We start from the raw sequence: 56,481 nt of genomic DNA on the forward strand, positions 1-56,481 counted from the left end.
GCCATGGCGACCGGGTGTTCGTGTCCTGGCGGGACGCGGACGTCGTCGCCCTGGGCGACGCACCCATCGCCGAGCAGAACGACACCCCCTCCCGCACCATCCGCACAGTCGGCGCCCGTTGACGACGTCCTCGCACCCGCGAGGACGAGACACACGCAAGAGAAACAAAGGAGTATCCCATGCGCACCAGATCCTTGAAGGTCTTCGCGGCCGTCGGCCTCGCCACGGCGGTGATCGCCGCACTCTCCGGCTGCGGCACGTCCGGGGCGGGTGGCGGCGCCGCCTCCGGTCCTCTGGACAAGCTCGGCAAGAACGAGAGCACCCTGTCGGTGCTCGCCTGGCCGGGGCTTGCAGAGGACGGCTCGACGGATCCGAGCATCGACTGGGTGAAGCCGTTCGAGAAGGAGACCGGGTGCCAGGTCACCGTCAAGACCTTCGGGACCTCGGACGAGGCGTTCAACCTCATGAAGACGGGCAATTACGACGTCGTGTCGGCCTCCGGTGACGCGTCGCTGCGCCTGGTCGCCTCCGGAGTCGTTCAGCCCGTGAACATGAAACTCCTGAAGAACTACGCCGGTGTCTTCGACTACCTCAAGGACAAGGCGTGGAACACCGTGGACGGCAAGAACTACGGCGTGCCGCACGGCTATGGCGCCAATGTGCTGCTGTACGACAAGACCGCCTTCCCGACCGCCCCGACCTCGTGGGATGTCGTGTTCGACAAGGCTTCGGAGCACCAGGGCAAGGTGACCGCCTACGACTCCCCGATCTACATCGCCGACGCGGCCGTCTACCTCATGGCCCACAAGCCGGAGCTCGGCATCAAGAACCCCTATGCGCTCGACCAGAAGCAGTTCGACGCCGCCGTGCAGCTCCTCAAGGAGCAGAAGCCGAACGTCTCCGAGTACTGGGCCGATTACCTCAAGGAGGTGCAGTCCTTCAAATCGGGAAACACCGTCGTCGGCACCAGCTGGCAGGTGATGCAGAACACGCTCGAGGGCGAGGGGGGCAACACCGGAGTCGTCCTGCCATCGGAGGGCGCCACGGGCTGGAGCGACACCTGGATGATCTCCTCGAAGACGAAGAGCCCGAACTGCTCCTACGCTTGGCTCGACTACATCATCAGCCCGAAGGTCAACGCCCAGGCCACGGCGTACTTCGGCGAGGCGCCGGCCAGCCAGGCGGCATGCGACCTCCGCGACGACTGCGCCGTCTACCACGGCGGCGACGCCGACTACGCCAACAAGATCTGGTACTGGACCACGCCCATCGAGAAATGCCTCGACGGCCGCACCGACGTGAAGTGCGTCGACTACGCGGCATGGACGAAGGCGTGGCAGGAGATCAAGGGCTGATCGGCTCCGCGGGTGCGGGGCGGCGGGACAGGATCCCGGCTCCGCACCCGCTCTCCAGCCGTCTTGCATCGAACAGAGGAGTTCGTCCATGAGCAACCCCACCGCGGTCTCGCGAGCCATCGCATCACCGGTCTCGAGCCCCGCCCGGCGGCTCTCCTCCTTCCTGTACGCGCACCCGCGCCTCCGGCTCGCGCTGCTGCTCACGGCCCCGCTGTTCTGGCTCGGGGTCGTCTATGTCGTCGCGCTCGCGCTGCTGCTCGTCACCGCGTTCTGGAGCACCGACAGCTTCACCGGTGAGATCAGCACGTCGTTCACACTGGACAACGTCGTCGAGGTGATCACCGGATCCCTCTATCAGGTCGTCACGCTGCGCACGGTCGGGATCGCGCTGGCGGTCACCGTGATCGACGTCGCCCTCGCCCTGCCGATCGCGTTCTTCATGTCGAAGGTGGCCACCGTCCGCACCCGCCGGATCATGATGATCCTCGTGCTGATGCCGCTGTGGGCTTCGTACCTCGTCAAGGTATACGCCTGGCGCTCCGTGCTCTCCGATGACGGCCTCATGACCTGGTTGCTCGGCAGCACTCCCGGTTACGGCGTCCCCGCGACGATCATCGCACTCGCCTATCTCTGGCTGCCCTTCGTCATCTTGCCGATCCAGGCCGGCATGGAGAAGGTTCCCGACTCGCTGCTCGAGGCGTCGAGCGACCTCGGCGGTCGGAGCTGGCGCACGATCCGCTCGATCGTGCTCCCGCTCGCGGTCCCCGCGATCATCGCCGGCACGATCTTCAGCTTCTCGCTGACGCTCGGCGACTACATCACCGTGCGCATCGTCGGCGGCACCAGCCAGATGATCGGCAACCTCGTCTACGACAACGTCGGCAGCGCGAACAACCTGCCCCTGGCCGCCGCCATCGCGCTGATCCCGCTCTTGGTGATCTCGCTCTACCTGTTCATCATCCGCCGTACCGGCGCCCTCGACAACCTCTAGATCCGGAGTCCCGACATGCGCCTCTCGTCATCCGCCCGCATCGCACTGGGCATCGTCTCGGGGGTGATCCTGGCGGTGGTCTACGTCCCGCTGCTCGTGGTCGTGCTCAACTCCTTCTCGACCTCCAAGTCCCTCACCTGGCCACCCCCGGGTTTCACGCTGGAGTGGTGGGGGCGGGCGTTCACGAACGCGGGCGCGCTCGAGGCGACGGGAACGAGCATCGTCGTCGCCGTCATCGCCACGGCGATCGCCCTGATCCTCGGCACCCTCATCGCCTTCGCTCTGCACCGCTTCCGGTTCTTCGGGCGGGAGGCGGTGAACATGCTGGTCATCCTGCCCATGGCGCTTCCCGGCATCGTCACGGGCATCGCGCTGAACAACTTCTTCCGCACGATCCTCGGCATCGACCTCTCCCTGTGGACGGTCGCCGTCGCGCACGCGACCTTCTGCATCGTGACCGTCTTCAACAACGTGATCGCCCGGCTCCGCCGCACCGGCACCAGCTTCGAGGAGGCGTCGGCCGATCTCGGCGCGGGCATCTGGACGACGTTCCGGTTGGTGACCTTCCCGCAGCTCCGGTCGGCGCTGCTCGTCGGCGCCCTGCTCGCGTTCGCGCTGTCCTTCGACGAGATCATCGTGACGACCTTCACCGCGGGCCAGGGCGTGACGACACTGCCGATCTTCATCATGAACAACATGCTGCGGCCGGGGCAGGCTCCGATCATCGCGGTGATCGCGGTCGTGCTCATCGTGGTGTCGATCGTGCCGATCGCCATCGCGCAGCGGCTCGGCGACGGATCCGGCGACGCGAAGAGCCGATGAGGCGGGCGTCCTCGGCGGGCTTCGCGTCCGTCCCAGGCCCGTGTTGTACTATTCGACAAGCGAACAACGCTTCGTATAGCGAAAAAGGAGTTCGAGGATGATCGACAAGAGAGTGTCGACGGCCGAGGAAGCCGTGGCCGGCGTGGCCGACGGCGCCACCGTCATGATCGGCGGATTCGGCAGAGCGGGCCAGCCGATCGAACTGATCGACGCCCTCATCGCGCAGGGGGCGGGCGATCTGACGATCGTCAGCAACAACGCCGGCAACGGCGATACCGGACTCGCCGCGCTGCTCGCCGAGCGACGCGTGCGGAAGATCATCTGCTCGTTCCCGCGGCAGTCGGACTCGTGGGTGTTCGACGGGCTCTACCGTGACGGGAGCATCGAGCTCGAACTCGTGCCGCAGGGGAACCTCGCCGAGCGGATCCGTGCGGCGGGGGCCGGGATCGGCGCTTTCTTCACCCCCACGGGCGTGGGCACGCTGCTGGCCGAGGGCAAGGAGACGCGGGAGATCGACGGCCGGATCTACGCGCTGGAGTACCCGATCCGCGCCGACGTCGCGCTCATCAGCGCGCGCAGCGCCGACCGCTGGGGCAACCTCGTGTACCGCGCGACTGCTCGCAACTTCGGCCCGATCATGGCCACGGCGGCCGCACGGACCGTCGTGCAGGTCGACGAGTTCGCCGAGCTGGGCACCCTGGATCCGGAGAGCGTGATCACGCCCGGTGTGTTCGTGGACCGGGTGGTCGCCGTGGGGGAGCGGCGCTGGCTCCGCGGCGGTGAGTTCATCGGCGGCGTCGACCTGGAGGGCGCCGCGCTGGGAGGCGCGTCCGCCGAGCAGCACGGAGGTGTGCGATGAACACGCGGATCAGCCGGGAGGAGCTCGCCGCGCGGATCGCGGCCGACATCCCCGAGGGATCGATCGTCAATCTCGGCATCGGGGCCCCGACCCTCGTCGCCGACTATCTCCCGCGGGACGAGGAGATCATCCTGCACACCGAGAACGGCATGCTCGGCATGGGGCCGGCGCCCGAGGCCGGCCGGGTGGATCCGGATCTCATCAACGCCGGCAAGCAGGCCGTGACGGCGGTGCCCGGCGCCGCCTACTTCCACCACGCGGACTCCTTCGGGATGATGCGCGGCGGGCATCTGGACGTGTGCGTCCTCGGAGCCTTCCAGGTCGCCGAGAACGGCGATCTTGCGAACTGGTCGACCGGGGCGCCCGGGGCGATCCCCGCCGTGGGCGGGGCGATGGACCTCGCGATCGGCGCGAAGGCCGTCTTCGTGATGACTGATCTGCTCACCAAGCAGGGGGAGTCCAAGCTCGTCGCGGTCTGCACCTACCCGCTCACCGGCGTCGGCTGCGTGTCGCGGGTGTACACCGATCACGCGGTCTTCGACGTCACCGCGGACGGCTTCGCGGTTCGGGATCTGTTCGGCGACAACACCGTGGCGGAATTGCGGACGATCACCGGGCTGGACCTGATCGACGCGAGCGCGTCCGTCGCTGCGGGAGGACGACCGTGACCGGCACCTACATCTACGACGCCGTGCGCACCCCGTTCGGGCGCGCCGGGGGCGCGCTCTCCGGGGTGCGCCCCGACGACCTGGCCGCGGTGGTGATGCGTGCGGTCGTCGATCGCGCCGGAGTGGATCCGGCACGGATCGCCGACGTGATCTTCGGCGATGCGAACCAGGCCGGCGAGGACAACCGCAACGTCGCCCGGTTCGGGGCGCTGCTCGCGGGTTTCCCGACCTCGGTCACCGGGACGACCGTGAATCGGCTGTGCGCCTCCTCCGTCGAGGCGGTCATCCAGGGTTCCCGCGCGATCGAGGCGGGGGACGCCGAGCTGATCCTGGCCGGCGGCGTGGAGTCCATGTCCCGTGCGCCGTTCGTGGTGGAGAAGTCGCCCAAGCCGTGGCCGGCGGTCGGCAATCAGACGATGTGGAACACCTCGATTGGCTGGCGGATGACCAACCCGGCGCTGCCCCGGCCCTGGACGATCTCGAACGGCGAGTCGGCCGAGAAGATCGCCCGGGAGTGGGGCATCACGCGCGAGGCCCAGGACGCCTTCTCGGTGCGCTCGCACGAACTCGCCGCTCTGGCCTGGGCCGACCGCCGTTACGACGCGGAGATCGTGCTGGTGCCGGGCTGCGAGCTCGTCCGCGACGAGGGGATCCGCGACGGCAGCACGGTCGAGAAGCTCGCCGGGCTCACGGCCCTGTTCGCCGCGGACGGCGAGGGGACGGTCACCGCCGGGAACTCCTCGCCGATCAACGACGGCGCCTCCGCGATCCTGCTCGGCGCCGAGGGAGCGCTCGAATCCGAACCGCTGGCGCGGATCACCGGCCGGGCGGCCCACGGCGTCGACCCCGATGTCTTCCCGATCGCTCCGATCGAGGCGGCGAACAAGGCGCTCGCGCGGGCCGGGAGATCCTGGGCGGACGTCGATCTCGTGGAGCTGAACGAGGCTTTCGCGGCGCAGTCCCTCGCATGCGTGAAGGGCTGGCCCGAACTCGACCCCGACCGGGTGAACGTCCATGGCGGGGCGATCGCGATCGGGCATCCGCTGGGGGCCTCCGGCGGACGGATCATCGGCCACGCCGCACAGGAGCTCGCCCGTCGTGGCGGGGGAGTGGCCGTCGCGGCGATCTGCATCGGCGTAGGCCAGGGGCTGGCCGTCGTGATCGAGCGCTGATCCGACGGCCGCCCGCGGATCGCGCGGGTACGGACGCGGATGCGGGGGACGTTCGGCGCGCAGGCGGCTCTCGCCGTGTCGTGTAGCGTGTTGCGCAGGCCGCGCAGGACCACAGCACGCCGCCATGTCATCTGAGAGGACCGTTGTGGCGGAGCAGAGAAGCGATCCGGATTTCGTGCAGTCGCTCGCGCGCGGTCTCGCCGTGATCCGCGCCTTCGATGCGGAGCATCCGGAGCTCGCGCTGAGCGATGTCGCGCGCCGGACCGAGATGCCGCCCGCGGCCGCGCGCCGGTTCCTGCGCACGCTGGAGACCCTCGGGTACGTGCGCGCCAGAGGTCGGCTCTTCGCGCTCACGCCGAAGGTGCTCGAACTCGGCTTCAGCTATCTGTCGGCCCTGTCGCTGCCCGAGACGCTGCAGCCCCACTTGGAGCGGCTCTCGCGTGCCGTCGAGGAGTCCGTGTCGGCGGCGGTCCTGGCCGACACGGAGATCGTCTACGTGGCTCGCGTTCCCACGCGTCGCATCATGACCGTGGGGATCACGATCGGCACCCGGTTCCCCGCCTACGCCACGAGCATGGGGCGGGTGCTGCTCGCGTCGGCGTCGGAGCAGACCATCGCCGCGGTGCTGGCCGAGGACCCTCCGCGCGCGCTCACGGAGCGGACGATCGTGGATGAGGACGAGCTCATCGCCGAGCTCCATCGCGTACGGGCGCAGGGCTGGGCGCTGGTCGACGGGGAGCTGGAGACGGGTCTGCGGTCGGTGGCTGTGCCGGTGCGCAATCGCGACGGAGCGGTGGTGGCCGCGGTCAACGTGTCGACCAGTGCGACGCGGGATTCGCTCGACACGCTGCGCGATCATCATCTCCCGCTGCTGCTCGAGGCGCAGGCGGCGATCGAGGCGGATCTGCGGCTGCTCTGAGCTCAGAGCGGGTCGAGCGGGCGCTCTCCGCGCATGACCGGGAAGCCGTCCACATGGTCCATGTGCTGCGCGGCGATGAGGTGCTCGAAGACGATGTGGGCCTGTGCCGAGGCCACTACCGGGTCCGCCGCGATCTGCTGGGCGACGAGCTGCTGCAGCTGGTCGCTCGATGTGCAGGCGACATGCACGAGCAGGTCGTAGTTGCCGCCCATGAGGAAGACGTTCACCACGTTGACGAACTTCACGGCGCGCTCGGCGTAGTCGCGGCTGCTGCTCTGCGTGCCCGGCTTCAGACGGATGAAGACGATGGCATGAAGGTCGAGCCCGAGCGCCGTCATGTCGTACTGGGCATGCGCCGAGGTGATCACCCCCGATTCGCGCAGCGCGCGCAGGCGGGTGAGAGCCGTGGAAGGCGAGACGTTGACGCGGGCAGCGAGCTCGTTGTTGCTGATGCGCGCCTCGCGCCGGAGCTCCCAGACGATCTTCTCGTCGATCGCGTCGAGGGGTCGGGCCGATCGTGCGCGGTTCATCGTGCCTGTGCTTCCGATGTCGATGGATCCCCTTCGCCGGGATCCGCTCTGGTGAAGAATCTTCAGAAGAACTACTCCGTGCCGAATCCTATCGGTGCGAGGATCCGGCACGGAGAATATTCTGCTGCTCGCCTGGGGCTCGTCCGCATCTCAACGAGGCACGAGGGCTGGACTCAACGCACCATCGCCTTCGTGAGCTTCTCGGCTCGGCGCGCTGCATCGGCGGCACGCCGAGCCCGCGCGAAGCCGCCGTTGAACAGGTCGCCGATGCGATCGAAGAGCCAGACCGCACGGAGTGGCAGAGGTCGGATCGCCGGCGACGGGGCGTAGCGCGCCTTCACCTCCCAGACCGACTCGAGGTCTTCGGAGCGTGCGTCGTCGACGATGGCGTCGGCGATGAGGGAGCCCAGGTAGGACGCCTGCGCCAGGCCGTGCCCGTTGCAGGAAGCCGAGTAATAGACGTTCTCGCCGACACGACCGGCGACGGTGGTCCAGGACGAGGAGAACGAGATCCATCCTCCCCAGCAGCGTGCGATCGGCACGTCGGACAGCGTCGGGAAGCGCTTGTAGAAGGTCTCCGCCAGCTCCTGCATCATGCCGGGATCGGGGTTGCGGGGCAGCAGGGGGTAGGTCTGCCCGCCCGCCTCGAGCCGCCGCACGCCGAACACCATCGAGTTGTCGGCGGTGAGCCGGTAGTTCTCCATGATCTGATGCTGAGTGACCATCCCGGAACGGCTCGTCCAGCCCAGCGCGGCGATGCGCTCCGGGGCGATCGGCTCCGTCTCGACCTCGATGATCCACGCAGGGGTGGTGAGGTGCTTCGGGATGATGTCCCACTCACCGGAGTAGCTGTTCGTCGACAGCACCGCTTGGTTCGCGATGAGCTGTCCGCGCGCCGTCGTCATGAGGACCTTGTCGCCCCGGCGCTGCACGTCGACGACCCGGGACTTCTCGAACACGCGCGCCGAGGAGCCGAGGACCGCCCGGCGGATGCCGCGGCTCAGCTTGCCGGGATTGAGCATGCCGCCGCGCCGCTCGCGCATGCCGCCGAGGAACGCCTCGGGGATGCCGAGTTCCCGGGCGGTGCCGATCTCGCCGTCGACGCCGACGCCTCTGAGGATCGCCGCGAACGTCTTCACGCGCAGCATCTGGATCGGGGACACGGCCGCCGATACCATGCCGTTGGCCTCGTAGTCGCACTCGATCCGGTGATCCCGCATCAGGCCTTCCATGTAGTCCGCTGCGTTGTCCGCGAATCTCACCATGCCGGGCAGCTTCTTCGGGGAGAGCACCTTCAACATCCGGAGATCGCCCCCGGGGACGGACGCGATCTGACCGCCGTTGCGGGAACTCGCCCCGTACCCGAGGAACTCCGACTCCAGGAGCACCACGTCCACGCCGCGCTCGGCGAGCCGCAGAGCGGTCGCCATGCCGCCCACGCCGCCGCCGACCACGGCGACGTCGCATTCCAGGCGTCCCTCCAGCGGCGGCGCGAGGTCCGTCGGCGGGTCGATCCAGCCCGAGAAGGTCGTGTACTCGACGTTCCGGTACAGCGGGTTCATGCCGTCACCCGCGCCTTCTGCGCAGCGGCGGCGTAGATCCGCTCATTGTGGCTGTGGACCGCCTTGTAGCCGAAGTAGTAGATGAAGCCCTGCGTGCCCCACGTCGCCAGCGCGGCGGTGTAGAAGTACGTGCGGTAGGCGTCGTCGAACGACCATGGGAAGAAGTCGTATGAGAGCGCGATCACCATCGCCACCACCGTGATCAGCGTGGTGGCCACGGCCCACCCGCGTGCTCCTGTTCGCCAGATCCGGCTCGCGAAGTAGAACAGGAAGAACGAGGCGATCACGTTCATGACCAGGAAGAACGTCGCGGGCACGACACCATATGCGCCGTCGTGGTGCAGGGTCACCAGGTAGCCGCCCGCGATGGCGGCGAGCGCGAATGCGCCGATCTCGTGCCAGAGGGCCGGCTTGTAGCGATGCGTCACCATCATCAGCCCGAGGATGAGGACGAGGGTGAATCCGAACGAGCGCGAGAACGCGTCGAGGAAGTAAGCGATGGTGTACATCGGGTTCTTCGGGTCCCCGCTGAAGAGCGACCAGAGCAGAAAATTCGTCGCCGAGGTGCCCACGACGAGGCTTTCGATGCCGAGGAAGTAGTTGTGGAACCTCCGAATGAACTTCACTCCGAAGACGAAGCCCACGAAGATCAGCCACGCGTCTGCGACGATGAAGAGCGTCTCGATCATGATCCTCAGTCCTTTCCGATGGTCTGACCGACCCGCGCAGAGGCCCGCGGGTCGCTGCGGACGGAGTCGTCCGCGATGCGCCGAGCGACCCGCTCTGCCGCCTGCTGGCCGGTGACGACAGCGCCGTTCATGCACCCGGACGATTCGGCCGCAGTCTCGGTGCCCGCCCACTCGACGCGCCCGTGCGGCTCCGTGAGCTCCGTGGCGTAGCTCGTCAGCGCGAGCGGCGCGAGCGCAGGGTTCGGTCCGCCGGGGGCGAAGTCCTCCTCGAGCCAACGATGGTCGACGTAGTCGATCGGGTTCTGTGCCTGCGGACCGTAGAGGGCGACCATCTGCTCGATGACGCGCTTACGGCGGGTCTCCTGGTCGAAGCCGTCGAACAGCACCGCGTCGCAGAACCCGAGCAGGACGCCGGGGCCATCGTCGGGGCCGACATCGAAGGTGGCGAACACCGCGCCCGTGTCGGAGACTCCCTCACCCGAGACGCCTTCCTTGCGCCAGAAGGGGGTCTCGTAGGCGACGAACGCCTTGCTCAGCCCGCCCAGCCGCCAGAGTTTGGAAAGGCTCACCGCGCGTTCGGACAGCGCGGGCTCGAACGCGATGTCCTTGCGGTGCATCGTCGCCGTGGTCACGATGGCGTACCGGGCCGTGATCGACTCGGCGTCTGTATCGACGGTGACGCCGGTCCCGTCCTGCGCGATGCGACGCACGGGGGAGCTGAGTTGGACGCGGTCGCCGAGGTGCGCGGCGACCCGCTTGGCGATCTCCTGCGTCGTCTCGGTGATGCGATCCTGCTGCATCCCGTTCTCGACGTCGAGCATGTGGTCGAAGCCCCCCGCACCTCGGATGTACCTCAGGATCGACAGCATCGAGAGGTCATCCGGGCTGGCGCCCCACTGCACGCGACTGACCATGTTCATCAGGGCGCGGGTCGCTGCGCCGGCACGCTGCTGCCCGAGCCACTGGCCGAAGGAGATCGCATCGAGTTCCGCGGCGTTCGGCGACCGCCAGCCGGCTTCCGGGTCGATCGTGGCCACGAGCTTCTCGATCGCCATCTGGACGCGCGCCATGTTCACCACGGTCAGCGGAGACACTGGGGGGATCGTCCCCTTGTACGTGCGGCGGCGTCCGCCCATCCACAGAGTGTTCCGACCGTCCGCGAACTGTGGCGTGATCGAGCAGCCGTACCGCTGGGCGAGATCGCGGATCGCCGTGTGCCGCGGCGAGACCCAGGTGCCGCCGAAGTCGACCGGCACCCCGGCGACCTCGCCGGTGCGCACGCGGCCCCCGACCCGGTCGCGGCCCTCCAGCACGACGACCGAGAGTCCCAGCTCCACCAGACGCTCCGCGGCGCTCAGGCCGGAGAAGCCGGCACCGACGACGACGACGTCGACACTGGTTCTGGACTCAAGAGATTTCGACATGCTCTCCTCCTTCGTTGACGCGTGCTGCGTGCTGTGCGATGTACCCGGTGATCGTCTCGATCAGGGACTCGGGCATGTGGTGCCCCATGCCGGGGATGACGACGTGCTGCGCCCCACGGATCGCCCGGACGGTCGCCGTGCCCCCGGTCTCGGCGACCATGAGGTCGCGGTCTCCGTTGATCACGAGGGTGGGGGCCGTGATCCGGCCGAGCTGCGCGGTCCGATCTCCGGAGAGCTGGATCGCCTGGATCTGGCGCGCCCCACCGGCGGCGAGGTCCCCGGCGGCGCGGTCCCAGCCCCGCGCGGCGAGGGCGGCCTCGGCGGCGTCGTCGATCGGATACCCCGTCCCCGAGATGTGCCGTGTGATCCGCAGGTGCGCGCGCACCGCGTCGGTCCTGGTGCGGGAGTCGGGCCCCATGAGGATGCGGATCGTCGACGACGCGGGCTGGCCGACCTTGCGCGCCCCGGTGGTCGAGTAGATCGACGTGAGCGACAGGACGCGGCCGGGCTTCATCGCGGCGATCGTCTGCGCGATCATCCCGCCCATCGAACGGCCGACCAGGTGCACCTGCTCGACGCCGAGATGGTCGAGCACGCCGATCGCATCCCGGGCCATGTCCGACAGCGTGTAGCCGTCGCGGCGCGGGCGCGCGAGCACTTGCCGCCAGAGCGCGGGCGGCGGCGTGGTCGCGAAGCTGGACCGGCCTACGTCGCGATTGTCGATCGAGACGACGCGGAAGCCGCGGCCGACGAGCGCGTGCACCACCGAGCCGGTCCAGAACGTGAGGTCCTCGCCGAGGCCGGCGAGGAGCAGGATCACGGGGTCGGTCCTGTCGCCTGCGTCGCGGAAGCAGATCCTCATCCCGGAGGGGACCGTGACGAACTGGTCGACGCCTTCTGCGGAGACGTCAGACATGAGCGACGTGCCCTTCGTCGACGCGACGGGATGCGGATCTCGTCCCGAAGACGAGGTGCTCGTCGAAGACCGGTCCACGCAGCGCCTTGGCGTCCTGGGGGTAGGACATCATCGTGCGCCAGGGGTTCACCATGCCCTGGCGGGGGAGGACCCCCTCGCCGCGCTTGGCGTAGCCGGACTGGAGGTCCATGACGGGCCTGGTCTCCATGCCCGGGGTCGCGATCGGCACGACCGTGTCGTATCCATGGGCATCCATGTGCTTCACGAGATCGATGAAGTAGCGGCAGAGCAGGCTCACCTTGAGGGTCCAGGAGGACGTGGTGTAGCCGATGGCCATGGCCCAGTTCGGGATCCCGCTGAGCAGCGTTCCGCGATAGGCGACGGTGTCGACCACGTCGATCCGGCGTCCGTCCACCACGATCGGCATGCCGTCGAAGAGCTGCAGGTTGAGCCCGGTGGCCGTCACGATGATGTCGGCCTCGAGCTCCTCACCCGAGCTCAGGACGATGCCGCGTTCGCTGAACCGGGCGATGCTGTCGGTGACGATGGAGGCATCGCCCGCCTTCAGCGTCTGGAAGAAGTCGCCGTCCGGTGCGGCGCACAGCCGCTGATCCCAGGGGTCGTAGGGCGGGTTGAAATGCGTGTCGACGTCGAAGTCCTTGCCCAGGCTCTTGATGTTCTCGTGCCGGATCAGGGCGCGACCGGCACGGGGGAACCGGCGCAGCCCTTCGACGATGAAGTGCTCCTGCCAGATGTTCTTGAACCTCGTCGCCGCATAGCCGCGCTTCTCGCCGAGGATCTTGGTCAGGGCGAGGGCGAGGCGGTCCACACGGGGCAGCGGCATGACGTAGGTCGGGGTGCGCTGCAGCATCGTGACGTGCTCTGCGGCCCCCGGCCCCTTCGTCATCGCCGGCACGATCGTCACGGCGGTGGCGCCGCTGCCGATCACCACGACCCTCTTGCCCTGGTAGTCGAGATCCGCGGGCCAGTGCTGCGGGTGCACGATGGTTCCCGCGAAGTCCTCGCTCCCCTCGAAGACGGGCGAGTAGCCCTCGTCGTACCGGTAGTAGCCGGTCGCGGCGAACACCCACCCTGCCCTGATCGTCTTCGTCTCGGACGTTCCCGTCGCGGGGTCCGTCGTCGCGACGGTGAGGGTCCACCTCGAGTCTGCGGAGGACCACTCCGCCTGGCGTACGCGGTGCCCCGTCCGGATGAGACGGGAGAGCGCGTTCTCGTCGACCGTTTCGTGGAGGTAGTCCAGGATCAGGGAAGCGTCGGCGATCGCGTTCTCGTGGCGCCAGGGCTTGAACTCGTAGCCGAAGGTGTGCAGATCCGAGTCGGACCGGATGCCCGGGTAGCGGAACAGATCCCAGGTTCCGCCGATGTTCTCGCGGCCCTCCAGGACGACCAGGGACTTGCCGGGCAGCTCGCGGCTGAAATACGTCGCCGCGCCGATCCCCGAGATCCCCGCCCCGATCACGACGATGTCGAACTCCTCGACCACGTCAGAACCTCTGTCAGTCATCATCGACTCCTTGCACCTCACCAACTGGTTTCCACAGTCTGATCGGCGACCTGCTCCCGTCACCACGACAGGGCGCACCCGCTTCCGGCGGCACAGGTGCAGTGTGCACACGCGAGGCGACGATGCGCGCACTCGTTCCGATGACATCCCGACGTGCGAGGGGCAGACTGCCGTTATGGAAGATCTGTGGCCCGAGCCGAGCTCTGCGACGGCGGCCCTGCTTCGGTCCATCTGCGAGCGGCTCCTGGCCGAGGCGGACGCGATCGCCGAGGCGCTGGCGGAACCGACTGTCGTGGCTCAGGCGCACGGCAACGCCGCCCTGCTCGCGGACGCCTCGCTGCTGGCGGAGGACCGCGAGCTCAATCGCGCCGACATCGTGCACTGGCTCACCTCGAACATCCAGCACCCCGGCCAGCGCGTGGATCCCTACGTGGGCCCCCGCTCCGCGGCCTACATCGCCGATCTCGTCTCGCGCGGCATCGCTCCCGACTACGTCGCCGGGTGGCGGGCGGCGCTGGCCATCGCGTGGCGCCGCTGGCTCGAGGTGTGCGTCGCGAGCTGCGCCGATCCCGAACTCCTCGTCGAGGTGCTGGACGTGTCGGCGCACTCGCTGGTGCAGTACGCCCTCGACTCGGTGGCGGTGCTGCGCGAGGTCAGCCTGGCCGCCTCGATGGGCAACGCGGACGCCCAGGCTCTGGCCATGATCCAGCTGATCGTCGGTGGAGCGCCGATGACCCAGGACCTCGCGGAGGAACGCCTGAGCTATCGGATGGCGCGCCGGCACGTCGCACTCATCCTCTGGACCGACTCTCCCGACCAGGACGGCGCGCTGGACGAGGCGGTGGCGGCGCTGCGCACGGCGAGCCATCCGGGCACCCTGCTCGTGGCACGCGCGAGCGCGGCCTCGCGATGGGTGTGGCTGTCCGGCCCCGAGGCTCCCGACCTGCACCACGTGGAGAAGGCCGTCCTCGGCGCCACGGGCATCCGGGCCGCCCTGGGCCGGCCCGGGGAGGGACTCGAGGGGTTCCGCTCGAGCCATCAGGACGCGCTCGCGGCGCACGTGATGCTCATGCGGCTGCAATCGGATCGCCGGTTCACGGCCTATGCCGACGTCGAGCTCATCGACAGCCTCACCAAGGACCGCGCCGGTGCGCAGAGGTTCGTGGCGAAGACCCTCGGGCCGCTGGCCACGGCGGATGAGACCCTGCGGGAGGCGCTGCTCACCTATGTGCAGTGCGGCTTCAACACCACGCGGGCGGCGGCACGGCTCTACCTGCACCGGAACACGGTCGAGCGCCGGGTCTCCCGGGCCAACGAGCTCTCCGTCGTCACCGTGGAGGACAACCCCACCCACGTCGCGGCGGCGCTGCTGGTGCTCGAACTCGCGCCCGGTCTCGCGGCCCTCTCCGACTGACGCCCTCGGCGCGGGCAGCCCCCGGTGCCGGGTATCGGCGCGGGTGCAGGGTGCACCTCGTTCGTCGCAACCAGGTGCGACCTGTCGTGGTGATCGGCTGCCCCCTCGGATCAGACTGTCTCCACCAGATCTGCGGGACGCGGAATCGCCCGGTCCGCAAGCCGTCACTGTCGACGCACTCGCGCCCCTGCGCGCGTGGCGAGCAGGTCGTGCCTCCCCGCCGCAGTGACCCCGAGGTCATCTGGTGCAGCACTCGACGAGGAGGCACGACCATGACCGAACTCTCCGATCCCCACGGCGTGTCGAGGCGGGTGGGGCCGCTCTGGATGACCCTGTTCACGCTCGCCTGGCTGGCGATCTGGACGACCCAGTTCACTCCGATCCAGCTTCTGCTCCCGTTGCAACTGGACACCGGAACCCGGGGTGAGGACTGGATCGGCGGGGTCGTCTGGTCCGGCGCCGTGCTCTCCGCAGGGGGGATCATCGGCGTCGTCGCGGCCCCGCTGGCGGGCCGCTGGTCGGACCGCACCCGTTCCCGCTGGGGGCGTCGTCGGCCCTGGGCGATCGGGGGATCACTGCTCTCGGCGGCCGGTCTGGTGCTGACCGGCCTCGCATCCGGCCCCGTGGCGGTCGGCGGCGCCTGGATCCTGGTCTCCGTGGGGATCTCGGTCGCCGCGACGGCGCTCACCGCGATGATCGCCGATCAGCTGCCCGACACCCAGCGGGGCGCGGCATCGGCTGCCGCCAGCTCAGCGCAGGCACTCGGCGTCGTCGTGGGGGTCGGCGCCATCGTGCTCATCGGGCTCGGGATCTTCGAGTCCTACCTGGTGCTCGCGGCGCTCATCCTCGTGGTCGGCGTCGTCACCGCGCTCTGGCTTCCAGACGAGCCCGCGCACCGGATGGTCGCTCCCGTCCGGGGCCCGGCCGCCGGTCGCCGGTCGTCGCTGCGCGATCGGGACTTCCTGTGGCTGGTGGGCAGCCGCCTGGTCGTGAACATCGGCAACGCCTTCGGCACCGTGCTGCTGCTGTTCTTCCTGCTGTACGGGGTGAAGGTTCCCGCAGCGGAGGCGGAGGACGACCTGTTCCTCCTCATCATCGTGTACACGGTGTTCAGCGTGATCGCCGCGATCGTCGCCGGCATCGTCTCCGACCGGGTCCGCGCCGAGCCGATGCGCCGACGGCGCGGGCTGACGGCGATGTCCGCCCTGTTCGGCACGGTCTGGGGCGTGGTGATCCTGATCAGCCCCTCCCTGTTCATGACCATGATTGCCGCGGCGCTCATGGGGATCGGCTATGGCGCCTACACGACCGTGAGCCTGGCCCTCGCGACCGACCTGCTCAAGGATCCCGAGGATCACGCTCGCGATCTCGGGATCGTGAACGTGTCCGCGCAGCTCGGGCAACTGGTGGCACCGCTGCTCGGCGCCGGGCTGGTGGCGCTCGTCGGAGGGTTCTGGCTGCTGTTCACCGGAGGCATCGTGCTGTCCGCGGCGGGAGCTCTCATGACCTACGGCATCCGGCTGAAGGCCCCGCGGACACCGGTGCTCGCCGTGGCGGCCGGGTGATGCCGAACCCACGATCACGATCGCGGTCCGTTCGACGCCGCGATCCCGCAGAGGAGGATCACCCATGACCATGCTTTCGGAGCCGCATGCCGGCATGACGTCGAAGCGGGTCGGTCCGCTCTGGATGACCCTGTTCACGCTCGCCTGGCTGGCGATCTGGACGATTCAGCTCACCCCGATCGAGCTCTTGCTGCCCTTGCAGCTGGATTCCGGCAGCGGGGGCGACGACTGGATCGGAGGGGTGCTGTGGGCCGGCATGGTGCTGTCCGCAGGCGGACTCTTCGGCGTCGTCGCGGGGCCGCTGGCGGGTCGCTGGTCGGACCGCACGCGTTCCCGTCGGGGGCGTCGTCGGCCCTGGGCGATCGGGGGATCCGTCCTCGCAGCGATCGGACTGGTCCTCACCGGGCTCGCGTCGGGGCCCCTGCCGATCGGCGCCGCGTGGATCGTGGTGTCGGTCGGGATCTCGGTCGCCTCGGCCGCACTCACCGCGATGATCGCCGATCAGCTCCCCGACACCCAGCGCGGCGCGGCATCGGCTGCCGCCAGCTCGGCGCAGGCGCTCGGCGTGGTGGCGGGGGTCGGAACCGTCGTGCTGATCGGGCTCGGGATCTTCGAGTCCTACCTGGTGCTCGCGGCGCTCATCGCCGTGATCGGCGTCGTCACCGCGCTCTGGCTTCCGGACGAGCCCGCGCACCGGATGGTCGCTCCCGTCCGGGGCCCGGCCGCCGGTCGCCGGTCGTCGCTGCGCAATCGGGACTTCCTGTGGCTGCTGAGCAGCCGCGTGGTCGTGAACATCGGCAACGCCATCGGCACCGCGCTGCTGCTCTTCTTCCTTCTCCATGGTGTGAAGGTGCCCGCGGCCGAGGCGCAGGACGACCTGCTGCTGCTCATCGTCATCTACACGGTGTTCGTCGTCGTCTCCTCGATCGTCACGGGAAGGGTGTCCGACCGCGTCACAGCGGATCCGGTGCGCCGGCGCCGCACGCTCACCGTCCTGTCGGCGCTGTTCGGCACCCTCTGGGGCGTGGTGATGCTCGTCAGCCCCTCCCTGGTCATGACCATGATCGCGTCCGCGCTCATGGGCGTGGGCTACGGCGCCTACATGACCGTGAGCCTCGCGCTCGCCACGGATCTGCTCAAGGATCCGGAGGATCACGCGCGGGACCTCGGGCTCGTGAACGTCTCCGCTCAGCTGGGCCAGCTGCTGGGGCCGCTGGTCGGCGCCGCGCTCGTGGCGCTCGTGGGCGGATTCTGGCTCATGCTGGTCGCCGCCGTCGTGCTGTCCGCGGTGGGCGCGCTCATGACGTACGGGATCCGGGTCTCGCCTCGCGACCTCCCCGCCTCCGTGTCTCGGTGAGCCGCCGGACGGCCGGGCCGAGCGCGGACGCCGCGCTGCGGCCCGCGCCGCTCTGTCGCTCGGGACGCGCGGGGAATACCGTGGAGGCAGGCAGCGCTGTGCCCTGAGCGGACGGCGCTCGCCGTCGGCGACCGGGCGAGAGGAGACGGCGCATGGAAGGTCTCGAGGTCACGGTCCTGCTGGGGCTGACGATCCTGACGGGGGCGCTGCTCGCGCCGCGGCTGCGGCTGGCGCTGCCGCTCGTGCTCGTCGTCCTCGGGCTCGCGCTGGGCTTCGTCCCGGCGCTGCGGGAGATCCAGCTGCCGCCGGAGACCGTGCTGCTGCTGTTCCTGCCCGTGATGCTGTTCTGGGAGAGCCTCACCACCTCGCTGCGCTCGATCCGCCGCGACTTCCGCTACATCCTGCCGATGAGCACGCTGCTCGTCGTGGCGTCGGCGTTCGCCGTCGCCGGCATCGGAATCCTGTTCGGCCTGCCCTGGGAGACCGCGCTGATCCTCGGCGCGGCCGTCGCCCCGCCGGACGCGACCGCCGTCGCCGCGCTCGGGCGGATGCTGCCGCGGCGCATGTTCATGAAGCTCAAGGCGGAGAGCCTCACCAACGACGGCACCGCGCTCGTGCTGTACGCGATCGGGCTCTCCCTCGCCGTCGGCGGGCACATCACCCCGCTCAGCGTGACCTGGACCGTCGTCGTCTCCTACGCGGGCGGCATCGCCGCGGGCGTGGCCGTGGCGGCCCTCGGCTACCTCCTGCTGCGCGCGATCGGATCCACGATCGTCATCAACACCACGCTGCTGCTCATTCCGTTCGTGGCCTTCCTGCTCGCCGAGCTCATCGGGGCATCCGGCGTGCTCGCGGTCGTGGTCGCCGGCGTGATCATCGCCTACGTGTCGCCGACGGTGACGACCGCGCCGTCGCGTCGTCAGGCCGAATCGGCCTGGCCGTTCGGGGTGTTCCTCCTCAACGGCGCCCTCTTCGTGCTGATCGGTCTCGAGGTGCAGTACGTCGTGCATCAGATCTCGGCCGGTGCGATCGGGCGCCTGGTGCTCGTGACCGTCGCCGTGTGGGTCGCGCTGCTCGTCGTGCGGTATCTGTTCCAGCTGCTCAGCGTGCCGTTCTACGGCCGCAGCGGACCGCGCCCGCCGCGCGGCGTGCGGGCGCGGTCGCGGGTGCTCAGCACCTTCGCCGGCATGCGCGGCGCGGTGTCCCTCGCGATCGCGCTGTCCGTCCCCGCCGGCGCCGTGGCCGGGGGCGCGCTCGACGGCCGCGACGAGATCGTGTTCGTCACCGCGGGGGTGATCCTGCTCAGCCTGCTGGTGCAGGGGATGCTGCTGCCGGCGATCGTGCGCTGGGCGCGCATCCCCGCGGATCAGGGCGAGGTCGAGGAGTACGAGCTCGCCGAGCGCACCATCTCGGGCGCCGCGCTCGCCGCCCTCGACGACCTCGCCGTGCAGCACGAGATCAGCGACGAGGTGCGCGATCGGATCCGCTTCGAGGGCTATCAGATGCTGGAGTACACGAACGCGCGCACGCTCGCCCGCGAGCAGGCGCTGGTCGACGCCGAGGTGCGGGCGCTCGACGAGATGCTCGGCCAGCCCGACCCGCTGGCCGCCGGGACCGACGCCCGCGAGGACGGAGCGGATCCGCTCGCCGCGGGCACGGCCTCCGGCGTCGCCGACGAGGATCCGATCTCCGACGGCGCGGGCGGATCCGGCCGGCGCCGGACCGTCATCGAGGGCGCGACGCTGCAGATGATCGCGACCTCCGAGGACGTCGACGTCCTGCAGCGCTCGCCGCTGGTCCGGCACGACGAGCTCACCCGGCTCAAGCTGGCGCTGCTCGACCGCAAGCGCGAGGTGCTGCTGGGCCTGCGGCGCTCCGGCACCGTCGACGACGTGATCGTGCGCCGGATCTCGGCGCGGCTCGACCTCGAGCAGCTCCGCCTGCAAGGGCTGGAGGACTTCGACTGACTGCTTCCGCCGGGTCGTGATCCGGGCCGGACGCGGTCGTACCCCGGTACCGGCACGGGCGCCGAGGATCACTCTGCAGAGGGACGCGTACGGCGGCGGCCTCGACCTACCGTGAGGTCATGGTCGACGTCCTGAGCTCCTTCCTGGTCACCCCCTGGGCTCCGCTGCTGATCCTGCTGTTCTGCTTCCTGGACGGGTTCTTCCCGCCCGTGCCGAGCGAGACGGTGGTGGTCGGCGCGCTCTCGCTGGCCTTCGCGACGGGAGCCGCGGCCACCCCGACCGCACTCCTGATCCTGCTCGCCGCCGGGATCGGCGCGGCGGCCGGCGACAGCGCCGCCTACGCCATCGGACGCCGCGTGGGCACCGAGCGATGGGCGTGGATGCGTCGCCCGCGCGTGCGATCCGCGCTGGCCTGGGCGGGAGAGCGGCTCGCCCTTCGCCCGGCCATCCCGCTGCTCGTCGCGCGGTACATCCCGGTGGGGAGGGTCGCGGTGAACATGACCGCGGGGGCGACGCGGCTGCCGTATCGCCGCTTCCTGCCGCTCTCCCTCGTCGCGGCCGTCGGCTGGGTGGGCCTCAGCGCATTGATCGCCTCGGTCGCCTCGGCGTGGCTCGGGCATTCGCCCCTGCTCGCCGCGGTCGTCGGGGTGGTGCTCTCGCTCCTGCTCGGAGTGCTGATCGATCTCGGATCCCGCCTCGTCCGCCGTCTGCGCAGCCGGTCGGCGGCGCCGGCGACCTCCCGCGAGACGGAGCGACCCGCCCTCGTCGCCGCCGGGGGTCGCACCGAGCTGTGACGTCGTGTGACGAATCGATTCGGGGCGCGCTCGGCCCGGCTCATAGCGTGGTGGCGTCCCCCAAGAGAGGAACCCACCGCACATGTCCCGCAAGCTCACCACCGCGCTCGCCGCCGCCACCGCGGCCGCCGCGCTCGTCTTCTCCCTCGTCGGCTGCTCGTCGGCGTCGAACGCCGGATCCGACCCGACCGCCGAGACCGGCAAGACGGTCAAGGTCGGCGTCGTCGGCAAGAGCGACCCGCAGTGGCCCGCGTTCGTCGAGGCCGCGAAGAAGGAGGGCATCACCGTCGAGCTGGTGGACTTCGGCTCGTACGAGCAGCCCAACCCGGCGCTCTCCGAGGGCGAGATCGACCTCAACCAGTTCCAGCACATCGTGTACCTCGCGCAGTACAACGTGAAGTCGGGCAAGGACCTGCAGCCGGTCGGCTCGACCGCGATCTACCCGCTGGGCCTGTACTCGAAGAAGTACAAGAGTGTGAAGGACATCCCCGCGGGCGAGACCGTCGCGGTGCCGGATGACGCGTCCAACCAGGCGCGCGGGCTGCTCGTCCTGCAGTCGGCCGGCCTCATCACGCTCAAGAGCGGCGGCTCGATCTTCTCCGATCTCGCCGACGTCGACACGGCGAAGTCGAAGGTCAAGGTCACCGCGCTCGAGGCCGCGCTGATCCCGACGTCGCTTCCGGACGTCGCCGCCGCGATCATCAACAACGACTTCGTCAAGGACGCAGGGCTCACCTTCAAGGACGCCATCGCCCAGGACGACCCGAAGGATCCCAACGCGCTCCCGTACGTGAACATCTTCGCGGCGCCGGCCAAGGAGAAGGACAACGCGACCTACCAGAAGCTGGTCGAGATCTTCCAGACGGACGAGGCCGTGCAGAAGGGCCTCGCGAAGGCCTCGGGCGACACCGGCGTTCCGCTGAAGATCGCGCCCGCCGAGCTCCAGAAGACCCTGACCAAGGTCGAGGCCGACGTCACGGCCCACAAGGGCTGAGTCGACCACGCGAGAGAATCGGGCGGCGCGTTCTGCGCCGCCCGATTCCCGTGCCACCGCTACCTCCGGAGAACCCATGCCGATCGTGAGCCTGCAGGGCGTCACCAAGTCCTATCCGCCCGCGACGAAGGACGGCGCGCCCGTGGTCGCCGTCGACGACGTGTCCCTCGACATCGCCCAGGGCGACGTGTTCGGGATCATCGGCTACTCCGGGGCGGGGAAGTCCACCCTGGTGCGGCTGATCAACGCGCTGGAGCCGACGACGAGCGGACGCCTCGTGGTCGACGGCGTCGATGTCACGACCCTCTCCGAGCGGGAGCTGCGCAGGGTGCGCGGCGGCATCGGCATGATCTTCCAGCAGTTCAACCTCTTCTCGGCGAAGACGGTGCGCGCGAACATCGCCTACCCGCTCAGGCTCGCGGGCTGGGCTAAAGCCGACATCGAGGCGCGGGTCACCGAGCTCCTCGCCTTCGTCGGCCTGTCCGACAAGGCCAGGGCGTACCCCGAGCAGCTCTCCGGCGGGCAGAAGCAGCGCGTCGGCATCGCCCGGGCGCTGGCCACCCGGCCGGCCATCCTGCTCGCCGACGAGGCGACTAGCGCGCTCGACCCGCAGACGACGCACGAGGTGCTCGAACTGCTCGACCGGGTGAACCGCGAGCAGGGGGTGACGATCGTGGTCATCACCCATGAGATGGACGTCATCCAGACGCTCGCCACCAAGGTCGCGGTGATGGAGAACGGCCGCGTCGTCGAGCAGGGCGACGTGTTCGAGGTGTTCTCGAACCCGCAGAACCCGGCGTCGCAGCGCTTCGTCGGCACCGTCATCAAGGGCGTCCCCAGCCCCGCGGAGCAGGCGTCGCTGCAGGCCCGCCACGAGGGCCGGCTCGTCACCTTCTCCTTCCGCGACGGCGACTCCTCCCAGGCGCAGGTCTTCCTGGATCTCGCGGAGGCGGGGCTCGGATTCGAGCTCGTCTACGGCGGCATCAACGACATCCGCGGTCGCGCCTTCGGACACCTCACCCTCGCGATCCGCGGGTCGGATGCCGCGATCGACGCCGCACTCACGAAGATCGGGGCGCATGCGACCGTGACCGAGGCGGCCCGCGCGGCCGGCGCGGCGGCGGCAGAGGGGGAGGTGCGCTGATGGATCGCCTGATCGAACTTCTGCCGGACTTCTGGCAGGCGGCGCTCGAGACGCTGTACATGACCACGTTCGCGCTCGCGATGGCAGGCGTGATCGGCACCGTCATCGGCATCGGCCTCTATGTGACCCGCCCCGGCGGACTGATGGCGAACCGCCCGCTGAGCATCCTCATCTCGTTCCTGGTGAACTTCATCCGGCCGATCCCGTTCGTGATCTTCATCGCGGTGCTGCAGCCGTTCACCCGGATCGTCATCGGAACCGGGATCGGGATCAATGCGGGGGCGTTCGCGATCGGGGTCGCGGCATCCTTCGCGATCGGGCGGATCGTGGAGCAGCACCTCGTCTCGGTGTCGCCGGGCGTGATCGAGGCGGCCCGGTCGATGGGCGCCGGTCCGTGGCGGATCCTGCTCACGGTCGCGATGCCCGAGGCGCTCGGCCCGCTGATCCTCGGCTACACGTTCATCGTGGTGGCGCTCATCGACATGACGGCGATGGCCGGCCTCGTCGGCGGCGGCGGACTGGGCGCCTTCGCCCAGGTCTACGGCTTCCGGCAGTTCGAGCCGGTCGTGATGTGGGCGGCCATCATCCTCATCGTCGTGTTCGTCCATCTCGTGCAGACCTTCGGCACCTGGCTCGCCCGGCGGATCATGCGGCGCTGACCGCGTCGCGCCGTTCTGCAGGGAGGGTGCGTCGTTCTGCAGGGAGGGCGCGCCGTTCTGCTGGCGCCGCCGGGTCGTGGCGCGCTGATCGACCGGGGATCCGGGGGGCGGACGCCGTGGACCGTCCTGCAGAACGACAGGGGCTCCCTGCAGAACGACAGGGGCTCCCTGCAGAACGGCCGGCGGGTGCGGGTCACTGTCGCGCGGACGGCGCCTCCTGCAGTGTGCGCCGGGTGGTGAACCCTCGCGGAGCGCCCGACAGGGGATCCGTGAAGCGCAGTTCCCGGGCCAGCAGCTGCAGGGGATGCGCGAAGTCGTCGGGGGTCTCGGGGAGCAGGTCGGGGTAGAACCCGTCGTTCATGATCCCCGCGCCGAGCTCGGCGAGGTGCACGCGCAGCTGATGCATGCGTCCCGAATGGGGGCGCAGCAGGGTGTGCAGGACACGGTCGTCGAACCCGAGCAGCTCGATCCGGGTCTCGGCGTTCGGCTCGCGCGCCGGATCCGTCTGCACCCGCACCTGCCCGCGGAGCTTGGCGATGTGATTGCGGTGCACGAGCGGGAACGTCGAGCCGAGGAGGGCGGGGGCCGCGGGATCCCAGCCGGCGGGCAGGAGGGAGACGGCCTCGTAGACCTTCTCGACCTCGCGGCGTTCGAAGAGCAGCTGGTAGGCGCCGCGCGTCGCGGGGCGCGCCGAGAACATCAGCAGTCCGGCGGTCGCGCGGTCCAGACGGTGGATCGGCGTGAGCTCGGGGATCCCGAGGGCGTTGCGCAGGCGCACGAGTGCGGAGTTCTGCAGATACTTGCCGCCCGGCGTCGTCGGCAGGAAGTGCGGCTTGTCGACGACGACGAGATCCGCGTCCTGATGCAGGATCTCCACGTCGAACGGGATCGCCTTCTCGGCGGGCGGCTCGCGGTAGTACCAGACGAAGTCGTGCACGCCCAGTGGGGTCTGCCGGGTGAGCGCGGAGCCGTCCAGGGCGACGATCTCGCCGCGGTCGAACCGCGCCAGCAGGTATTCCGGATCGAGGTGCGAGAAGCGCTCGGCCATGAAGGCGCCGACGGTCGGCCACGGGCCGTCCGACGGCACCCGGAGCCGGGTCGCGCCAACGCCGTCGCGTACGGGCAGGGGGGAGCGCATCGCCATCCGGTCCAGCCTAGTTCTCGGTGCCGGGAGCGACGGAGCCGGGCGCCGTGCGACGACGGTGCAGTCCTTCCCGTCGCAGAAGACGTCGCCCTGGTCCGCTCGGAACGGCATCTTCTGCGACGGGTGCGGATCCGCGTGATCGGGAAATAGTCTCGCCGCGACCGCGGTTGCGCCGGGTATGACTCGCATCGGATCCAGTGACCTGTCCGTCTTCCCGCTCTCGCTCGGCGGCAACGTGTTCGGCTGGACCGCCGACCGCGACACGTCGTTCGCCGTGCTGGACGCCTTCGTGGCCGGCGGCGGAGACTTCATCGACACGGCCGACGCTTACAGCGCCTGGGTGCCGGGCAACAGCGGGGGCGAGAGCGAGACGATCATCGGCGCGTGGCTCGCCTCGCGGCGCCCACAGGGGGTCGTGGTCGCCACGAAGGTGAGCCAGCATCCGCAGTTCCCCGGGCTGTCGGCGGCGAACATCCGCCGCGCGGCGGAGGCGTCGCTCGGCCGGCTCGGAGTCGACGCGATCGACCTGTACTACGCGCACTTCGACGACGAGACCGTGCCCCTCGAGGAGACCGTCGGGGCGTTCGGGCAGCTCGTCACGGACGGACTGGTGCGCAACATCGCGGTGTCCAACTACTCGGCCGACCGGATCCGCGCGTGGATGGAGATCGCGCGGGCCACCGGGGTCGCCGCTCCGGTCGCCGTGCAGCCGCACTACAACCTCGTGCACCGCAACGAGGTCGAGGAGACGATCATCCCCGTCGCGACCGAGTTCGGACTCGGCCTCGTGCCGTACTACGCCCTGGCGAGCGGCTTCCTCACGGGCAAGTACCGGTCCGTCGACGAGGCGGGTCACACGTCGCCGCGCGCCGCCGGCGCCGCGAAGTACGCGACGGAGCACGGCCTGCGCATCATCGACGCCCTCGAGGAGATCGGCGACGCGCACGGGGCGTCGATCGCGGCGACCGCGCTCGCGTGGCTGCGCGCGCAGCCCGCGGTGGTCGCGCCGATCGCGAGCGCCCGCACGCCGGAGCAAGTGCCGGATCTGCTCGCCGGAGGACGCCTCTCGCTCGCCGACGACGAGATCGCGCGGCTGCGCAGCGTCTCCGAGTGGACGCCGGCGCAGGTCTGACGGAGGGGGCATCATGCGTGCAGCGGCATACACCGGCCCCGGGCGGGCGGCGGAGGTCATCGGGTTCCGCGACGTCGAGGCCCCGGCGGCCGGACCGGGCGAGGTCCTCGTGCGGGTGGGAGCGGTCGGCCTCAACCCGGTGGACGTGAAGATCCGCGCGGCCGGCCACGACTTCGGGGCGATCCGCTACTCGGACCGCCCCGGGTGGGACGTCGCCGGGACGGTCGTGGCCGTCGGCGACGGGGTGACCGGGTGGGCCGTTGGCGACGCCGTGTTCGCTCTCGCACGCTTCCCCGAGGCTGCGCACACCCTGGCCGAGCTCGTGGCGGTGCCCGCCGCCGACCTGGCCGCGGCGCCGCGGGCGTGGAGCACCGCGCAGGCGGGCGCTGCCCCGCTCGCGGCGCTCACCGCGTGGCAGGCGCTGGATGCCGCGGGCATCGGTGCGGACCGCGATGCGCGCGTGCTCGTGCTCGGCGGGGCGGGCGGGGTCGGGCATGTGGCCGTGCAGCTCGCGAAGGCGAGGGGCGCCCTCGTGATCGCGACGGCGAGCCCGGCGAAGCAGGACCTCGTCGCCTCCTGGGGAGCGGACGAGGTGATCGACTACCGCGACGAGTCCGCGCTCGCCGCCATCGGGGCGGTCGACGCCGTCATCGTGACGGTCTCGGACACGCTGCCGCCGCGCGGGGCGGTCGATGCGGGCACCGCCGTGATCACGATCACCGGGTTCTCCGCGGCTCAGGAGGCCGAGCTGCGCTCCTGGGGAGCGGATCCCGTGCAGCGGATCCTGGTGGCCGCGAACGGCGCGCAGCTGGCGGAGATCGCCGCTCTCGCCGACGCGGGACGACTCGCCGTGCACCTGGATGCGGAGTTCGGTTTCGACGACCTCGCGGCGGCGCAGGAGCGGGTGGAGAGCGGACGGGTCACCGGCAAGGTCGTGGTGATCGTGGACCCGGACGCCTGAGCGCCCGCGAGGCCGTCAGGCGTCGAAGCTCAGGCTGAGCTTGCGCAGCAGGGCGGCGATGCGCTCGCGGTCGCTGCGGCTCAGCGCCGACAGCAGCGTGGCCTCCGCATCGACGAGGCGGGTGATCGCCGCGTCGACCCGCACCCTGCCGTCGTCGGTGAGGGTCACGAGCACGCTCCGGCCGTCGTCCGGATCCGCCTCGCGGCGCACCAGGCGGCGGCCCACCAGCCGATCGATGCGATTGGTCATGGTGCCGCTGGAGACCAGCGTCTGCTGCAGCAGCTGCTTCGGGCTGAGCTGGAACGGGGCGCCCGCGCGGCGCAGCGCCGACAGCACGTCCCACTCCCAGGTCTCCAGATCGCTCCGACGGAACACGTCGCGGCGGGCGCGGTCCAGCAGGCGCGAGAGGCGGTCGACACGCGAGAGCACCTCGAGCGGCGAGAAGTCGAGGTCGGGGCGCTGCGTGTTCCACGCCTCGACGATCCGGTCGACCTCGTCGCCCGTGCGCTGCTCGCCGATGCTCATCCGTCCATTATCGACCGACCGCGACCGCCGCGCCGACGGCGGTCCTCGGGACGACCGCGATGGTGAGGAACAGGCTGTGAGGATCCTCGACGTACCCGCCGAACGGTGCGCATTCGTCGAATCCGGCCTTGGCGTAGAGCCGATGGGCGGGCCAGAAGAAGTCATCGGCACCGGTCTCCAGCGACACCCGGCCGATCCCGCGGTCGCGCGCGTCATCGAGCAGGGCCGCGAGCAGCACGGATGCGACTCCGCGCCCCCGCATCCGCGAGGCCGTGCGCATCGACTTGAGCTCTTCGTGGCCGGGCTCGAGCGCGGCCAGCGCTCCCGTGCCGGCGAGGACGCCGTCCACCGTCGCCGTGAACAGGCGCACGGTCGGCACGAACAGACGGGAGAGGTCCAGGGCGTGCCGGCTCTCCGGCGGTGCGGTCGCCTCCATGTCGCGCAGGTGATCGGCCAGGAAGCGTTCGAGGTCGGGAGTCGGGGTGTCCACCCGGGAGATGCGGATCCTCATGACCCCAGGGTCTCGCAGCGACGTTACGCGGGTGTTGCCGGGGTGTTCCGCGCCCGTCACGCATGATGCGGTCTGGCAGACTTAGGGGGCGGCCGTCATCCCGGCGCCCGCGGTCCGCCGTGGTGTAACGGCAGCACGACAGCCTTTGGAGCTGTGAGGTTCAGGTTCGAATCCTGGCGGCGGAGCATGACGAAGAACGCACTCGCCATCATCGTGCTCGCCGCAGGGCAGGGCACCCGCATGAAGTCCCGGCTGCCCAAGGTGCTGCACCCCATCGGCGGACGTACCCTCGTGGGGCATGTGCTCGCCACCGCCTCGCAGCTGGGCGCAGAGACCGTCGAGGTCGTGGTGCGCCACGAGCGCGATCAGGTGGTCGCGGCGCTCGCCGCCGAGCATCCGGAAGCGGTCATCGTCGATCAGGACGACATCCCCGGCACCGGGCGTGCCGTGCAGGTCGCCCTCGACGCGCTCCCGGAGGGCTTCGACGGCGACGTGCTGGTTCTCTCCGGCGACGTGCCGCTGCTGAAGGCCGAGACGCTGCAGGCGCTCGTCGACGGGCACCGCGCCGCTGCCGCTGCGGCGACGATCCTGAGCGCCATCGTCGACGACCCGACCGGATACGGACGGGTCATCCGCGACGCCGCCGGCGACGTCGCCCGGATCGTCGAGCAGAAGGACGCGGACGACGCCGAGAAGGCGACGCGCGAGATCAACGCCGGCGTGTACGTGTTCCGTGCCGGGCTCCTGCGCACCGAGCTCGCCCAGGTCACGACCGACAACGCCCAGGGCGAGATGTACCTGACCACGGTCATCGGCCTGCTGCGCGCGCACGACGAGAAGGTCGCCGTCGAGATCGCGGCCGACACCACCGCCACGTTCGGCATCAACGACCGGGTGCAGCTCGCCGAGGCCGCGCGCACGCTGAACGACCGCATCGTGCGGCGCTGGCAGCGCGAGGGCGTGACCATCCAGGATCCCGCGACCACCTGGATCGACGACGACGTGACGCTCGCGCCCGACGTCACGGTGCTGCCGAACACCCACATCCTGCGGGCGAGCACCGTCGCCTCCGGCGCCGTCATCGGCCCCGACACCACCCTCGTCAGCTGCGAGGTGGGGGAGGACGCCGAGGTGCGCCGCTCCGAGGCGACCCTCGCCGTGATCGGCGCGCGCGCGACGGTCGGGCCGTTCTCCTACCTCCGCGCCGGCACGACGCTGGGCGACGAGGGCAAGATCGGCGCCTACGTCGAGACGAAGAACGCCCAGATCGGCGAGGGATCCAAGGTTCCGCACCTCTCGTACGTCGGCGATGCGACGGTCGGTCGCGGCGTCAACCTCGGCGCCTCCACGATCACGGCGAACTACGACGACGTCAACAAGCACCGCACCGAGATCGGGGACGAGGTGCACACGGGCTCGCACACGGTGCTCGTCGCGCCCGTTAGGCTGGGAGCCGGCGCGAAGACCGGCGCCGGAGCCGTCGTCCGCAAGGACGTCCCCGCCGGTGCCCTCGCGATGAGCGTCGCACCCCAGCGCAACATCGAGGGGTGGGTCGAGAAGAACAGAGCAGGCACGGCCGCAGCAGACGCGGCGCGTGCCGATTCGGCGGAATAGGCGGGTCCGATGGGGCGCAAGAAGAACACGACGGTCGAACTGGATCGCGAGAACGACATCGCGCCAGGTCTGGTCGCGAAGACCAAGAAGCGGCTCGTCGTCGCCGGCGGGCGCTCGCACCCCGAGCTGGTCGCGGCGGTCGCCGCGGCCCTCGGCACGGAGATCGCGCCGGTCGAGCACCGCACCTTCGCGTCCGGCGAGCTCTACGCCCGGTTCGAGGTGTCGATCCGCGGCTGCGACCTGTTCATCATCCAGTCCTTCGGGGATCCGATCAACGAGTGGCTCATGGAGACGCTCATCATGCTCGACGCCGCCAAGCGCGCGTCGGCCAAGCGCATCACCGTGGTCGCCCCCTACTACCCCTACGCCCGGCAGGACAAGAAGGGCCGGGGTCGCGAGCCCATCTCGGCGCGTCTCGTCGCCGACATGCTCAAGGTCGCCGGCGCCGACCGCGTGATGAGCGTCGACCTGCACGCCGCCCAGATCCAGGGCTTCTTCGACGGCCCGGTCGACCACCTCTTCGCCAAGCCCGTGCTGCTCGAGCACTTCGAGGACACGCTGACCGCGGAGGACCGCGCCACGCTCACCATCGTCTCGCCCGACATGGGACGCGTGCGCGTCGCCGACACCTGGTCCGACAGCCTCGACGCTCCGCTCGCGATCATCCACAAGCGCCGCGACCCGAAGGTCGCCAACCAGGTCTCGGTCCACGAGATCGTCGGAACCGTCGACGGACGCACCTGCCTCCTCGTCGACGACATGATCGACACCGGCGGCACGATCGTGAAGGCGGCTCAGGCGCTCAAGGCCAACGGCGCCCGCAAGGTGATCGTCGCGGCGACGCACGCGATCTTCTCGGATCCGGCCAGCGAGCGCCTGCAGGACTCCGCGATCGACGAGGTCGTCGTCACCGACACCATCCCGCTCTCCGAGGCGCGCCGGTTCCCGGGGCTGCGCATCCTGCCGATCGCGCCGCTGCTCGCCACCGCCATCCGCCAGGTGTTCGAGGACGGATCCGTCACGAGCATGTTCGACGGAGCCGCCTGACCTGAGATCGACGAGGGGCCGGCCGGGCGCATCCCGGCCGGCCCCTCGTCCTTCACGGGGCGTCCCGACATCTCAAAGGTGACGCACAGGTGGATTGCTGAAGCTGGATCGTATGAAGCTCTCGCCCTCGGTACGCCAAGGATCCGCCCTCGTCGGCATCGCCGGAACGCTGCTGCTCGCCGGCTGTGCGGCCGAGGCTTCCTCCGCGGAGACGACGAAGGACACGCCCGCAACGCAGAGCACCGCGGAGGCATCGGCGCCCGCAGCCTCGGGCACGGGCGGCACGTACAAGGACGGCACCTACACCGCCGACGGCTCGTACCAGACGCCGGAGACCGTGGAGAAGATCACGGTGTCGATCACGATCGCCGGTGACACGGTGACACGGTGACCGCGGTGAAGGTCACCGGGGACCCGCAGGCGTCGGAGACGGAGCATTATCAGTCGCAGTTCATCGGCGGCATCTCGGCGCAGGTGGTCGGCAAGAAGCTCGACGAGATCTCCGTCAGCCGGGTGTCCGGGTCCTCGCTCACGAGCAAGGGCTTCACCCAGGCGCTGGCGACCATCCGTACCGAGGCCAAGAGCTGACGTGGGTCCTTCCGCGGCGCAGCCGGATCCGGTTCGGGCCGGCCGGCCCTCGCGCAAGGACGGCTGAGTGGACCACGTCTGGCGGTTCGAGGCGATCGGCACCGTCTGGGAGATCGCGACCTCCCGGCCCCTGGCCGATGTGGACCGCGACGCCGTCGGCGAGACGATCGACGATTTCGACCACACCTGGTCGCGGTTCCGCGACGACTCGCTCGTGACGGCGCTGGCCGCGGAGCCCCAGGAGGTTCCCGCTCCGCCGGATGCGCGCGCCATGCTCGACCTCTACCGGGAGCTGGCGGAGGCGACGGGCGGGGCGGTGCAGCCGCTCGTCGGCGACAGCCTCTCGGCCCGGGGATACGATGCGCGGTACTCGCTGCACGACCGCGGTCCGCTCCCGGCGCCGGGGGATTGGGCCGACCAGCTCGCCTGGGACGACGGAGCGCTCACGCTGCACGCCCCGGCCCTCATCGACGTCGGGGCGATCGGCAAGGGGCGCCTCGTCGACGTCGTGCACGACCTGCTGGGCGCGCTCGGGCATGCCGAGCGTCTCGTCGACGCCGGAGGCGACCTGCGGCTGAGCGGCCCGCCGATCCGGGTGGGACTGGAGCATCCGTTCGACGGGACGCGGGCGATCGGCGTCGCCGAGGTCGCGGATGCCGCGCTGTGCGGGTCGGCCGTGAACCGGCGCGCCTGGCCAGGGCCGCACGGCGGACTGCACCACGTGCTGGACGCCCGGACCGGCGAGCCCGTGCGCACGGTCGCCGCGACCTGGGCGATCGCGGAGGAGGCGATGCTCGCCGACGCCGCCGCCACGGCGCTGTTCTTCGACGGCGGTCCCGCCTTCGCCGACCGGTTCGGTGTGGAATGGGTGCGGATGACCACCGCGGGCGCGGTGGAGTGGTCGGCCGGGGATCGGATGGAGGTGTTCGCATGATCGCGACGCTGGTCGGCGTGCAGCAGCGCGTGCTCGCGCAGCTGGGGCGTCTGTCGATGTACCGGCTCACGCTGTACGCGCTCATCGCGCTGGCCGTGGTCGCCGTGGTCGAGTCGGCGCTCGGCTGGATCGGCGTCACGCCGCTGGACGTCGTCGCCAGTCTCGCCCTGCTGCTGGTCGCGACCTTCTGCACCGACGCGGTCGCCCAGGCCCTGCTGCGAGTGCCGCGGCGGATCGAGTCGTCGCTGATCACGGCGCTGATCCTGCTGTTCGTGGTGCAGCCGGGGGCGAACCCCGACCAGATCGGCGGCATCGCCCTCGCAGGCGTCGTCGCGAGCGCATCCAAGTACGTGCTGGTCTGGCGCGGGCGGCATCTGCTCAACCCCGCCGCGGTCGGGGCGACGGTGCTCACCCTCACGACGCTGGGCTTCTCCGCCTGGTGGGTGGGCACGCCCGCCCTCGCGCTGCCCGTGGTCCTGCTCGGCCTGCTGGTGCTGTGGCGCACCGAACGCGTCGCGGTCGTGCTGCTCTTCGTCGCGGTCTACGCCGCGGTGGCGACGGCACGGCTCTCCGTGCAGTCCGCCGCGGCCGGCATCGCGGTCGATCCGGCGGGCCTGCTCACGACCGTGCTGCTGCAGTCGCCCGTGCTGTTCCTCGGCGCGTTCATGCTGACCGAGCCGCTCACCCTGCCGGCGCGGCGCGGGCAGCAGCTGCTCGTCGCGGCCGTGGTCGGCGTACTCGCCGGCTGGCCGCTGTCGCTCGGCGTCATCACCCTCGGGCAGGAGCGGGCGCTGCTCGTCGGCAACCTGCTCGCCGCTGTGCTCGTCGCCCGATCCGGGATCCGGCTGTCCCTGGTGCGCCGCAGAGCGCTCACCCCCACCGTGCACGAGCTCACCTTCCGGACGCGCCGGCGGTTCCGCTTCGCACCGGGCCAGTACCTCGAGCTGCAGGTGCCGCATCGCCGCCCCGACGCCCGGGGCACGCGTCGCGAGTTCAGCATCGTCTCCGCTCCGGCGGAGCTGCCTTTCGTGCGCATCGCCTATCGGGAGGCCGAGCCGGGATCCACCTTCAAGCGCGCGCTCGGCGTGGTGCAGGCCGACGACGTGCTCACCGCCACCGGTGTCTGGGGGGACTTCGTGCTGCCCGCCCGTGACGTCCCCGTGCTTCTCCTCGCCGCGGGGATCGGCGTGACGCCGTTCGTGTCGCAGCTCGGCGCCGGAGACCGCACGGACTGCGTGCTCGTGCTCGTCGCGTCCTCAGCGCAGGAGTGCGCCTATCTCGACGAGCTCGCCGCATCCGGGGCGCGGATCGTCGTCGTGACCCCGGACCGCCCCGAGGCCCTGCCCGCGGGGGCGAAGTGGGCCGGGGGAGGGCGGCTGGACGCCGCGCTGCTGCGGGAGCTGGTTCCGGACCTGGCGCGACGCCACGCCTACGTCTCGGGGCCGCCCCGGCTCCTCGCGGACCTCGCGCCGACCCTGCGCGGCGCTCGTCGGGTCACGACCGATGCGTTCGCGGGCTACTGACCCGGCGGGCGCACGCGCCTGAGCGCCCGCGGGCTCAGCGTCCGCCGACGGTGCGGGTCATCTCGTGGCCGCCCCCGGCGGTGCGGTCCTCGGCCGGGCGGTCCTCGTCGGGCCGAGCAGCGGAGGCGGATCCGGCGGGGGCGCCGGGTGCCGCATCCGCGGTCGGCGTCGCGCCGGTCTGCGGATGCGGGACGTGCGGCAGCCGGACGGTGAACGTGGTCGCGCCCGGTTCGCTCTGCACGGAGATCGTGCCGCCGTGACCGTCCACGATCGCCTTGGTGATCGACAGGCCGAGCCCGGATCCGCCGGTCGCCCGGTTGCGCGAGCGGTCGCCGCGCGCGAAGCGGCTGAACAGCTCGTCGCGGACGGCGGGATCGATGCCGGGGCCGTCGTCGCTCACCCGCAGCACGGCGGCGTCGTCCTCGTCGGCGACCTCGATCGAGATCCGGGTGCCGGCCGGGGTGTGCGTGCGCGCGTTGGCGATGAGGTTCGTGACGACCTGCTGCAGCCGGCCGGTGTCGCCGATAAGCTCCACGGGCTCCTCCGGCACGTCGATCGACCACTCGTGATCGGGGGCCGTCGGGCGTGCGTCCTCGACGCCCTCGATCGCGAGGCGGGAGAGGTCGACGGACGACAGCGACAGCTCCCTGCCCTCCTCCAGGCGGGCGAGCAGCAGCAGATCCTCGACGAGGCTGGTCATCCGGAGGGACTGCGCCTGGATGCGCTCCAGCGCGGTGTGCGCCGAGGCGGTGGCGGGGTCCTCCGGCGCCTCCGACCTCGACAGCGCGCGCAGCGAGAGCTCGGAGTAGCCGCGGATCGACGAGAGCGGCGTGCGCAGCTCGTGGCTCGCATCGGCGACGAACTGCCGCATCCGCTCCTCGTTGCGCTGACGCACGGCGAGGGACGCGTCGACGTGGTCGAGCAGCGTGTTCAGGGCGGCGCCGACCAGTCCGGTCTCGGTGCGCGGATCCGCCTCGGCCGCGGGCACGCGCTCGGTGATCGACACGTCTCCGCGGTCCAGAGGCTGGTTCGCGACGCGGTTCGCCGTGGCCGCGACCTCGCGCAGCGGGCGCAGGGCCACCCGGATCGTGATCGCGGTGGAGAGCGCGAGCAGGATGAGCCCGCCGATCGTGGTGAGCGCGATCATCGAGAACAGCGTCGTGATCTGCGCCTCGGTGGAGGCGCGGGGCAGACCCGTGATCACCTCGAACTGCGTCGGGCCCGCCGGGGGCACGGGCTGGTGCACGAACTGATAGTCGCCGAGCTGGGAGAGATCCTCCGCGTAGCGTCCCTCCGAGAGCGCGGTGACGGCCTGGTGGATCTGCAGGGCGGTGAGATCCTGCGCCACCCGGTCGGACGTGACCACCGTGCCGCTGGCGGCTCCGCTCTCCGAGACCACGATGACGAGCGTGCCGTTGGGCACGCCGGTGGGCCCCACCACGAGGTCGGACGCGGCGGGCACGAAGTGTCCGATCACGGCCGACTGCCGGGCGATGGCGCCGACGCTCTTCGCGGTGGCCGACAGCTCGTCCTGCAGCCTCCCGTTGAGCACGTTCCCGAGCACCACGCTCGTCGCGATGGCGATGACGACGAGGATCAGCGACACGAACCCGGTGACCGCGGCCATGAGGCGGGTCTGCAGGGAGAGCGGGCCGCGCGGGCGGGGGCGGAACGGGTTCATCGGCGGGAGGACTCCATCGGGTGCGCGGGCTTACTGCTGCGGGGCCTTGATCATGTAGCCGACACCGCGGACGGTGTGGATCAGCGGCACGTCACGACCGGCGTCGAGCTTCTTGCGCAGATACGAGATGTAGAGCTCGACGACACTGGAGCGGCCGCCGAAGTCGTAGCTCCACACCCGGTCGAGGATCTGCGCCTTCGACAGCACTCGGCGCTCGTTGCGCATGAGGAAGCGCAGCAGTTCGAACTCGGTCGCGGTGAGCTCGATCTCGTCCCCGTCGCGGACCACCTCGTGGCTGTCCTCGTTGAGGGTGAGATCGCCGACCTGGAGGATCGAGTCGCTCTCGCTCGTGGTCGCCCCGCCGGAACGGCGGATCACGGCCCGCAGCCGGGCGACGACCTCCTCGAGACTGAACGGCTTGGTGACGTAGTCGTCCCCTCCGGCGGTGAGGCCGGCGATCCGATCGCCCACCGCGTCCTTGGCGGTGAGGAACAGCACCGGCACCATGTTGCCCTGCTCGCGCAGGCGCTTGAGGACGCCGAGCCCGTCCAGGTCGGGCATCATGACGTCGAGGACCAGGGCGTCGGGGCCGAAGTCGCGGGCGACCTGCAGCGCCTCGAGCCCTGACCCGGCGGTGCGGACCTCCCAGCCCTCCATGCGCAGGGCCATGGCGAGCAGGTCGGTGAGCATCGGCTCGTCGTCGACCGCGAGGATCCGCAGGGGGGAGCCGTCGGGGCGGCGCAGCTCAGTGGCGTGATCGTTCATGGGATCCATTCTCCTCAGGTTCCTATGAATGGTCTATGAGCTTTGGGTGCAGGAGGGTGCTTAGCGCGCGCATAGCAACGCCATCAACGCGGCCCAGACCGCGCTCCTAGCGTCACCAGGGCAAGAGTGACCGAAGAGGAGAACCATGTACGGGACCTATCTGCGCCGAGAGCTGGCCGGGCGGAAGAGGCAGACGGTGATCGTCGCTGTCGGCCTGGCCGTCGCGATCGCCCTCGTGATCGTCGTCAACGCGCTCTCCGCCGGTGTGCGCGACGCGCAGACCGAGGCTCTGGCCCGCGTGTACGGCGTCGGCACCGATCTCACGGTCACGGGAGCACCCGCCCAGCGGGGCAGCGACACGGGGCAGCGCTTCGACTTCGGAGCCGACGGCGGCGCGACCGGCAGCGATGGGTCCACCTCGCTGAAGACCTCCGTGCTGCGCGCTTCGCCGGCACGGGGCACGCTCGCCGCGACCGGCGTCGAGACGATCTCCGGCACCCAGGGCGTGGCCGCCGCCACGGGGGCGCTGAGCCTGACCAACCTGACGTTCGATGGCCAGATCGCCCAGCAGGGCGCGCAGGGCGGCACCGGCCAGACCGGGGCCGGGCAGACCGGCGGCGGGCAGGGCGAAGGCGGCACGGGGCAGGGCGGCACGGGCGAGCGCCCTCGGTTCGGCGGCGGCAACTTCGGCCTCAACTCGTTCACCGTGCTCGGCGTCGACCCGGCCGCCGGGTCGACCGTCGGCCCGCTGTCGTCCGTGAAGGTCTCCTCCGGTCGGGCCCTGGCCGACGGGGACGCCGGCCAGCTCGTGGCCGTGGTGGACAGCACATATGCGACGTCCAAGAGCCTGAGCGTCGGCGGGACGATCGACGTCGGCGGATCCACGGTGAAGATCGTCGGGATCGTGACGTCCTCCTCCGACTCGGCGGACACGGCGGCGAACGTGTATCTGCCGCTGGACACCGCGCAGAAGATCGCCGGCACGGGCGACGTCGTCTCGACGATCTACGTCAAGGCGTCGTCGGCCGACGACATCTCCTCCGTGCAGACCGCCCTCGCCAGGGCGCTGCCCGATGCCACGGTGAGCTCGCAGGCCGATCTCGCCTCCACCGTCTCCGTATCGCTCTCCAGCGCCGCGGGCATGATCGAGGGGCTCGGCACCTGGCTGTCGATCATCGTGCTCGCCGTGGCGGTGCTGCTCGCCGTCCTCTTCACGCTCTCCGGAGTGGCACGGCGCACCCGCGAGTTCGGCACGCTCAAGGCCATCGGCTGGTCCAACGGCCGGATCGTGCGCCAGGTGGCGGGGGAGTCGCTCGTGCAGGGGCTGATCGGCGGCGCGGCGGGTCTCGCCCTCGGCCTGGTGGGCGTTCTCGTGATCAACCTCGTGCAGCCCACGATCTCCGGCGCATCGGCCTCGGGCTTCGCGCGCCGGGCCGCCGGGGGCGGCGAGGGCGCCGCGAGCGGGGCCGCCGGGGGTGGGGGAGCCTTCCCCGGCGCAGGCGGGGGAGGCGGCTTCCGCGGTGTCGGCGAATCGGTGCAGAACGTCGTGCTGCACGCCCCGCTCAGCCTCTGGATCCTCGTCGCCGCGGTGGGACTGGCGATCCTCGGAGGCCTCGTCGCCGGGGCGATCGGCGGCTGGCGCGCCGCCCGGCTGAGCCCCGCCGAAGCACTGCGGTCCGCCGCCTGAGACACGCATCCGGAACAGCAGGAGGAACACCAGTCATGAGCATCATCGAAAGCACTCCGAGCGAGGCGCTGTACCGCCTCGAAGGCGTCACGCGCACCTACGCGACCCAGGGACGCACGGTCACCCCGCTCACCGGCGTGACCGTCGAGATCGGCGCCGGCGAGTTCGTCACCATCCAGGGGCCGACCGGCGGGGGGAAGTCCACGCTGCTGCAGCTGCTCGGCGCACTCGACCGGCCGACGGGCGGCTCGCTGCTCCTCGGCGGCGTCGAGCTCGCCTCGGCCTCGAACAAGGAGCTCGGCAGGATCCGGGCCGAGGAGATCGGCTTCGTGTTCCAGGGGTTCAACCTCATCCCGACCCTCACCGCACGGGAGAACGTCGCCATGGCGCTGGTCCCATCGAACGTGGGCGTCGACGAACGCCGCGCCAGGGTCGAGGAGGCGCTGGCCCACGTGGGGCTGGCCGATCGTGGCGACCACCTTCCCGGCGAGCTCTCCGGCGGACAGCAGCAGCGCGTCGCGATCGCGCGGGCCATCGTGAAGAAGCCGCGCGTGCTCCTCGCGGACGAGCCGACCGGAAACCTGGACGAGGAGATGCGGGACGAGATCCTGGCGCTGCTGGAATCGCTGTGCGCGGAGGGGCTGACGCTCATCGCCGTGACGCACGACTCGGCGGTGGCCAAGCGTGCGCACCGCCGGCTCCGCCTCAAGAACGGCCGCCTGAACGAGGTCTGACCCCCTCCACTTGCGAGTCGTCCCCCTCAGCACGTCCATAGGACGTGCTGAGGGGGACGACTCGTTTGTGGGGTGGCGTCAGTGCGTGTCGACGGCCTCGATCTCGGTGCGGTCGCCGGACCACTGGGTGTGGAAGGTGCCGGGCTTGTCGATGCGCTTGTAGGTGTGCGCGCCGAAGAAGTCGCGCTGCCCCTGCACGAGCGCGGCGGGGAGGCGGTCGGCGCGGATGCCGTCGTAGTACGACAGCGACGACGAGAACGCGGGCGCGGGGATCCCGGCCTGTGCGGCCGCGACGACGACGCGGCGCCACGCCGCCTGTGCGCGGCCGATCGCCTCGGCGAAGTACGGCGCCGTCATCAGGACCGGAAGGTCCGGGGTCTCGGCGTACGCGTCGGCGATGCGGTTCAGGAACTGCGCGCGGATGATGCAGCCGCCGCGCCAGATCTTGCTGATCGCACCGAGGTCGATGTTCCAGCCGTACTCGGCGGCACCCGCGCGGATCTCGTCGAAGCCCTGCGAGTAGGCGACGATCTTGGATGCGTACAGCGCGAGGCGCACGTCCTCGATGAACGCGTCCACCTGGTCGGCGGGGACCGTGAAGGCCTCGTCGGGTCCGGGCAGGGCGCCGGCGACGGCGCGCTGCTCGGGGTGCGAGCTCAGCGAACGTGCGAAGGTGGCCTCGGCGATGCCGGAGACCGGGACGCCGAGGGACAGCGCGGTCTGCACGGTCCACGCGCCGGTGCCCTTGGCGCCGGCCTGGTCGAGGATGACGTCCACGAGCGGTGCGCCGGTGGCGGCGTCGACCTGGCGGAGCACCTCCGCGGTGATCTCGATGAGGTACGACTCGAGCTCGCCCTTGTTCCACTCGGCGAAGATCTCGGCGATCTCGGCCGGGGTCTTGCCGGTGCCGCGACGGATCAGGTCGTAGGCCTCGGCGATGAGCTGCATGTCGGCGTACTCGATGCCGTTGTGCACCATCTTCACGAAGTGGCCCGCGCCGTCGTGGCCCACGTGCGTCACGCACGGCTCGCCCTCCGCGATCGCGGCGATGGAGCGCAGGATCGGGCCCAGCGTCACCCAGGACTCGTCGGATCCGCCCGGCATGATCGAGGGCCCGGTGAGCGCGCCCTCCTCGCCGCCAGAGATGCCCGCGCCGACGAAGTTGATGCCGGTGGAGCGCACCGCCTTCTCGCGGCGGATCGTGTCGGGGAAGTACGCGTTGCCGCCGTCGACGATGATGTCGCCCGGCTCGAACACCTTCACGAGCTCGTCGATCACCGCGTCGGTGCCGGCGCCGGCCTTGACCATGATGATCGCGGTGCGGGGCTTCTGCAGTGCGTCGGCGAACTCCTGGTACGTGGAGGCGGGGATGAATCCGGCCTCGGGGTGGGCGTCCAGCACGCCCTGCGTCTTCTCGTAGCTGCGGTTGAAGATCGCCACCGTGTTGCCCTCGCGGCTGGCGAGGTTGCGGGCGAGGTTCGAGCCCATGACGGCGAGCCCGACGACTCCGATGTTGGCGTGGGCGGTGGTTTCTGACACGCGGGACTCCAGACGAAAGCGTGGATGGGCTTTCCAGATTATCGCGTCGGTCGAGGCCGATGACCGTGCTGTCCGCTTCGCGCAGCGAGCGGTTGCCAGACATGACCCTTCCGCTGTTTCAGAAACCAGGAAAGACAGGATGGCAAGCGGTTGCCAATCGTGTGGATCCTGGATAGGGTTCCGGGGGACGAAGGAGGACCATCCGTGACTGAGCACACCGTCGACGACGCGCTCTTCGCCGCCGATCCGGTCGAGCGCGGGATCGCTCGGGAGCTGTTCGCGGAGGTGCGCACCGCCCCGATCATCTCGCCGCACGGACACGTCGACGCCGCGATGCTCGCCGAAGACAGGGCCTTCCCCGACCCGACCGCTCTGCTGATCACGCCGGACCACTACGTGACGAGGCTGCTGCACGCCGACGGAGTGGACCTCGCCGACCTCGGCGTCGGCGCCGCCGTCGACCCGCGCGCAGCGTGGCGGCTGCTCGCCGGACGCTGGCATCTGTTCGCCGGCACCGCATCGGGGTTCTGGTTCGAGCGCACGCTGCGCGACCGGTTCGGCGTGGAGGACGAGCTCACCGCCGCCTCCGCCGATCGCGTCTACGACCGGATCGCCGCGGCCCTGGCCGGGGAGCGCTTCCGCCCGCAGGCGCTGTTCGACGAGTTCGGCATCGCCGTGCTGGCCACCACGGACGATCCGCTGGACGACCTCGCCGGACACGCACGACTGCGCGAGAGCGGAGACGTGCGCGGGCGGGTGGCGCCGACGTTCCGCCCTGACGCCTATCTCGATCCGGCCGCGCCCGGCTTCGCGTCCCGCGTGCTGCGCCTGCTCGGGGGCAGGCCCGCGTCGTTCGACGCCTATCTGGATGCGCTGCAGGAGCGGCGCCGCCACTTCGTCGCGCACGGCGCGTTCTCCGCCGATCACGGCGTGATCGAGCCGTACACCGTGGCGATGGAGGCTGCCGACGCGGAGCGCCTCTTCCAGCGCGTGCTGTCCGGAGAGGCGGATGCGGCCGACGAGCGCGAGTTCCGCGGGCACATGCTCTGGCAGATGGCGCGGATGAGCGTCGAGGACGGCCTGGTCATGACGATCCACCCCGGCGTCCACCGGGATCACTCCCCGGCGGTGCGCAGGCGGTACGGCGCCGATGCCGGGGCCGACATCCCGGTGCCGGTCGAATACGTCCGCAACCTCAAGCCGCTGCTGGACGACTTCGGCCTGCGGCGCGACTTCCACCTGGTGCTCTTCACGATCGACGAGACGGTGTTCTCGAGGGAGATCGCGCCCCTGGCCGGCTTCTATCCGAGCGTGTTCATCGGCTCGCCGTGGTGGTTCATCGACGCACCAGAGGCGATCGCGCGCTTCCGCGCCGCGACCGCCGAGTCCGCCGGCTTCTACCGGTCCAGCGGGTTCGTGGACGACACCCGCGCCTTCCTCTCGATCCCGGTGCGTCACGAGATGGCGCGCCGGGCCGACGCCGCCGCGCTCGCCCGGATGGTGGTGGACGGCAGGATCCGGCGATCCCGGGCGGAGCAGATCATCCGCGACCTCGTCGATGCCGTGCCGCGCCGGGCGTTCAAGCTGTGACGCGCGAGCCGGAACAGCACCCCCCGACCCCCGACACCGTCCTCCCCGAGGCAGAGAGCAGGCAGGCGCACCCATGATCATCGAACGGGCAGAGGTCGTCGTGACCAGTCCCAGCCGCAATTTCGTCACGCTCCGGCTCGTGACCGACGACGGCATCGTCGGGCTCGGCGATGCGACGCTGAACGGCCGCGAGCTCGCGGTCGTCGCCTACCTGCGCGACCACGTGGTGCCGCTGCTGCGGGGACGGGATGCGCACCGCATCGAGGACACCTGGCAGTTCCTCTATCGCGGCGGCTACTGGCGCCGCGGACCCGTCACGATGGCGGCCATCGCCGCCGTCGACATGGCGCTGTGGGACATCAAGGCGCGCGCCGCGGGCATGCCGCTGTACCAGCTGCTCGGCGGTGCGAGCCGGGAGGGCCTGCTGGCGTACGGGCACGCCTCCGGCTCCGACCTGAGCGAGCTCTTCGACTCCGTCCGCGCGCACCTCGAGCAGGGGTTCCGTGCCATCCGCGTGCAGACGGGGGTGCCGGGGCTGAACGCGATCTACGGCATCGCCTCGCAGGCGGCCGCGGCCGGCGGGGGAGAGGAGCGCTACGACCACGAGCCGGCGCGGCGCGGGGCGCTCCCGATGCAGGAGGACTGGGACACCCGTGCCTATCTGCGCCATCTGCCCGGGGTCTTCGAGGCGGTGCGCAACGAGTTCGGCCCGGAGCTGCCGCTGCTGCACGACGGGCACCACCGGATGACGCCCCTGCAGGCGGCGAAGCTCGGCAAGGAGCTCGAGCCCTACGACCTGTTCTGGCTCGAGGACTGCACACCCGCCGAGAACCAGGAGGCGCTGCGTCTCGTGCGCCGGCACACCACGACGCCGCTCGCGATCGGCGAGGTCTTCAACACCGTCTGGGACTTCAAGGACCTCATCCGCGAGCAGCTCATCGACTACGTGCGCGGCGCCGTCACGCACATGGGGGGCATCACGCCGCTGAAGAAGACGATGGAGTACGCGGCGCTGTACCAGATCCGCTCCGGGTTCCACGGGCCGACCGACATCTCCCCGGTGGGGATGGCGGCGCAGATGCATCTGGGGCTGGCCATCCACAACTTCGGGATCCAGGAGTACATGAAGCACTCCGCGCGGACCGACGAGGTGTTCCGGCAGTCGTTCCGCTGGCGGGACGGACTGCTGCATCCGGGCGACGAGCCGGGACTCGGCGTCGAGCTCGATCTCGACGAGGCGGGCCGGTATCCGTACGAGCAGGCGTACCTGCCCTTCAACCGGCTCGCCGACGGCACGGTCCACGACTGGTGAGTGCACGCCGGGCGCGTCGCGCGTCCGCAGATGTCGATCCCGAGAACAGCGTGTAACGATCCGAATACCCGTTCGGCCCGATGACGCGAGAAACGGCACCCCGTCGGACTAATGTCGTTCGCGGAGCGCGTGCAAAGAGGTACGCTCACCACACCTTGAAGACATCGACGTTCGCAAGGAGCGGTCGATGACCCGAATCGGAAGGCAATCACAAAATGATGCGAAAGAAGGCCCTCAGTGCGGGCGTCGCAGCAGCAGCGGCGCTGCTTCTGCTCGCAGGTTGCGCGAATCAGCCCGGTGCAGGAGGCAGCACGACGGGAAGCTCCAGCGGATCCATCCCGGACATCCCCGCGGTGACCTCGGTCGAGACGCCCAAGGACGCGGTCCTGCCGGCCGGTGACGGCAAGGCGACCTGTCCCGCCACGACCACCCTCGCCTACATCGGCGCCGAGACCGGCCCGAACGCGCAGCTCGGCATCAACATCTTCCAGGGCGTGCAGCTGGCCATCGACCAGCACAACAAGGCCAACCCCGGCTGCCAGGTGCAGTTCAAGAAGTACGACACGGAGGGCGACCCGAACAAGGCGACCGGCCCGACCACGCAGGCGGTCTCCGAGGCGGACATCCTCGGCGTCGTCGGTCTGCCGTTCTCCGGCGAGTCCAAGGCCACCGGAAACATCTTCCAGCAGCAGGGCCTCGTGCACATCACGCCCTCGGCGACCAACCCGGGCCTGACCCAGAACGGCTGGACGACCTTCTTCCGCGGCCTCGGCAACGACGCGCAGCAGGGGCCGGCCGCGGCGAAGTTCCTGACCGACACCCTGAAGGCCAAGAAGGTCTACCTGGTGCAGGACGACTCCGACTACGGCATCGGCCTGGCGGGGACCACGTCCAAGGGCCTGGGCGACGCGCTGGTCGGCACCGACAAGGTGACCACCGGGCAGAAGGACTTCTCGGCGACGATCTCGAAGATCATCAACGCGAAGCCGGATGCGGTCTACTACTCGGGCTACTACGCCGAGGCGGCGCCGCTCGCGCAGCAGCTCGCTGCCAAGGGCTTCACGGGCGCCTTCGTCGGCCCCGACGGCGTGAAGGACGACCAGTTCATCAAGCTCGCCGGCGACGCGTCCAAGAACGCGTTCTTCACCTGCCCCTGCATCCCGGGTGAGCTGCTCACCGACTTCTCGAAGCAGTACACCGACGCGTTCAACGCGGCGCCGGGCACCTACTCGATCGAGGGCTACGACGCGGCCACCGTGCTGCTGAGCGGCATCGACAAGGGCAAGCAGTCGCGCGCCGACCTGCTCGCCTGGGTGACGTCGTACGACGCTGACGGCCTCGCGAAGCACCTCAAGTGGGACAAGACGGGCGAGCTCGAGGCGCCGACCGTCTACGGCTACCGCGTCCTGGACGGGAAGATCGCCTACATCGGCCCGATCGGCAAGTAATGACAGAAGGGCCCCGTGGCTTCCCAGCCGCGGGGCCCTTCTTCCCCCTCCCGGCCTCTCGGCGCAACGACGCGCCACTCTGCGGAAGCGAACCTGAATGCTCGATCTCGTCGCTCTGTCCGTCGTTCATGCGGACTCCTCCTGGATCAACTTCGACATCAACGCCCTGTTCCAGAACTTCTGGAGCGCCACCTTCGACGGCCTCACCTTCGGCGCCGTCTACGGGCTCATCGCCGTGGGTTACACCCTCGTCTACGGCGTGCTGAGCCTGATCAACTTCGCCCACTCCGAAGTGTTCATCGTCGGCGCCTACGGCGTCGTCATGACGCTGACGATGCTCGGCTTCGGCCCGAGCGCGCCCACCATCGGACCTGTCGCGATCATCATGGATCTCCTGCTCGCCCTCGTGGTCGGCATGGTCTTCTCCGCCGCGACGGCGTTCATCGTCGAACGCGTGGCGTATAGACCCTTGCGCAAACGCAACGCCCCCCGGCTCGCGTTCCTGATCACCGCGATCGGCGTCTCCTTCGCGATCCAGTACCTGATCTTCCTGCCCTTCGTCGGCGGGGCGAACGCGCAGCCCGCGGTCACGATGTTCATCCCGACCCCGGTGTTCGACGTCTTCGGCACGATCATCACCAACCAGCAGATCATCATCGTCATCGCGGCGGTGCTGCTCATGGTCGGCACCGACATGTTCATCCGGCGCAGCCGCACCGGTCGCGGGATCCGCGCCGTCGCGCAGGATCCGGACACCGCCACCCTGATGGGCGTCTCGAAGGAGCGCACCATCGTGATCACCTTCATCATCGGTGGTCTGCTGGCCGGTGCCGCCGCACTGTTCTACGTGATGCTGGTGCCCTCCGGCGTCATCTACAACGGCGGGTTCATCCTCGGCGTCAAGGCGTTCGCGGCGGCGGTCCTCGGCGGCATCGGCAACGTCCGCGGGGCGCTGCTCGGCGGCATCCTGCTGGGCATCGTCGGCAACTACGGACAGATCCTGCTGGGCGACGCGCAGTGGGCCGACGTCGTGGCCTTCGTCATCCTGGTCCTCGTGCTGCTCGTGCGACCGACCGGCATCCTCGGCACCACCCTCGGAAGGAGCAAGGCATGAGCACCTCATCCGATGGCCCCCGTCCGCTGCCCACGGCGGAATCGGCCCGCGAGACGATCGAGACCGAGTCGGTCGCAACCGTGCGCCGCGGTCCGTTCCGCGGCATGCGCGAGCGCTGGAACGAGCTGTCCCGTCCCGCGCAGTGGGCGTGGATGCTGATTCCGGTCGCGATCGCATACGCGCTCCCGTTCCTGAACTTCTTCCCGCTCACCACCGCGCCGGGCAACGACTGGCCGCTGGCGCTGTTCGCGATGGCGGTCTACGCGCTCGTCGCCGTCGGCCTGAACGTCGTCGTCGGCTACGCCGGCCTGCTCGACCTCGGCTACGTGGCGTTCTTCGCCGTCGGCTCCTACACGGCGGCGATGTTCACCAGCCCGGATTCGCCGTACCTGAAGATCCCCTACCTGTGGACCCTGCCGCTGGCGATGGTCGTGGCGATGATCTTCGGCATCACGCTGGGAGTCCCGACGCTCCGGCTGCGGGGCGACTATCTCGCCATCGTGACGCTCGGCTTCGGAGAGATCGTGCGGATCCTCGCAACGATCATCCCGGCGATGAAGGGGCAGGTGGGCTTCCAGAACGTGGGGCGCCCACCGGGCGAGGGCCCGAACGGGATCCCCCTGTTCGCCAACTCCAACGGCACACCGTGGTACTGGCTGACGGTGACGATCCTGATCATCATCCTGCTGCTCGCGGGCAACCTGGAGCGCTCGCGCGTCGGTCGCGCCTGGATCGCGATCCGCGAGGATGAGGACGCCGCGGAGACCATGGGCGTCCCCACCTTCCGATACAAGGTGTGGGCGTTCGCGATCGGTGCGAGCGTGGGAGGCCTTTCCGGCGCGCTCTTCGCCGGGCAGGTCGGCTTCGTGAACAACCAGAAGTTCGACGTGCAGACCTCGATCCTCTTCCTCGCCGCGGTCGTCCTCGGCGGCACCGGCAACAAGGTCGGCGCGATCCTCGGTGGCGCGATCGTCGCGTACATCCCGCTCCGGTTCACCGCGATCGCGGACTACAAGTACCTGATCTTCGGCGTCGCCCTGGTGATCCTGATGATCTACCGCTCCAAGGGACTGATCCCGGCGAAGATGCGGCTCATGGCGTACTCGCGCAAGGCCCTCGAGTGGGTGGCGCCGCCGAAGACGCCCGCCTCACCACCGCCACGACCCACCCCGAGCACGGAAGGGGGCGCATCATGACCGACCCGATCCAGGACCCGCCGCTCGTCGAGGGCGCCGAGTCCGAGCGCGAGATCGACGTCGCCGTCGGCGAGAAGCTCGTCGAGGTGAAGAACCTGACGATCAAGTTCGGTGGGCTCACCGCCCTGGACGACGTCTCGTTCGACATCCGGCGCGGCGAGATCCTCGGCCTCATCGGTCCGAACGGCGCGGGCAAGACGACCTGCTTCAACGCGATGACGGGCGTCTACAAGCCGACGAGCGGCGATGTGCTGCTCGAGGGGCAGTCCGTGAAGGGGCGCAAACAGCACCAGATCACCCGGCTCGGCTTCGCCCGGACGTTCCAGAACATCCGCCTCTTCGGTGAGATGACCGCTCTGGAGAATGTCGTGGTCGGGCTCGACGCCCGCCACCGCACGTCGGTGCCGGGCGCGCTGCTGCGCCTTCCCCGGCACGTCCGGGAGGAGAAGAGCTCGGTCGATCGGGCGATGGCGCTGCTCGACTTCGTCGGCATCGCCCAGCACGCGCAGAAGCGCTCGCGGGACCTGTCCTACGGATCGCAGCGGCGTCTGGAGATCGCGCGCGCGCTCGCGACCGATCCGAAGCTGCTCTGCCTCGACGAGCCCGCCGCCGGCTTCAACCCGGCCGAGAAGGAGGACCTGATGGCGCTCATCCGGTCCATCCGGGACGAGGGCTACACCGTGCTGCTCATCGAGCACGACATGAAGCTCGTGATGGGGGTCACCGACCGCATCGTCGTGCTCGAGTTCGGCAAGAAGATCGCCGACGACCTGCCCGGAGTCATCCGCGATGACCCGCGCGTGATCGCCGCCTACCTGGGAGTGCCCGAAGATGACGTTGCTTGAACTGAAGGACGTCTCCGTCCACTACGGGCGGATCAAGGCGATCCACGACATCTCCTTCGCCGTGGAGGAGGGGGAGATCGTCTCGCTGATCGGCGCCAACGGCGCCGGGAAGACGACGACGATGCGCACGATCTCGGGGCTGCTCCAGCCGTCGAGCGGATCCATCACCTTCGATGGGCAGGACATCACCAAGATGAAGGCGCACCTGCGCGTGGTCAAGGGGATCTCCCAGTCGCCGGAGGGCCGCGGGATCTTCCCGGGCATGACGGTGCTGGAGAACCTCGACATGGGCACCTTCGGCCTGAAGAACAAGTCGGGGGTCGCCGAGTCCTACGAGCGCGTGTTCTCGCTGTTTCCGCGCCTCGACGAGCGCAAGAAGCAGCTCGGCGGCACGATGTCGGGTGGCGAGCAGCAGATGCTCGCCATCGGGCGCGCGCTGATGTCGCAGCCGCGCGTGCTGCTGCTCGACGAGCCCTCGATGGGTCTCGCGCCGCAGTTCATCCGGCAGATCTTCAAGATCATCACGGAGATCAACGCGCAGGGCACGACCGTCCTGCTCGTGGAGCAGAACGCCAACCAGGCGCTGGCCCGGGCGCACCGCGCCTTCGTGCTCGAGACCGGCGCCATCACCCGCACCGGTACAGGCAAGGAGCTGCTCGCCGATCCGGCCGTCAAGGAGGCCTATCTCGGCGTGGGCTGAGCCGGCCGGGGCCACGGGCCCGAATGCACGAGAAGAACCGCGTCGTCCGGAAGGGCGGCGCGGTTCTTCCGTCGAGGTCGTCAGTCCTTGCGGTAGCCGGAACGGCCGAGCGAGAACAGTGCGCCGAAGCAGAGCACGGCGGCGCCGACGGTCATGAGGCCGATCAGCCAGGCCAGCGCTTCGGAGAGGAACACACCATCGGTCATGCCGTACAGCCTATCGTCAGTGGCGCGCGCGGATCTCGGGTAGCATGGTGGGGTCCTCGGCGAGGGATGGCGCGCGTGCGCGCACATCCGTGATCGACGCGGTGAGCTCTGGCTCTCCTTCCGTCGTGTCGAGACGACGCACCCAGACCACCGCACGGCATCTGCGCCGCGCGTGAACGAGGAGAACATCATGACCGAAGACAACAAGGTTGTCGCCGAGCTCCGCACCAGCTTCGGCAAGGGCTTCGCCCGCCGCCTGCGCGCCGCGGGCCAGATCCCGGCCGTCCTCTACGGCCACGGCACCGAGCCGGTGCACGTCGCACTGCCGGGCCACCAGGTCGCCCTGCTCATCCGCCGCGCCAACGCGCTGCTCGACCTCGACATCGAGGGCAAGGGCCAGCTCGCCCTGGTGAAGGACGTGCAGAAGGACCCGGTGCACCAGGTCATCGAGCACATCGACCTCCTCGTCGTGAAGAAGGGCGAGAAGGTCTCGATCGACCTCCCCGTCGTCCTCGTCGGCGAGTCGTTCGCGGGCACGATCGCGAACCTCGACGCGACGCACCTGTCGGTCGAGGCCGAGGCCACCCACATCCCGGAGCACGTCGAGGTCTCGGTCGAGGGCCTCGAGGACGGCGCGCGCATCACCGCCGCCGACGTGACCCTGCCGAAGGGCGTGACCCTGGTCGCCGACCCGGAGACCCTGGTCGTGGGCGTCTCCACCGCGGCCGTCGCCGACTCGCTCGACGAGGCCGAGGGCGACGCCCTCGAGGCCGACGCCATCGAGTCCGAGACGGCGGAGTGACCGTCCGGTCCTAGAACTCCGAGAAGGGGGCGCGATTCTTTCGCGCCCCCTTCTTGCTCTCTTCCTGGAGGATGGATCCATGGCGCAGACGTGGCTGGTGGTGGGGCTCGGCAACCCGGGTCCGAAGTACGCCGCGACCCGGCACAACGTGGGGCAGATGGTCGTCGACGAGCTCGCGGCGCGCCGCGGCGAATCCTTCCGCGAGCACAAGGCCGGCGCCCGGGTCATCGAGACCTGGGTGCGGCCGGGGGGCGACAAGCTCGTGCTCGCCAAGCCCAACAGCTTCATGAACGTGTCCGGCGCCCCGGTGGGCGCGCTCGCCCGGTTCTACTCGGTGGACCCCGAGCGGGTCGTGCTCGTGCACGACGAGCTCGACATCCCCTTCGACACGATCAAGCTCAAGGTCGGCGGCGGGCACGGCGGGCACAACGGCATCCGCGATGTCGCGCGGGTGCTGACCACGCCCGACTTCCCGCGCGTGCGGGTGGGGATCGGCCGGCCTCCGGGACGGCAGGATCCCGCGGACTGGGTGCTCGCCCCGTTCGGCGCCGCCGAGCGTCCGAACCTCCCGATCCTCGTCGCCGACGCGGCGGACGCCGTGGAGCAGCTGGTCGAAGAGGGACTGCTCGCCGCGCAGCAGAAGCACCACGCCCCGCGCTGAGCCGCATGCCGCGGAGTCTCGCGTCGGGATGGCGCGCGGCGACGCCGTCAGCGCTGGGTCGCGGAGATGCCGAGCGCGATGACGAACGCGATGTAGCCGACGACGACGTACACGATCGGGCCGAGCGCGGCGATGATGACCGCGGCGATACCGGGTCCGCGTCCGCGGCGCTTCGCGATCGCGACAATCCCCTGCACGAGCGCCCAGATCCCGAGCGCGGTCGCGGCCCACGACGTGATCTCGACCCACAGGACCAGATCGCGCACGGGCGTGAAGATCGACAGGTCCTCCGCGGACACGCTGTTCTCGAGAGTCGTGAGGTCGGTCGACGAGCCGATGCCCTGGCCGATCTGCCAGGCGAGCACGGCGCCGACGATCGTGAGCACGACGGCGGCGAGCAGGGCGAGCAGCAGCGCCACACGGCCCAGGCCCGAGCCGCGCGCGGGCTGCGCCGGCGGGGCGTAGGGCGCGCCGGCGTACCCGCCGGCGGGACCCGCGAAGGCCCCGGGCGGAGCCTGGTAGACCGGCGCGACACTCTGCTGCGGCGCATACGCGGGAGGAGCGACCGGCGGCGTCGGATAGCCCGGCGCGACGGGCGGCGGAACAGGGCGGGACTGCTGCGGATCGGTCACGCGTTCATCCTAGGCTCGGCACCCCCGACGGCGGGGTCCGCGCCGCGACGCCGGGGCGCCGTGTCGGCGGCGGCCCGTAGACTCTTCCGGTGACTGTGCAGGGGATCATCCGCGCTCTGGAAGAGGAGGCGTCCGGGTTCCGGGACGCCCTGAGCTGGGCGCAGACCGACGCCGACCTGCTGGCGAGCGCCGGCATGGACGCCCCCATGCTCGCGGGGCTCCTCGAGCGCCGTGCCGCGGCGGGGAAGCCCGCCGCGCTGCTCGTGGTCGCGCCGACCGGTCGCCGGGCGGAGTCGCTGGCGGCGGCACTGGGCTCGTACCTCCCGGGCGCCGAGATCCTGTCCTTCCCCGCGTGGGAGACCCTCCCGCACGAGCGGCTCAGCCCCAGCCCCGACACGGTCGGGCGGCGTCTGGAGGTGCTGCGCCGGATGCGGGTGTGGTCGCAGGAGCGCCCTCTCGTCGTCGTCGCCTCGGTGCGTGCCGCGCTGCAGCCCGTCGCAGCCGGACTCGGGGACGTCGAACCGCTCGAACTCGTGGTGGGCGGGCGGGGCTACGACCTCGACGGAGTGGCCGCGTCGCTCGTCGAACACGCCTACTCGCGGGTGGACATGGTGTCCCGTCGCGGCGAGTTCGCGGTGCGCGGCGGCATCCTCGACGTCTTCCCGCCGACCGCGGAGCACCCGTCCCGGGTGGAGTTCTTCGGTGACGAGGTCGATCAGATCCGGTTGTTCTCGGTGGCCGATCAGCGTTCCCTCCCTGCCGCGCCCACGACGGTGGCGCTGCCCGCGAGCCGTGAGCTGCTGCTGACGGCCGAGGTGCGCGAGCGCGCGGCGGCCCTGGTCGACGCGTTCCCGGGCATCGCGGGCATGCTGCAGAAGATGGCCGAGGGGATCCCGGTCGAGGGCATGGAGTCGCTCCTGCCCGTGGTCGCCGGGCCCGTGGTGCCGCTCGCGGACTATCTGCCCGAGCAGGCGGCCGTCGCGCTCGTTGATCCGGAGCGCTCCGGCGCCCGCGCGGCCAGCCTCGGCGAGACGAACCGCGAGTTCCTCGACGCGGCCTGGAGCGCGGCGACGGCGGGGGCCTCCGCGCCGATCGACCTGCAGACCGGCGACTTCCTCTCGATCGGCGACCTCCGCGCCGCCGTGCACGACCGCCACGGCGTGTGGTGGCGTCTGAGCGCCTTCGACGCCGGCTCGGACGACGAAGCGCACGACCAGGGCGCCGACGGCGTGAGCGCCACACCCATCCCGTCGTTCCACGGCAACGTCGATGGCGCGATCGAGTTCACCGCCGGCCGGGTCGGGGAGGGATGGCGGGTGGTGCTGGTGTCGTCGGGCGCGGGCCTGGTCGACCGCGCGCGCGACGTGCTCGCCGACCGCGGCATCGCCGCGCGGGTCGTGGAGACCCTCCCGGACAGCCCCGAGCCCGGCGTGGCGACGCTCGTCACCGGATCCATCGAGTCCGGATTCCAGATCGCGAGCGCCAGGATCGCGGTCATCACCGAGAACGAGTTCTACGGTCGCACGATCGGCGGCGACACCCGTGTCGTGAAGAAGCTCGCGTCGCGGCGCAAGAACGTCGTGGATCCGATGCAGCTCAAGGCCGGCGACTTCGTCGTGCACCAGACGCACGGCATCGCGCGCTTCGTCGAGATGACGCAGCGCGAGGTGTCCTCGGGCGGCCGCAACGCCGTCAAGACCACGCGCGACTACCTCGTGCTGGAGTACGCGCCGTCCAAGCGCGGCTATCCGGGCGACAAGCTGTACGTGCCGACCGACCAGCTCGACCTGCTCTCGAAGTACGTCGGCGGAGAGGCTCCGACGCTCTCGAAGATGGGCGGGAGCGACTGGGCCGCGGCGAAGGGCAAGGCGCGCAAGGCGGTGCGCGACATCGCCGTCGAGCTCGTGAAGCTGTACTCGGCGCGGATGGCCGCGAAGGGCTACGCGTTCGCGAAGGACACCCCGTGGCAGCGCGAGCTCGAGGAGGCGTTCCCGTTCGCCGAGACACCCGATCAGCTGCAGACCATCGACGAGATCAAGGCCGACATGGAGCGGCCCATCCCGATGGACCGGCTGCTGAGCGGCGACGTGGGATTCGGCAAGACCGAGGTCGCGGTGCGGGCCGCGTTCAAGGCGATCCAGGATGGCAAGCAGGTCGCGATGCTCGTGCCGACCACGCTGCTCGTCAAGCAGCACCTCGAGACCTTCTCGGAGCGCTTCGCGGGCTTCCCGGTCAAGGTGCGCCCGCTGTCGCGGTTCCAGACCGACAAGGAGGCGCGCCTCACGCTCGACGGCCTGCTGGAGGGATCCGTCGACATGGTGATCGGAACCCACCGGATCCTCACCGATCAGGTGATGTTCAAGGATCTGGGCCTCATGATCATCGACGAGGAGCAGCGGTTCGGCGTCGAGCACAAGGACGCACTCAAGAAGATGAAGACGAACGTCGACATCCTCGCCATGAGCGCGACGCCGATCCCGCGCACGCTCGAGATGGCGGTGACGGGAATCCGCGAGATGTCCACGCTGCAGACGCCGCCCGAGGACCGACACCCGATCCTCTCGTTCGTGGGGCCGAAGAGCGACAAGCAGGTCTCCGCGGCGATCCGTCGCGAGATCCTCCGCGAGGGTCAGGTCTTCTACGTGCACAACCGCGTGCAGTCGATCCAGCGGGTCGCGAGCGAGCTCGCCGAGCTCGTGCCCGAGGCGCGCATCGCCGTCGCGCACGGTCAGATGGGCGAGCACCAGCTGGAGCAGGTGGTCGACGACTTCTGGGAGCGCAAGTTCGACGTGCTCGTCTCGACCACGATCATCGAGACGGGCCTCGACATCTCGAACGCCAACACGATCATCATCGACCGGGCCGACCGCTACGGCCTCAGCCAGCTGCACCAGCTGCGCGGACGTGTCGGCCGCGGGCGGGAGCGCGCCTACGCGTACTTCCTGTACGACGACATGAAGCCGCTGAGCGAGACCGCCGCCGACCGGCTGCAGACGATCGCGGTGAACAACGACCTCGGATCCGGCATGCAGGTCGCGCTCAAGGACCTGGAGCTGCGCGGGGCGGGCAACCTCCTCGGTGCGGAGCAGGCCGGGCACATCGCGGGCGTCGGCTTCGACCTCTATCTGCGCATGATCGGCGAGGCGGTGGCGACGTTCCGCGGTGAGGAGACCGAGACCGGCGCCGAGCTGCGGCTCGAGCTTCCCGTGGACGCGCGGATCCCCGACGCCTACATCGACAGCGAGCGGCTGCGCCTGGAGGCGTACCAGAAGCTGTCGAGCGCGGCGACCGCGACCGCGGCCGACGACGCGATCGATCACGTGATCGAGGAGCTGACCGACCGCTACGGCACGCCGCCCGCCGAAGTCGAGGGTCTCGTCGCGATCGCCCGGCTGCGGCGTCGTGCCGCGCGGGCCGGGCTCACCGACGTGGTGGCGATGGGGTCGAACCTCCGGGTCGCGCCCGCCCGTTTCGAGGACTCGATGAAGGTGCGCCTGCAGCGTCTCTACCCGCAGGCCAAGCTGGTCGGCGGGGGAGAGGCCCTCGTCGTGCCGATGCCCGGTGCGGACCGGGCCGATCCGGTCGAGTGGACGGGGCAGCTGCTCACCGCTCTGTTCCCGGAGCCGGCTCCCGCGGAGTCGGAGACGCCCGCCGCATCGGCCAGCGCGCGCTAGCGGCACGGGGGTTCGGAGTCCTCCGAACCCCCGTGCCGTGCTCAGTTCAGCGTGCGCTCGGAGGGGCCGGTCTCAGCGCCGTCACGACCCCGCCTCCGTCGTGCCCGCAACAGGATCGCTCCGCCGAGCAGCAGTGCGCCGGCGAGGCCCAGCGGGCCCAGCCCGAGCGCTCCTCCGGTGTTCGCGAGCGCGCCCGCGGACGGCGGCGCCGGGGGCGTTGCGCCGGGCGGGGTCGCCACCGGGCTGGCCGTCGGCGAGGGCGTGACCGTGGGGGTCGGTGCAGGCGTGACGGTCGGCGTCGGGGGGACCGTCGGCGTCGGAGTGACGGTCGGTTTCGGCGTCGGGGTGACGGTCGGTTTCGGGGTCGGGGTGACGGTCGGTTTCGGGGTCGGGGTGACGGTCGGTTTCGGGGTCGGAGTCGGGGTGGCGGTCGGGGTCGGCGGCACTCCGTCGCCCGTCCCGGTGCCGCTCCCGCCGTGGCGCACGACGGTCGCTGCCACGGTGTCCGTGCGCTCGGTGCCGATGGCGACGGTGGCCGTGTTCGTGTAGCTGTCGCTCGGCGTCCCGGTCACGCGGGTCGTGAACTTGACCTCGTAGTAGTAGCCCCGCTGGGCGACGAACGACACCGTCGATCCGTCGGCCGACACGGCGACCTCCGCGGCCGGCTTGGGCTGCCAATCACCGGGCCATTCGTACCCGTCGGGATTGCGCACCAGGATGTGCGACTGCATCACCGTCCCGGTCGTCCCGTCGAGCGTCAGGGCCTGGTTCCCGGCCGGGCGATCGGTGACGACGATCCGTTCGCCACCCGCCATTCCGCCGCGCGGGGCGGCGACGGCGACCGTCCAGTGGATCAGACCGTTCCCGCGATCCTCGGCGCCCCATTTCCCGCTCCGGCGTCCTTCGAACGCGCAGTCTTGCTCGCACCGACCGGTGGGCGGGGTGACGGTGACGGTCGCGGTCAGCCGGTCGAAGACGTAGTCGATCACCGTGTCCGAGGTGACCTCCGTGCGGATGTCGACCCAGAACCGCACGGTGCCGTGGAGGTTGCGCGGGTGCGTCGCCGCATAGCCGGCATCGACATCGCACTGCAGGCGGGTCGTCGTCACCGTGCAGTGACCGGCGGCCTCGCCGTTCGGGGAGAGCAGCGGGAACGCGTCCTGGAGACCCTGGAGTCCCTGGGGGAGGTCGATGACGAACCCGGCGGGGCCCGGCGCGCCGTCGGGCAGCGACCAGTCGGCCTCGAGCGCCGCCGAGGATCCTCCCGGGACCGCCGACTCCGTGAAGCGGATGTCATCGATCGTGGCCGTCGTCGCGTACGGGGGCGCCGCCGCCGCCGGAGCCGCCAGGGCGAGCGTCGCGGCGACGACCGCTGCGGCCCCTCCCAGGCGCGCCCACAGCGCGGATCGTTCCTGTCGTCGTCTCATGTGTGTCTTCCTTTCTTGACGTGAAGGTCTTTCCCGGCCTGACGGCCGGGGGTGTGTCGGGGGCGGGGAGCGGGCGCCGGCCGGGGGCGTCGCCGAGGTGCCCCGGGACGCGGCGCGCTGAGGATCAGGGCAGCGAGCGGGCGGGGCCCGGAGTCGGGTGTGCCGCCGCGAGCCTCGCGTCTCCGGCGACGATCCCGGTGCGATGGAGCTTGTTCCACCGCTGCGGGGCGCGTCGCAGCTCGTCCCGGATCGCCCAGACCATGGTGAGACCCATCAGGCACGAGTACAGGGGCCAGAGCACGACGGTCCAGCCGTTGCGGAGTTCCCGCCAGGCGCCGTTGAGGACGAGCGCCAGGACGACGACGAGGGCGGTGGAGACGAGCCCGAGCCATCCGAGCACCGCCCAGGCGTCCCGGCCGACGGCCTGCCGACCGCCGATCGCCAGCGGCAGGAGGACGAGGAGCAGGCCGAGCTGAAGGACCGGACCGACGATCGCCGTGAGCGTGTTGAGGGCGAGGTAGGCGCCGAAGATCCCGTGTCGAGGACTGCCGATCATCCGGCGGTGCATCCAGGTCGTCTGCAGGAGCCCGCGTGCCCACCGCACCCGCTGTCGCCACAGGCCGCGCACGGTCGACGGAGACTCGGCGAACACGATCGCCCGAGGTTCGAACAGCACCCTGAAGCCCGCGGCGTGCACGCGCCAGGTGAGTTCCAGGTCCTCGCCGAGCGTGTGCTCGTGGAACCCGCCCAGGGATCTCACGACCTCGGCGCGGAAGGCTCCGACGTTGCCGGACACGATCGGCAGGCAGCCGAGGAGGGAGAGCGCCCGGCGCACCAGCCCGGTCCCCACGTGGCTGAGGATCGAGAGCATGCGGGTGAGCGGGCGATCCGCGTTGGAGGGCCTGTCGTCTCCGCACACGGCGCCGACGCGGCGGTCCGAGAACGGGACGATGAGCCATTCGACGGTGTGCCGGTCGAACAGCCCGTCGGCATCGACGAAGAGCAGGATGTCGCCGACGGCCATCCGGATGCCGCGGTTCAGCGCCGCACCCTTTCCGGCGTTGTCCTGGCGGACCGCGCGCACGCACGGATGCCGCTCCGCGAGCCCGCGGGCGATGCTCCAGGTGCCGTCCGTCGAGCCGTCGTCGACGATGATCACCTCG

Annotated in this window: 51 protein-coding genes and 1 tRNA gene (1 of these 52 only partly in view); 36 read left to right on the forward strand and 16 right to left on the reverse strand. The window is 70.4% G+C overall.

The window, feature by feature from the left end:
- Positions 1-179 precede the first annotated feature (179 nt).
- From WFJ01_RS09760 to WFJ01_RS09790, 7 genes are all read left to right on the forward strand, one after another.
- Positions 180-1,355, forward strand: a complete 1,176-nt coding sequence (locus WFJ01_RS09760; RefSeq protein ID WP_336628899.1) for an ABC transporter substrate-binding protein — start codon at positions 180-182, stop codon at positions 1,353-1,355.
- Between the two features lie 88 nt (positions 1,356-1,443).
- Positions 1,444-2,346: an ABC transporter permease gene (locus WFJ01_RS09765; protein ID WP_336628900.1), complete on the forward strand. Its 903-nt coding sequence runs from the start codon at positions 1,444-1,446 to the stop codon at positions 2,344-2,346.
- A gap of 15 nt (positions 2,347-2,361) precedes the next feature.
- Entirely contained in the window at positions 2,362-3,168 is an 807-nt protein-coding gene (locus WFJ01_RS09770; RefSeq protein WP_336628901.1) for an ABC transporter permease, read from the forward strand.
- A 97-nt stretch (positions 3,169-3,265) separates the two neighbouring features.
- The gene (locus WFJ01_RS09775; protein ID WP_336628902.1) at positions 3,266-4,027 is read left to right on the forward strand and encodes a 3-oxoacid CoA-transferase subunit A; all 762 of its coding nucleotides are present in this window, start codon (positions 3,266-3,268) and stop codon (positions 4,025-4,027) included.
- Positions 4,024-4,695 (forward strand): 3-oxoacid CoA-transferase subunit B, encoded by a 672-nt coding sequence (locus tag WFJ01_RS09780; protein WP_336628903.1) that lies wholly within the window; start codon positions 4,024-4,026, stop codon positions 4,693-4,695. The genes WFJ01_RS09775 and WFJ01_RS09780 overlap by 4 nt, the downstream gene beginning before the upstream one ends.
- Positions 4,692-5,867, forward strand: coding sequence for a thiolase family protein (locus WFJ01_RS09785; RefSeq protein WP_336628904.1), 1,176 nt, complete (start codon positions 4,692-4,694; stop codon positions 5,865-5,867). Before WFJ01_RS09780 ends, WFJ01_RS09785 begins: the two co-directional genes overlap by 4 nt.
- Before the next feature lie 124 nt (positions 5,868-5,991).
- A complete protein-coding gene (locus WFJ01_RS09790) occupies positions 5,992-6,786 on the forward strand; it encodes an IclR family transcriptional regulator domain-containing protein (RefSeq protein ID WP_336628905.1) in 795 nt (264 codons plus the stop codon).
- Between the two features lie 2 nt (positions 6,787-6,788).
- On the opposite strand, the gene WFJ01_RS09795 is transcribed toward WFJ01_RS09790, so the two are convergent.
- The 6 genes from WFJ01_RS09795 to WFJ01_RS09820 all read right to left on the reverse strand — a co-directional run bounded on the left by WFJ01_RS09795 (position 6,789) and on the right by WFJ01_RS09820 (position 13,432).
- Positions 6,789-7,316: an Lrp/AsnC family transcriptional regulator gene (locus tag WFJ01_RS09795; protein WP_251445341.1), complete on the reverse strand. Its 528-nt coding sequence runs from the start codon at positions 7,314-7,316 to the stop codon at positions 6,789-6,791.
- Between the two features lie 173 nt (positions 7,317-7,489).
- The gene (locus WFJ01_RS09800) at positions 7,490-8,878 is read right to left on the reverse strand and encodes an NAD(P)/FAD-dependent oxidoreductase (RefSeq protein WP_336628906.1); all 1,389 of its coding nucleotides are present in this window, start codon (positions 8,876-8,878) and stop codon (positions 7,490-7,492) included.
- Entirely contained in the window at positions 8,875-9,567 is a 693-nt protein-coding gene (locus tag WFJ01_RS09805) for a hypothetical protein (RefSeq protein ID WP_336628907.1), read from the reverse strand. The genes WFJ01_RS09800 and WFJ01_RS09805 overlap by 4 nt, the downstream gene beginning before the upstream one ends.
- Before the next feature lie 5 nt (positions 9,568-9,572).
- On the reverse strand, positions 9,573-10,991 hold the full coding sequence (locus WFJ01_RS09810) for a flavin monoamine oxidase family protein (protein WP_336628908.1): 1,419 nt from the start codon (positions 10,989-10,991) through the stop codon (positions 9,573-9,575).
- Positions 10,975-11,907, reverse strand: coding sequence for an alpha/beta fold hydrolase (locus WFJ01_RS09815; protein ID WP_336628909.1), 933 nt, complete (start codon positions 11,905-11,907; stop codon positions 10,975-10,977). Before WFJ01_RS09815 ends, WFJ01_RS09810 begins: the two co-directional genes overlap by 17 nt.
- The gene (locus tag WFJ01_RS09820; protein WP_336628910.1) at positions 11,900-13,432 is read right to left on the reverse strand and encodes a flavin-containing monooxygenase; all 1,533 of its coding nucleotides are present in this window, start codon (positions 13,430-13,432) and stop codon (positions 11,900-11,902) included. The genes WFJ01_RS09815 and WFJ01_RS09820 overlap by 8 nt, the downstream gene beginning before the upstream one ends.
- A gap of 175 nt (positions 13,433-13,607) precedes the next feature.
- Between WFJ01_RS09820 and WFJ01_RS09825 the strand changes: the two genes are divergently transcribed.
- The 8 genes from WFJ01_RS09825 (at position 13,608) to WFJ01_RS09860 (ending at position 23,326) form a co-directional block, all read left to right on the forward strand.
- Positions 13,608-14,846, forward strand: coding sequence for a PucR family transcriptional regulator (locus WFJ01_RS09825; RefSeq protein WP_336628911.1), 1,239 nt, complete (start codon positions 13,608-13,610; stop codon positions 14,844-14,846).
- 272 nt (positions 14,847-15,118) lie between these two features.
- Positions 15,119-16,411, forward strand: a complete 1,293-nt coding sequence (locus WFJ01_RS09830) for an MFS transporter (RefSeq protein WP_336628912.1) — start codon at positions 15,119-15,121, stop codon at positions 16,409-16,411.
- Between the two features lie 64 nt (positions 16,412-16,475).
- Positions 16,476-17,768, forward strand: a complete 1,293-nt coding sequence (locus tag WFJ01_RS09835) for an MFS transporter (RefSeq protein WP_336628913.1) — start codon at positions 16,476-16,478, stop codon at positions 17,766-17,768.
- A 152-nt stretch (positions 17,769-17,920) separates the two neighbouring features.
- A complete protein-coding gene (locus tag WFJ01_RS09840; RefSeq protein ID WP_336628914.1) occupies positions 17,921-19,735 on the forward strand; it encodes a Na+/H+ antiporter in 1,815 nt (604 codons plus the stop codon).
- A gap of 119 nt (positions 19,736-19,854) precedes the next feature.
- Positions 19,855-20,529 (forward strand): DedA family protein, encoded by a 675-nt coding sequence (locus tag WFJ01_RS09845; RefSeq protein ID WP_336628915.1) that lies wholly within the window; start codon positions 19,855-19,857, stop codon positions 20,527-20,529.
- A gap of 82 nt (positions 20,530-20,611) precedes the next feature.
- Positions 20,612-21,523 carry a MetQ/NlpA family ABC transporter substrate-binding protein gene (locus WFJ01_RS09850; RefSeq protein ID WP_251445312.1) on the forward strand — a complete coding sequence of 304 codons (912 nt, stop codon included), beginning with the start codon at positions 20,612-20,614 and terminating at the stop codon, positions 21,521-21,523.
- Positions 21,524-21,599: 76 nt separating this feature from the next.
- Positions 21,600-22,667: a methionine ABC transporter ATP-binding protein gene (locus WFJ01_RS09855; RefSeq protein ID WP_336628916.1), complete on the forward strand. Its 1,068-nt coding sequence runs from the start codon at positions 21,600-21,602 to the stop codon at positions 22,665-22,667.
- Positions 22,667-23,326: a methionine ABC transporter permease gene (locus WFJ01_RS09860; RefSeq protein ID WP_295034611.1), complete on the forward strand. Its 660-nt coding sequence runs from the start codon at positions 22,667-22,669 to the stop codon at positions 23,324-23,326. Before WFJ01_RS09855 ends, WFJ01_RS09860 begins: the two co-directional genes overlap by 1 nt.
- Positions 23,327-23,519: 193 nt before the next feature.
- Here the strand turns inward: WFJ01_RS09860 and WFJ01_RS09865 are convergent, their stop codons facing one another.
- Positions 23,520-24,470, reverse strand: coding sequence for a pseudouridine synthase (locus tag WFJ01_RS09865; protein WP_336628917.1), 951 nt, complete (start codon positions 24,468-24,470; stop codon positions 23,520-23,522).
- 178 nt (positions 24,471-24,648) lie between these two features.
- Here WFJ01_RS09865 and WFJ01_RS09870 point away from each other — a divergent pair, with 178 nt between their 5' ends.
- Positions 24,649-25,602 (forward strand): aldo/keto reductase, encoded by a 954-nt coding sequence (locus tag WFJ01_RS09870; protein ID WP_295034266.1) that lies wholly within the window; start codon positions 24,649-24,651, stop codon positions 25,600-25,602.
- A gap of 13 nt (positions 25,603-25,615) precedes the next feature.
- A complete protein-coding gene (locus WFJ01_RS09875; RefSeq protein ID WP_336628918.1) occupies positions 25,616-26,563 on the forward strand; it encodes a zinc-binding dehydrogenase in 948 nt (315 codons plus the stop codon).
- A 15-nt stretch (positions 26,564-26,578) separates the two neighbouring features.
- Here WFJ01_RS09875 and WFJ01_RS09880 read toward each other — a convergent pair whose 3' ends face one another.
- Both WFJ01_RS09880 and WFJ01_RS09885 read right to left on the reverse strand, forming a co-directional pair.
- Positions 26,579-27,088, reverse strand: a complete 510-nt coding sequence (locus WFJ01_RS09880) for a MarR family winged helix-turn-helix transcriptional regulator (protein WP_251445293.1) — start codon at positions 27,086-27,088, stop codon at positions 26,579-26,581.
- Between the two features lie 7 nt (positions 27,089-27,095).
- Positions 27,096-27,599 (reverse strand): GNAT family N-acetyltransferase, encoded by a 504-nt coding sequence (locus WFJ01_RS09885; RefSeq protein ID WP_336628919.1) that lies wholly within the window; start codon positions 27,597-27,599, stop codon positions 27,096-27,098.
- A 113-nt stretch (positions 27,600-27,712) separates the two neighbouring features.
- On the opposite strand from WFJ01_RS09885, the gene WFJ01_RS09890 reads away from it, so the two are divergent.
- The 7 genes from WFJ01_RS09890 to WFJ01_RS09920 all read left to right on the forward strand — a co-directional run bounded on the left by WFJ01_RS09890 (position 27,713) and on the right by WFJ01_RS09920 (position 33,305).
- Positions 27,713-27,784, forward strand: a tRNA-Gln gene (locus WFJ01_RS09890).
- 1 nt (position 27,785) lies between these two features.
- The gene (glmU, locus tag WFJ01_RS09895; RefSeq protein ID WP_336628920.1) at positions 27,786-29,213 is read left to right on the forward strand and encodes a bifunctional UDP-N-acetylglucosamine diphosphorylase/glucosamine-1-phosphate N-acetyltransferase GlmU; all 1,428 of its coding nucleotides are present in this window, start codon (positions 27,786-27,788) and stop codon (positions 29,211-29,213) included.
- A gap of 9 nt (positions 29,214-29,222) precedes the next feature.
- The gene (locus tag WFJ01_RS09900) at positions 29,223-30,260 is read left to right on the forward strand and encodes a ribose-phosphate diphosphokinase (RefSeq protein ID WP_251445284.1); all 1,038 of its coding nucleotides are present in this window, start codon (positions 29,223-29,225) and stop codon (positions 30,258-30,260) included.
- Positions 30,261-30,372: 112 nt separating this feature from the next.
- Complete coding sequence (locus tag WFJ01_RS09905; protein ID WP_336628921.1) at positions 30,373-30,651, forward strand: hypothetical protein; 279 nt, start codon at positions 30,373-30,375, stop codon at positions 30,649-30,651.
- Positions 30,648-30,848 (forward strand): hypothetical protein, encoded by a 201-nt coding sequence (locus tag WFJ01_RS09910; RefSeq protein WP_336628922.1) that lies wholly within the window; start codon positions 30,648-30,650, stop codon positions 30,846-30,848. Before WFJ01_RS09905 ends, WFJ01_RS09910 begins: the two co-directional genes overlap by 4 nt.
- A 67-nt stretch (positions 30,849-30,915) precedes the next feature.
- Positions 30,916-31,782, forward strand: coding sequence for an FAD:protein FMN transferase (locus tag WFJ01_RS09915; protein WP_336628923.1), 867 nt, complete (start codon positions 30,916-30,918; stop codon positions 31,780-31,782).
- Positions 31,779-33,305: an FAD-dependent oxidoreductase gene (locus tag WFJ01_RS09920; RefSeq protein WP_336628924.1), complete on the forward strand. Its 1,527-nt coding sequence runs from the start codon at positions 31,779-31,781 to the stop codon at positions 33,303-33,305. Before WFJ01_RS09915 ends, WFJ01_RS09920 begins: the two co-directional genes overlap by 4 nt.
- A gap of 34 nt (positions 33,306-33,339) precedes the next feature.
- Here WFJ01_RS09920 and WFJ01_RS09925 read toward each other — a convergent pair whose 3' ends face one another.
- Together WFJ01_RS09925 and WFJ01_RS09930 are read right to left on the reverse strand one after the other, a co-directional pair.
- On the reverse strand, positions 33,340-34,986 hold the full coding sequence (locus WFJ01_RS09925; protein WP_251445269.1) for a sensor histidine kinase: 1,647 nt from the start codon (positions 34,984-34,986) through the stop codon (positions 33,340-33,342).
- 30 nt (positions 34,987-35,016) lie between these two features.
- Positions 35,017-35,751: a response regulator transcription factor gene (locus WFJ01_RS09930; protein WP_251445266.1), complete on the reverse strand. Its 735-nt coding sequence runs from the start codon at positions 35,749-35,751 to the stop codon at positions 35,017-35,019.
- A gap of 145 nt (positions 35,752-35,896) precedes the next feature.
- Here WFJ01_RS09930 and WFJ01_RS09935 point away from each other — a divergent pair, with 145 nt between their 5' ends.
- Positions 35,897-37,438 carry an ABC transporter permease gene (locus tag WFJ01_RS09935; protein WP_336628925.1) on the forward strand — a complete coding sequence of 514 codons (1,542 nt, stop codon included), beginning with the start codon at positions 35,897-35,899 and terminating at the stop codon, positions 37,436-37,438.
- 35 nt (positions 37,439-37,473) lie between these two features.
- Positions 37,474-38,172, forward strand: a complete 699-nt coding sequence (locus WFJ01_RS09940; protein ID WP_336628926.1) for an ABC transporter ATP-binding protein — start codon at positions 37,474-37,476, stop codon at positions 38,170-38,172.
- 78 nt (positions 38,173-38,250) lie between these two features.
- On the opposite strand, the gene gndA is transcribed toward WFJ01_RS09940, so the two are convergent.
- Positions 38,251-39,711: an NADP-dependent phosphogluconate dehydrogenase gene (gndA, locus tag WFJ01_RS09945; protein WP_336628927.1), complete on the reverse strand. Its 1,461-nt coding sequence runs from the start codon at positions 39,709-39,711 to the stop codon at positions 38,251-38,253.
- Positions 39,712-39,915: 204 nt separating this feature from the next.
- Between gndA and uxaC the strand changes: the two genes are divergently transcribed.
- The 7 genes from uxaC to WFJ01_RS09980 all read left to right on the forward strand — a co-directional run bounded on the left by uxaC (position 39,916) and on the right by WFJ01_RS09980 (position 47,916).
- Entirely contained in the window at positions 39,916-41,301 is a 1,386-nt protein-coding gene (uxaC, locus tag WFJ01_RS09950; protein ID WP_336628928.1) for a glucuronate isomerase, read from the forward strand.
- A 73-nt stretch (positions 41,302-41,374) separates the two neighbouring features.
- Complete coding sequence (manD, locus tag WFJ01_RS09955) at positions 41,375-42,613, forward strand: D-mannonate dehydratase ManD (RefSeq protein WP_251445221.1); 1,239 nt, start codon at positions 41,375-41,377, stop codon at positions 42,611-42,613.
- Positions 42,614-42,828: 215 nt separating this feature from the next.
- Positions 42,829-44,061, forward strand: coding sequence for a branched-chain amino acid ABC transporter substrate-binding protein (locus tag WFJ01_RS09960; RefSeq protein ID WP_251445218.1), 1,233 nt, complete (start codon positions 42,829-42,831; stop codon positions 44,059-44,061).
- A 97-nt stretch (positions 44,062-44,158) separates the two neighbouring features.
- On the forward strand, positions 44,159-45,175 hold the full coding sequence (locus WFJ01_RS09965) for a branched-chain amino acid ABC transporter permease (RefSeq protein ID WP_251445214.1): 1,017 nt from the start codon (positions 44,159-44,161) through the stop codon (positions 45,173-45,175).
- On the forward strand, positions 45,172-46,371 hold the full coding sequence (locus WFJ01_RS09970; RefSeq protein WP_251445211.1) for a branched-chain amino acid ABC transporter permease: 1,200 nt from the start codon (positions 45,172-45,174) through the stop codon (positions 46,369-46,371). The genes WFJ01_RS09965 and WFJ01_RS09970 overlap by 4 nt, the downstream gene beginning before the upstream one ends.
- Complete coding sequence (locus WFJ01_RS09975; RefSeq protein WP_251445208.1) at positions 46,368-47,216, forward strand: ABC transporter ATP-binding protein; 849 nt, start codon at positions 46,368-46,370, stop codon at positions 47,214-47,216. Before WFJ01_RS09970 ends, WFJ01_RS09975 begins: the two co-directional genes overlap by 4 nt.
- The gene (locus WFJ01_RS09980) at positions 47,203-47,916 is read left to right on the forward strand and encodes an ABC transporter ATP-binding protein (protein WP_251445205.1); all 714 of its coding nucleotides are present in this window, start codon (positions 47,203-47,205) and stop codon (positions 47,914-47,916) included. Before WFJ01_RS09975 ends, WFJ01_RS09980 begins: the two co-directional genes overlap by 14 nt.
- 80 nt (positions 47,917-47,996) lie before the next feature.
- Here WFJ01_RS09980 and WFJ01_RS09985 read toward each other — a convergent pair whose 3' ends face one another.
- Positions 47,997-48,122 carry a hypothetical protein gene (locus tag WFJ01_RS09985; RefSeq protein WP_285814267.1) on the reverse strand — a complete coding sequence of 42 codons (126 nt, stop codon included), beginning with the start codon at positions 48,120-48,122 and terminating at the stop codon, positions 47,997-47,999.
- Positions 48,123-48,312: 190 nt separating this feature from the next.
- Here WFJ01_RS09985 and WFJ01_RS09990 point away from each other — a divergent pair, with 190 nt between their 5' ends.
- Both WFJ01_RS09990 and pth read left to right on the forward strand, forming a co-directional pair.
- Positions 48,313-48,924 carry a 50S ribosomal protein L25/general stress protein Ctc gene (locus WFJ01_RS09990; protein WP_336628929.1) on the forward strand — a complete coding sequence of 204 codons (612 nt, stop codon included), beginning with the start codon at positions 48,313-48,315 and terminating at the stop codon, positions 48,922-48,924.
- A gap of 79 nt (positions 48,925-49,003) precedes the next feature.
- The gene (gene pth / locus WFJ01_RS09995) at positions 49,004-49,585 is read left to right on the forward strand and encodes an aminoacyl-tRNA hydrolase (RefSeq protein ID WP_336628930.1); all 582 of its coding nucleotides are present in this window, start codon (positions 49,004-49,006) and stop codon (positions 49,583-49,585) included.
- A 47-nt stretch (positions 49,586-49,632) separates the two neighbouring features.
- On the opposite strand, the gene WFJ01_RS10000 is transcribed toward pth, so the two are convergent.
- Entirely contained in the window at positions 49,633-50,217 is a 585-nt protein-coding gene (locus tag WFJ01_RS10000) for a hypothetical protein (RefSeq protein WP_292881441.1), read from the reverse strand.
- 89 nt (positions 50,218-50,306) lie between these two features.
- Between WFJ01_RS10000 and mfd the strand changes: the two genes are divergently transcribed.
- Positions 50,307-53,891: a transcription-repair coupling factor gene (mfd, locus tag WFJ01_RS10005; RefSeq protein ID WP_336628931.1), complete on the forward strand. Its 3,585-nt coding sequence runs from the start codon at positions 50,307-50,309 to the stop codon at positions 53,889-53,891.
- A 41-nt stretch (positions 53,892-53,932) separates the two neighbouring features.
- On the opposite strand, the gene WFJ01_RS10010 is transcribed toward mfd, so the two are convergent.
- On the reverse strand, positions 53,933-55,318 hold the full coding sequence (locus WFJ01_RS10010; RefSeq protein WP_336628932.1) for a collagen binding domain-containing protein: 1,386 nt from the start codon (positions 55,316-55,318) through the stop codon (positions 53,933-53,935).
- A gap of 124 nt (positions 55,319-55,442) precedes the next feature.
- Positions 55,443-56,481, reverse strand: the 3' portion of a protein-coding gene (locus tag WFJ01_RS10015; RefSeq protein ID WP_336628933.1) for a glycosyltransferase. The gene runs 329 nt beyond the window's last position; the window shows 1,039 of its 1,368 coding nt (coding positions 330-1,368); the start codon falls outside the window, past its right edge; the stop codon is at positions 55,443-55,445.

Source organism: Microbacterium sp. MMO-35 (genome assembly GCF_037147555.1).
Classification (GTDB): Bacteria; Actinomycetota; Actinomycetes; order Actinomycetales; family Microbacteriaceae; genus Microbacterium.

Coding starts and splice junctions, on each gene's coding strand:
- WFJ01_RS09760 (WP_336628899.1), top strand. CDS start 180: ATGCGCACCAGATCCTTGAAGGTCTTCGCGGCCGTCGGCCTCGCCACG.
- WFJ01_RS09765 (WP_336628900.1), top strand. CDS start 1,444: ATGAGCAACCCCACCGCGGTCTCGCGAGCCATCGCATCACCGGTCTCG.
- WFJ01_RS09770 (WP_336628901.1), top strand. CDS start 2,362: ATGCGCCTCTCGTCATCCGCCCGCATCGCACTGGGCATCGTCTCGGGG.
- WFJ01_RS09775 (WP_336628902.1), top strand. CDS start 3,266: ATGATCGACAAGAGAGTGTCGACGGCCGAGGAAGCCGTGGCCGGCGTG.
- WFJ01_RS09780 (WP_336628903.1), top strand. CDS start 4,024: ATGAACACGCGGATCAGCCGGGAGGAGCTCGCCGCGCGGATCGCGGCC.
- WFJ01_RS09790 (WP_336628905.1), top strand. CDS start 5,992: ATGTCATCTGAGAGGACCGTTGTGGCGGAGCAGAGAAGCGATCCGGAT.
- WFJ01_RS09795 (WP_251445341.1), bottom strand. CDS start 7,316: ATGAACCGCGCACGATCGGCCCGACCCCTCGACGCGATCGACGAGAAG.
- WFJ01_RS09800 (WP_336628906.1), bottom strand. CDS start 8,878: ATGAACCCGCTGTACCGGAACGTCGAGTACACGACCTTCTCGGGCTGG.
- WFJ01_RS09805 (WP_336628907.1), bottom strand. CDS start 9,567: ATGATCGAGACGCTCTTCATCGTCGCAGACGCGTGGCTGATCTTCGTG.
- WFJ01_RS09810 (WP_336628908.1), bottom strand. CDS start 10,991: ATGTCGAAATCTCTTGAGTCCAGAACCAGTGTCGACGTCGTCGTCGTC.
- WFJ01_RS09815 (WP_336628909.1), bottom strand. CDS start 11,907: ATGTCTGACGTCTCCGCAGAAGGCGTCGACCAGTTCGTCACGGTCCCC.
- WFJ01_RS09820 (WP_336628910.1), bottom strand. CDS start 13,432: ATGACTGACAGAGGTTCTGACGTGGTCGAGGAGTTCGACATCGTCGTG.
- WFJ01_RS09825 (WP_336628911.1), top strand. CDS start 13,608: ATGGAAGATCTGTGGCCCGAGCCGAGCTCTGCGACGGCGGCCCTGCTT.
- WFJ01_RS09830 (WP_336628912.1), top strand. CDS start 15,119: ATGACCGAACTCTCCGATCCCCACGGCGTGTCGAGGCGGGTGGGGCCG.
- WFJ01_RS09835 (WP_336628913.1), top strand. CDS start 16,476: ATGACCATGCTTTCGGAGCCGCATGCCGGCATGACGTCGAAGCGGGTC.
- WFJ01_RS09840 (WP_336628914.1), top strand. CDS start 17,921: ATGGAAGGTCTCGAGGTCACGGTCCTGCTGGGGCTGACGATCCTGACG.
- WFJ01_RS09845 (WP_336628915.1), top strand. CDS start 19,855: ATGGTCGACGTCCTGAGCTCCTTCCTGGTCACCCCCTGGGCTCCGCTG.
- WFJ01_RS09850 (WP_251445312.1), top strand. CDS start 20,612: ATGTCCCGCAAGCTCACCACCGCGCTCGCCGCCGCCACCGCGGCCGCC.
- WFJ01_RS09855 (WP_336628916.1), top strand. CDS start 21,600: ATGCCGATCGTGAGCCTGCAGGGCGTCACCAAGTCCTATCCGCCCGCG.
- WFJ01_RS09860 (WP_295034611.1), top strand. CDS start 22,667: ATGGATCGCCTGATCGAACTTCTGCCGGACTTCTGGCAGGCGGCGCTC.
- WFJ01_RS09865 (WP_336628917.1), bottom strand. CDS start 24,470: ATGGCGATGCGCTCCCCCCTGCCCGTACGCGACGGCGTTGGCGCGACC.
- WFJ01_RS09870 (WP_295034266.1), top strand. CDS start 24,649: ATGACTCGCATCGGATCCAGTGACCTGTCCGTCTTCCCGCTCTCGCTC.
- WFJ01_RS09875 (WP_336628918.1), top strand. CDS start 25,616: ATGCGTGCAGCGGCATACACCGGCCCCGGGCGGGCGGCGGAGGTCATC.
- WFJ01_RS09880 (WP_251445293.1), bottom strand. CDS start 27,088: ATGAGCATCGGCGAGCAGCGCACGGGCGACGAGGTCGACCGGATCGTC.
- WFJ01_RS09885 (WP_336628919.1), bottom strand. CDS start 27,599: ATGAGGATCCGCATCTCCCGGGTGGACACCCCGACTCCCGACCTCGAA.
- glmU (WP_336628920.1), top strand. CDS start 27,786: ATGACGAAGAACGCACTCGCCATCATCGTGCTCGCCGCAGGGCAGGGC.
- WFJ01_RS09900 (WP_251445284.1), top strand. CDS start 29,223: ATGGGGCGCAAGAAGAACACGACGGTCGAACTGGATCGCGAGAACGAC.
- WFJ01_RS09905 (WP_336628921.1), top strand. CDS start 30,373: ATGAAGCTCTCGCCCTCGGTACGCCAAGGATCCGCCCTCGTCGGCATC.
- WFJ01_RS09920 (WP_336628924.1), top strand. CDS start 31,779: ATGATCGCGACGCTGGTCGGCGTGCAGCAGCGCGTGCTCGCGCAGCTG.
- WFJ01_RS09925 (WP_251445269.1), bottom strand. CDS start 34,986: ATGAACCCGTTCCGCCCCCGCCCGCGCGGCCCGCTCTCCCTGCAGACC.
- WFJ01_RS09930 (WP_251445266.1), bottom strand. CDS start 35,751: ATGAACGATCACGCCACTGAGCTGCGCCGCCCCGACGGCTCCCCCCTG.
- WFJ01_RS09935 (WP_336628925.1), top strand. CDS start 35,897: ATGTACGGGACCTATCTGCGCCGAGAGCTGGCCGGGCGGAAGAGGCAG.
- WFJ01_RS09940 (WP_336628926.1), top strand. CDS start 37,474: ATGAGCATCATCGAAAGCACTCCGAGCGAGGCGCTGTACCGCCTCGAA.
- manD (WP_251445221.1), top strand. CDS start 41,375: ATGATCATCGAACGGGCAGAGGTCGTCGTGACCAGTCCCAGCCGCAAT.
- WFJ01_RS09960 (WP_251445218.1), top strand. CDS start 42,829: ATGATGCGAAAGAAGGCCCTCAGTGCGGGCGTCGCAGCAGCAGCGGCG.
- WFJ01_RS09965 (WP_251445214.1), top strand. CDS start 44,159: ATGCTCGATCTCGTCGCTCTGTCCGTCGTTCATGCGGACTCCTCCTGG.
- WFJ01_RS09970 (WP_251445211.1), top strand. CDS start 45,172: ATGAGCACCTCATCCGATGGCCCCCGTCCGCTGCCCACGGCGGAATCG.
- WFJ01_RS09975 (WP_251445208.1), top strand. CDS start 46,368: ATGACCGACCCGATCCAGGACCCGCCGCTCGTCGAGGGCGCCGAGTCC.
- WFJ01_RS09980 (WP_251445205.1), top strand. CDS start 47,203: ATGACGTTGCTTGAACTGAAGGACGTCTCCGTCCACTACGGGCGGATC.
- WFJ01_RS09985 (WP_285814267.1), bottom strand. CDS start 48,122: ATGACCGATGGTGTGTTCCTCTCCGAAGCGCTGGCCTGGCTGATCGGC.
- WFJ01_RS09990 (WP_336628929.1), top strand. CDS start 48,313: ATGACCGAAGACAACAAGGTTGTCGCCGAGCTCCGCACCAGCTTCGGC.
- pth (WP_336628930.1), top strand. CDS start 49,004: ATGGCGCAGACGTGGCTGGTGGTGGGGCTCGGCAACCCGGGTCCGAAG.
- WFJ01_RS10010 (WP_336628932.1), bottom strand. CDS start 55,318: ATGAGACGACGACAGGAACGATCCGCGCTGTGGGCGCGCCTGGGAGGG.